The sequence below is a fragment of the Baekduia sp. genome, assembly GCF_035318805.1.
Taxonomy (GTDB): Bacteria; Actinomycetota; Thermoleophilia; order Solirubrobacterales; family Solirubrobacteraceae; genus Baekduia.
In genome coordinates, this window is the sequence record NZ_DATHDY010000018.1 from 57,672 (window position 1) to 113,714 (window position 56,043).

A 56,043-nucleotide genomic window follows, 5' to 3' on the forward strand; every position below is an offset into this window, starting at 1 on the left:
TGGTCGCTGGCCGTCTCGCTTCCGGACAGCGACACCGCATTGCGCGACTGGGCCACCGACCACGGGTACGGGCCCGAGGAGCCTCGCGCAGGAAAGGACGCTCGAGCGCTGCTGCAGCGCCTCGGTGATCTTGACCGCCTTGACGCGCTAGTCGATGAGACACGCATCGAAGTGCTGGCCCACCTGGCTCCGCTCTCCCGAGATCAGCTGGTCAAGCGGCTCGCCAAGCGCTTTGCGACCCGACAGCGAGAGGCCGACCTGGCAACAGACCTGGCCGAGACGTTGCGCGAGGACGAATTGCTCATGGAGCTCCCGAGCAAGACCGCCGCGCAGCTCGCGAGCGCGACCGCCCGCAAAGTGCAGCAGGTCGTTGCGGCGCTGGGTCCACTCGTCGAAGTGGGGTTCGTGCACCGCGGCCGCAACGTGGCCTGTCCACAGTGCCGGTTCCCCACGTTTCTCGCACTGCGCGAGCTCGACGAGCGCGTGCGGTGCCGCGCGTGCGGGCACGATCAGGTCCTGCCTGTGATGGCGCGCGACGGGGGTGAGGCGCCGCTTGCCTACCGGGTCGACGGACTGATGGCCCGCGTCATGGACCAGCACGTGCTCCCCGTCGTCCTGGCCCTGCGTGCACTTCGTGACCCGTCTCGCTTTGGCCGACCGGACTATGCGTGGCCGGGGATGCTGTTCCGTGAGGCAGACCAGAACCCGTTCGACATTGACCTGCTAACCAGCGATGGCACAACGGTGCACGCTGCGGAATGCAAGCTCGACGCCCGCGGACTGGGCAGGCCCCAACTTCGCACGCTGCTGCGCTTCACCGACCGCGTCGGCGCTCGACCAGTCGTCGCCGCTATGGCCGGGGAGTTCGCTGCCGAGACTCGCCGAGCAATCGAACGACGCGACGGCCTTGTCCTGCAGCGTTCCGACATGCTCACCATCGGCGAGCGGCCAGACTTCGCCTAGTCTGGCAACCGGCTGCCGAGCCCTCCTGGCCGAATGCGCGTCTAGTGCCGGCCTTCCCCAGGCTGCCCGTGCGGTGATGGTCCCGTCACATCGTCAAGCAACCGCTCGGCAGGAGCGTCTGGCTAGGCGGCTTCGGCGCCTTCGGAGAACCAGAGTTCGGGGAACTCGAGGAACCGATCACCGCGCAGCACGATCCGGACGCGCTCCTCGCGGGCAACCGCCCCGGCCCACTTCATGAATCGGCGCTCGATCGCCTCGACCAACTCTAGATCGACGATCTCTGCCCGGGGCACGCCGACCATCGCGTGGCGGATCCGGATCGCCTGGCCATCGGTGACCAGGAGCGTGAACTGGATGCCGTCGTAGCTGCCGACACGAGCCTCGGAGTGCAGCACCGCGACGCCGACACCGATCTGACGGCGCTCGAACAAGTCGAGGGCTCGGCGGTCGGCTTCCATCCGCGTGCGCAGTTGCATGCCTGCAGGGTGCCGACTGCACCGGCGGAATCGCGGTCACCCCGATGTGGAGGTCGATCTATCTGTATGGCCAGGCCGTGGCGCTTGGCCTTGGATGGCGGCAGGCGCCGGACACGGCCGTATGTTGCTCTTCGTCATGGACCCCAACGACCGGCTGAAACTGGTTCTAGCTGGGATCGCTGAACTTGGCTGGAAGAACAGCATCGACTTGGCCGCCACGGCTGACGCGAGCACCCGGTTCTCAGTCCCTGGGCTCAGTGCCGACGAGGTTCACGAGGCGCTCAAGGACGCCGCCTACGCCGGCCTATTTGCTGGCGAGCCCTCCGAGGGCGATGGGTCGATGCGGACATGGCATCGCCCATACCTGAGCCTGTCGGGCTTGCAGAGCGTCGGCGCGTGGCCCACGGCCGACCGGCCTGCGGTGACCACCCGCTGGTGGGACCGCGCGCTCGCCGCCCTCGTTCACCTGCGCGACAACCCACCGCATGCCGGACATATTTCAGGACCACGAGGCACCGACGAGCCAACCTCGCCGGTGCCGGATACCGACGAACACACCTACTGGCTGTTGCTGTCCTACCTGCTCGACGCCCGGCTGCTGCGAGCGATCAAACAGCAGGGCAGCCTCGAGGAGGTCGCGCTCACGCCCGCGGGAAGCTCGGTCCTCGGCTCAGGCGCCCGCGGTGATGGACCATTGACGAGCTTCTCAGCTGCGCAGCGTGAGTTGTTCGACCGCATCGCGGGCCTCGCCCACGAACTGCCAGCACACGACCGCGAGTTCCTCTTCGCCCACCGGGCCGACCCCGCCCGCGTCGTCGGCGCCAACAACATTGACTTTCCCGTCGTCGGCGATGACGTCTCCCAGCTCGAAAAGGCCGGACTGCTCAAATGGACCAGCCAGAACTACGTGACTGGCCTCAACTTCGTGGTCACTCCACGAGGGTTCGAGGTCTACGAACTCGCTCGTCGCCGTATGGCCGACCGGCTGGCCGCGGTCGAGCGTGACGTCTTGACCTACCTGCGCGGAGACGAAATGGCCCAGCGCTTCCCCCAGGCCTTCCGACTGTGGCTGCAAGCCGACCAGCAGCACGCGTCCCGATCGGTCAACGCAACCGTCGTCGGTCACACCATCCGCGAAGCAATGCAGATGTTCGCCACAGAGCTACTTGATCGACATCGCGTCGATAGCTCCGAGTCGCCCACGCAAACCGTTGCCCGCGTTCGTGCCGTCATCAACGCTCGCAGGGACGATCTCGGCGAGGCCCGAAGCGAGGTCCTCGATGCGCTGCTCGCCTACTGGGGCACAGTCTCGGACCTGACCCAGCGGCTAGAACATGGTGCCCAGAAGGAAGGCGAGCCGGTCAATTCGGAGGACGCCCGCCAACTCGTCTATCTCACGGCCCAGGTCATGTTCGAGCTCAGCCGCACACTCGGCTGACGCGGATTGCGACGGGACTCGGAGCCGGTGACGGGCTAGGACTGACCCGCGGCGTCCGCGTTAGCGCGCCACGAATCGCCGGCAATCCGCTGCGAACAAGTCACATATCGCCGTTTTCAGGCACTAGTGCCTGAAAACGCCGGCCAAGCGGGTGTCAAACGGCCCGCCCCCAGAACGACGAAACCCCCGCGATAGCAGGGGCTTCATCCGAGTGGAGCTAGGGGGACTCGAACCCCCGACCTCCTGGGTGCGATCCAGGCGCTCTCCCAACTGAGCTATAGCCCCGGGTGGAATCGCCGATTGTAGCCGCCCCTCATCGGTCCACGCCGTGCGGACGTGCCCGTGGGCCGGAGTACGCTGCGCGGCGGGAGATGTCCGACCGCGGCCCCTTCGGCGATCTGCGTGATCGCCTGTCCAGTTTCCGTACCCGTCTGCGGCTGTTCTTCGTGCTGATCGTGATCGTTCCGATGGTCGCGGTCACGCTCGTCGTCTTCCGGCTGATCGCCGAGAGCGAGCACGGCCAGGCCGACGCGCGCGTCGCCGCTCGGCAGGAGGCCGCGATCAGCCTCTATTACGACGCGCGCGCGAACGCCGACCGGCTCGCCGCCCAGCTCGGGCGCGACCAGGCGCTGGCAGCGGCCCTGCGCGGCCGCGATCCGCAGCGGATCCGGACCGTCGCGCGCCGGCTGCTGGCGAAGACGACCGCCGACCGCATCGTGCTGTCGAGCAACGGCAAGGTCTGGGCCGACGTCGGCGATCCCCGCGCGTCCTTCCCCGCCACGCGCAGCCTCGTCGCCGACGGACGCCCGGTCGCCGAACTCCAGGTCTCGGTCCTCGACGCGCAGGAGTATGCGCGGCTGGTCAAGCGCGTCACGCAGCTCGAGACCATCGTGCGCCGCGGTGGGCGCGTCATCGCCTCGACGATCCCCTCGGCCGGCGGCGCGTCGCTGCCGTCGCAGACGGGCAAGGTGACCGTCGGCGGGCGGGAGTACCGCGCCGCCTCGTTCGGCGCGCCGGGCTTCCTCGGCGAGCACGTGCAGGTCTCGGTCCTCGAGCCCGAGGCGGCGACCGCCGGCGACATCCGCAACGGCCGCCTCGTCGCGGGCCTGGTGCTCGCGGGGTTCTTCCTGCTGGCGCTCGTCGCCGCGGTCGTCGTCTCCCGGTCGCTGAACCGCCAGATCGAGGAGTTCCTGGCGGCCGCCCGCCGGCTCGGCGGCGGCGACTTCTCCGCGAAGGCACCGACGCGCGGCCGCGACCAGTTCGCGCAGCTCGGCGAGGAGTTCAACAAGATGTCGCGCGAGCTCGAGGGGCGCCTGGAGGAGCTCGGCGAGGAGCGCCAGCGCCTGGAGTCGTCATTGCGGCGGATCGGCGAGACGTTCGCCTCCAACCTCGACCGCGACGGCCTGCTGGAGATCGTCGTTCGAACCGCGGTCGACGCCCTCGACGCGCGCGGCGGCCACGCGCTGACGCGGCGCGGGCCGGACGGCGAGCTCGGGCCCGTCGCGTCGGTCGGCAGCGGCGACGAACGCCCCGCCGCGGCGGTCGAGGCCGAGCGCCGCGTCCTGGCGGTCGGCGAGCCGGGGTTCGCGAGCGTCGACGGCGGCCACGCGCTCGCACATCCGCTGCGCGCCGGCCCGGCCGCGGGCGCCCGCGCCGACACGGTCACCGGCCTGATCGCCGTGTGGCGTACCGGCCGTCCGTTCTCGCACCGCGAGAGCGAGCTCTTCCACTACCTCGCGGGCCAGGCGGCCGTGTCGATCGAGAACGTCGGGCTGCACGAGACCGTCGAGCGCCAGGCGGTCACCGACGAGCTCACCGGCCTGTCGAACCGCCGGCGGTTCCAGGAGACGATGACCGCCGAGGTCGAGCGCTCCAAGCGCTTCGGGCAGGACCTCGGCCTCGTGATGCTCGACATCGACGACTTCAAGGCCGTCAACGACACCTACGGCCATCAGCAGGGCGACATCGTCCTGCGTGAGGTCGCCCGGATCCTGCGCGCGTCGTCGCGCGAGATCGACGAGCCGGCACGCTACGGCGGCGAGGAGCTGGCCGTCGTGCTGCCGGGCACCAACCTCGAGGGCGCCTACAACCTGGCCGAGCGCGTACGCGAGGGGATCGAGGCGCTGCGGCTGCCGATCGTCGGCGACGAGGGCGGCGAGCCGCTGCGCGTCACCGCGAGCTTCGGGGCCGCGGCACTGCCCGCCTGCGCCGACAGCGTGCGCGGCTTGGTGGCCGCCGCGGACGAGGCGCTCTATCAGGCCAAGCGCGGCGGCAAGAACCGAACCGTCGGCGCGGGGTGACCTCGGCCGGGGCCCTTCGGCCTGCGGCCTCGTTACGCTAACGGGACCATGGGCCTGTTGGATGACGCCATCCGGGAGCACCTCGACCTCAAGCGCCGTCGGGGCGCTGACCCGTCCGAGATCGCACGTGAGGAGAACGAGGCCCTCGGGCCGGTTCGCCGGACCGAGCCGACGGCGCAAGCCGATGCGGCAGCGAATGGCGACGAGTCCTTCGAACGTCCGCCTGCGGACGAGTCGCTGAGCGCCGGAGGCGGCTCGGGCGCCGCGCTGGACGAGCCGGGCGAGGCGTACGCCGACGATGACTTCGGCTACGAGCCGGCCCCGGTCGCCGACGACCACCCGCTGCCGGACGAGCCGCCACGGACCCACGCCGATCCGTATGCCGAGCGTGAGGAGGAGAGCGCGACGCCGCCGCACGGCGACCCGCTGCTGCATCAGCCGACGCGCGAGTTCTCCGCCTTCGAGGTCGACGAGGCCCTGGGCGAGGAGGAGCCGCCTGCGGCTGAGCCGGAGGCCGAGGGCGAGACCGCGCCGGCGGATCGCGCCGACGGCGACGACGAAGACGTGCTCGAGGAGACCCCGGACTTCCTCCAGGAGACGCCGGAGCACGACCGGCTGTGGTTCGAGCAGAAGCCGCCGAAGGACTTCGACTTCTGACGCACTGCCGCTGATGGCCTGACGCCATCGGCTCGCGCGTCGATCACGCGTCCACGACGGCGCGCAACCGCTTGGGGTGCCTGGCGAGCGGGTCGACACCCTTCTCGACACAGGCAGCGCGCCGGCATCGGGGAACAATTCCGGCGCGCCGTCCCTCCGGTGAAACGGGGGGCAAAGGACGCCGCGAGCGCGCCGATCGGCCTCAGCCACGGCGCGCTCGCGTCCCCTTTCGCGCCTCCGTTCGGTCGGTCCGCGCCGGCCCGCCGGTCCGTAGCGCCGCGGCCACGCGGGCAGCAGGCTCTGTGGGAGCCGATGCCAAGCTCCTACAACCACCGCGGCGCGCCACCGCGGGTCGCCCTCGTGCTGCCGGGCGGTGGAGCGCGCGGCGCGTACGAGGTGGGCGCGCTGTCGGTGCTGCTGCCGCTGCTGGAGGAGCGCGGCGAGCGACCCGTGATCCTGTGCGGGACGAGCGTCGGCGCGATCAACGCGACGGCGCTGGGCGCGACGGCCGACCGGCCCGCAGCCGAGGCGGTCGCCTCGCTGATCGAGCACTGGCGCGGCCTGCGCAAGGCCGACGTGATCCGTCCGGTCGTCGGGCTCGGGCTGCCGCTCACGGCGCTGCGGATGCTCGGCGAGGCGCTCGAGGTGCCGGGCGTCCGGCTCGCCGGGCTGCTGGATCCGGCGCCGTTGCGGCGCAGCTTGAACCGCTGGATCGACTGGGACGCGCTGCACCGCAACGTGCGCACGGGCGTGATCGAGGCCGCATGCGTCGTCGCGACGTCGTTGGACCGCGCAGGACCGGTCGCGTTCGTGGACTCGGTCGGGCGGGTGCCGGCATCGCGCGCGGCCGACTCGCTGCAGTACGTCCCGGCGCGGCTGGGCGACGAGCACGTGCGGGCCTCGGCGGCGATCCCCGTGCTGTTCCCGCCCGTCGAGATAGCGCACCCGGCGGCGTTGGCGGGGTACTACGTCGACGGCGGCACCCGCCTGAACAGCCCGGTCGCGCCGGCGCTCGCCCTCGGTGCTGACCGGGTCGTCGTCATCGGCTTCCAGCCGTTCCGGGCGCAGGTGGAGCCGCCGACCAAGGCCAACGGGTCGCCGCGGCTGGCCGACGTCGCCGCCAACATCATCGACGGGCTGCTGGTGGACCAGGTCGCCGACGACCTGCGGCGGTTGGCCACCATCAACTCGTTCGTGGTCGACGCGCACGGGCCCGGCCCGCGCGGCGCCGCCGACGCCTACCGCGCCGCCCGCGGCCGCAAGCCCTACCGGCGCATCTCCTACGCCTTGGTCGCTCCCGAGCGCCGCGGCGAGCTGGCCGCGGTCGCCGACGAGGTCTTCGACGACCGCTACGCCGGCCTGCAGGGCTGGCTACGCCCTGATTACCCGTTCATGTCGCGCTTGCTCGGCGGCGGCCGCTCACCCTCGCGCGGCGAGTTGTTGTCGTTCCTGCTCTTCGACGAGGACCACATCGACCGCCTGATCGAGCTCGGCCGCGCCGACGCGCGCCGCTGGCTCGACCGCCATCCCTCCTTGTGGTGCTCGGACGCCGCCCACGACTTCGACATCGACGCCACCGCCGTCGCATCCCTCCGCGAACGCGAAGCCCTCGACGAGTGGCGCAACCTCCGCCGCCGCCCGTGACGCCTGCCCTTCATCGAGCTAGACTCCGGCCCCTTGGGGCCATAGCTCAGCTGGGAGAGCGCCTGCTTTGCAAGCAGGAGGTCGTCGGTTCGATCCCGTCTGGCTCCATCGTGGTGGAACCCGCGACTTGGCTGCAATCACTAGGAGATTGGTCGTGGCCTCCAACGGGCCGGTCGCGTCGCCGCTCTCGCGGCACCTGTCCCCGTTCGTTCACTATTCGCACGGTTAGGGCGGCGGCAGCTGGCGTGAGGCGCTGCACCGCCCCGACGGCCGGTGAGGGCTCGCGAGCAGCTCGATGGCCGGCGTCCCAACGCGGACACCGCTTGCTGCCGTGGGCGTCTGTGCTGCTCGCCTTGCCAGCGTCGTGGCGCCTAGCGGGGCGTTCTCCGCGGCGAGCCAGCGCTACTGCCCGCCGACGAGCGGGGACGGCTAGACGGCCGCACCCCCGCAGCCGTCATCCATGAACGTCGTGGAGAACAAGGTCGCCAGCGCCATGTCTCCCGCCGAGAGCGCGCGTGCTTCTTGCTCGGCCAGCATGGTGCACAAGTGGGCGGATGGCCTGGAGATGGGCCCGGCGATTGGGGGTGTGGCAACGGCGGGCGCGGTCGTTACGGCGCTCGCGCTCGCCGCCGGGACAGCGACAGCGAGTGCGGCCGTGACGGCCGCGAACGCGGCCAAGGGCGTTCGTCGAGACATGGTTGGTCGAGCCTCCTAGGTGTCGGACGGCCCGGGCGGCGCCCGACGATTGTTGAGTGCGTGCCGTGGCGAGCGCTCCCGGTCGGTGATGCGGTCGATGGTCTCCCCGCCGGCGTCCGAGGCCAACTGTGCCGGTGGATGGCGTCCGCTGTCCCGAAGGATTGTGTCCGCTGTCCCCGCGGCACGGTTCGCTGGAAATCCGGGGCTTTGCGTCGCTACTCGCGGGTTTCGTCCAAGGCGGCAGTGCCGTTCAGCTGCGCGCCTGCTTCCACTCTTGCCTCGATGCGATAGCGCGGCCGCGCGTGGTTCGGCGCCTCGCCCGGGCCGTCCCTGATGGCAGTGCTTTCGAGCGAACCGCTTCCATCCCCACGCTGCCAAGCCTGTTCGCCAGACGCCGTCGACGTTCGGCGGTGTTAGGCGGGCCGGGCGGGGGCGAAGAAGTCGACGAGCAGCTGGTTGACGCGCTCGGCCTCGTCGTGGTGGACCCAGTGCGACGCGTCGGGCAGGCGCTCGACGCGGTCGAGGTTGGGCACGTCCTCGTGGTGGGGCTCGGCGAGATCCCGGCCGAGGTAGCGATCCTTCTCACCCCAGATGACCAGGGTGGGCGCCGAGATCGAGTGAAGCTCCGTCTTGGTGCCCTTCGGCGGTCGCACCGCGGCGCGGTAGTAGTCGATCATCGCGGCCGCCGCGCCTTCCTGCGACCACGCCTCGATGTAGCGATCGGTCTCCTGCTCCGTGTACGGCGGCTGGGCGTCGCGCAGGAAGTGCTGGAAGAACTCCCAATCCTTCGCGCGCACGTGGTGCTCGGGCAGATCCGGCAGCGCGAAGTAGAAGAAGTACCAGGACCGCGCGAGCTGGCTCGGGTGGCGCAATCCCTCGTTGAGCTTGCGCGGATGGGCCGAGTTGAGGATGGCCAGACGGTCGACGACCTCAGGGTGGTCCATCGCCGCAGTCCAGGCGGCGGTTCCGCCCCAGTCGTGGCCGACCAGCAGCGCGGACTTGCCACCGCGTTCGCGGATGAGATCGCGCACATCGGCGGCCAGCTTGCCGGCGCTGTACGCCGCGACGCCGTCGGGCTTCGACGACAGGTTGTAGCCGCGCAGATCGGGCGCGACCACGCGGAAACCGGCCGCCGCGAGCGGCGCGATCTGCCGCCGCCAGCCGAACCAGAACTCCGGGAAGCCGTGCAGCAGCACGACCAGCGGCCCGTCACCCGCCTCGACGTAATGGAGCCTCACCTCGTCTCCGACCTCGGCGTAGCCCTCCCGAAGCTCGATCCCGACGTCAGGCAGCGTGCTGGTGGTAGTCATGAGAACCTCCGTGGGCAGGGGGACTTGGGCACTCAGCGAACCGACGCGAACGCGGCGCGTAGCTCCTCGGAGAAGAGCTCCGGCTCCTCCCAGGCGGCGAAGTGGCCGCCCCTGTCGACCTCGTTGAAGTAGGTGAGGTTGGGATAGGCCTTCTCGGCCCAGCTGCGCGGAGTCCGCCAGATCTCGCCGGGGAAGGTGGTGAACCCGACCGGGATCGACGGCGGCGGCAGAGGCTCGCGGCCCGCGGCCGGTGCGTCCGGCCCGTAGGCCTCCCAGTACGACCGGGCCGCGGAGGTGCCGGTGCCGGTCAGCCAGTACACCGTGATGTTGTCCAGGACATTGTCCCGGGTGAGGTTGCCCGAGGGCTGCCCGTCGACGAAGGCGCCGGAGATCTTGTAGTAACTGTCCGTGTCGTGATCGACCATCCAGGCCGCGAGGGCCACGGGTGAATCCAGCAGGGCGTAGCCGATCGTCTGCGGCCGGGTGGCCATCTCGACGAAGTAGCCGTTTCCGGACTGCTGGAAAGTGGCGATCTGCGCGGCCGCGGCGCGTTCCTCGTCGGTGTCCGTCGGCATGGCGCCGCCAAGCGCCGGCACGAGCAGGTTCGTGTGGATGCCGATCAGCCCCTCGGGTGCCTGGCGGCCCATCGCGTCGGTGACACCAGCGCCCACGTCGCCGCCCTGGGCCACGTAGCGGGTGTAGCCGAGGCGGCGCATGAGCTCCGCCCAGGCTCGTGCGGTCCGGCCCAGGTCCCAGCCGACCTCGACCGGCTCGCCCGAGAAGCCGTACCCGGGCAGGGAGGGCAGCACGAGGTGGAAGGCATCCTCGGAGCTGCCGCCGTGCGCGGTGGGGTCCGTCAGCGGGCCGACGGAGTCGATCATCTCCATGACGGAGCCCGGCCAGCCGTGCGTCATGACCAGCGGCAGCGCGTTCTCGTGCGGCGAGCGCACGTGGATGAAGTGGATGTTCACGCCGTCGATCTCCGTCGTGAACTGCGGGAGTGCGTTCAGCCTCGCTTCGACCCGTCCCAAGTCGTAGTCCGTCGCCCAGTAGCGGGCGAGCAGCTGGATCGTCGCCAGTTGCACGCCCTGCGACCGATCGGCGACGAGCTCACTGGAGGGCCAGCGCGTCGCGGCGAGTCGACGGCGCAGCTCAGCGAGCTGCTCCTCCGGAACCTCGATCCGGAACGGGCGGCTGGTCGCCATGACGGCCATAGCGGCGCTCCTTCGTTCGCTTACGACGGACTCGGGGAGCGTCTTATACGGCTCCGAGGCGAGCATCACCCGATGCGGGTGATATGCGACGGCGGCCAGCCACCGCTGTGCGCCTGCGCCAGCACATGCCCGCTGCGAGCGAGGACGGCCCCCGCCTAGACCGCTTCCATTCCATGCGACTCGGCACTCGGACTTCGTGCAGGAGCATCGTCCGTCGCGCTGCTGCTTTCGCCTGGGACCGGCAGCGCCTCGGGAGCTGCGACGGATTGCTGCTTTCCATGCGCTGCGAGCGTCGGCCGGCGCTGCTCCATGTCGCCCAATGCAGAAGCGCTACGGGACCAGAGGCGGCGATGGGAGAAGCGGTGTGTGGCGACGGCCTCCGGGAGAGCGGCGATGCCTTGGCCGGCGAGGTGGCCGACGCTGCTGTCTCCCGAGCACCTGCCGCTGCTGCGCAGGGCTAGACGCCCGAGTTCGGGCGGAGCGCCCTGCGCGCCATGTGGCGCGCCACGAGACCGCCGATTGCTGTGAGCGCCGCCACCGGAACGGACAAGATGAGGAGGCTCCATGCAGTCCAGCCGAGGTCGTCGCGGAGTCGGCCAAGCTCGTTGCACTGGGCTGTGCCGTCGAGGCGCATTGGCGTGTTCGGGTAAGTGCAGTGCGCACCCAGCGCGTCCAGCGCCATGAAGCTGACGAGCGCGAGCGCGACGAGGAGAAGCGGAGCCGCGCAGACCATCCAGAAGAGCAGTCGTCGACCGTGTACGGCGCTCACGTCGCCGAAGGGTATCCACTCCAATCGAGTTGGCTCAGGCGTTCCGACTCGATTGTCCGGGTGTCGGGAACCTTCTTGCCGTCCAGATACGCAGCCAGAGCGCGCCCGAGAAGGTCACCACCAACGCGACGCCTCGCTCGGCCGTAGTCGGTACCGCGGGCAGTCCACCGCTCACCCCGGTTCAGGATCGGTCGTATCCAGCGAAATCGAGTAATCACATACGTTCACACTCGACTGGCGTGGAGACAAGACGGAAGGAGGTGAAATAAGGCCGTCCTTTGCACCACAGGCATGCAACCTGTGGCGAGGTCGCAAGCAGCGCGATCGGTCGGTCGTGTCCGCGAGCAGCGATCGCTAACCGGTCGGGGGCACGCCAGGCGCGATCGGTAGGGGCGTCGGCGTGGGTGGGAGCGGCACTGGCGTCGGCGGCAGCGGCTCAGGAGTGGGCGGCTCCGGCGCGGGCGGCGTCGGCACCGGCACCGGCACCGGCGCCCCTGCGTAGCTCACCGTGAAGGCGTCGCCGTTCGCCGAAAGGGCGCCCGGCGTCGCGCTGGCGGCGGGGCCTCCGACGGCGAGGTTCGCGGGCGAGGAGTCGCCGGCTTCGGGTGAGAGGGAGACCGCCGTCGCCGACCACGCCGGGTCGGCGATGGGGCCGGTGCGCCCGGCGGTGTTGGTGGCCCTGGCGTTGGCGAAGCCTGCCGTGCCGAAGTCGGCCAGGGGGAGCGTGTGGCAGGCGCCGGTGCCGCAGTTCGACGGTGCCTCGACGATCCACTCCGCCGTCTTGACGTCGAGATGCCGGGCGGGCTCTCGCGCGGTGAAGACGGTGCCGAGGGTGAGGTTGGCGAGGCGGAACCTGACCGTCCCGTGCGAGACCGTCACGTGCGCCGACATCTTGTCGCCCGGGCGCACCTTGAGATGGACGTCCACGGGGCCGGCGGGGACCAACTCGTACCACGCCGAATAGAACGGCTCGCCCGTCGAGCTGCAGTCCGCCTGAGTCCCGATCTGCTCGAGCGCGTGCGTCTTGGCGTGGTAGCCCCCGATGCCGATCCAGTAGGCCGAGTATCGGCGCGCGCCCGGCGTGCAGGTGGCCGCCGGCTGTACCCAGGTGCCGGCGACGCTGTGGAACCGGACGCCCGGCTTGCCGACCACGTAGCCGGCCCAGTTCGAGCTGGTGGCGTAGTGCGTGGCGGCCCCCGCTTCGGCCGGCACCGCGAATGCGAGAAGCGCGGCGAGCGTGATCAGGAGGGTGGTGGTTCGGCGGATCATGGGCGTACAGCGGCCCGCAGTCAGGAGCCCGCTGCCACCATCGTGGGACGCTTGCCACCCGAAGGGGACTGAACGTGGGGCCAGCGTCCCGCGCCCATTCGACCGACGGCATCACGCGCCGATTTGACTGGCCGGTGGGCGCGGACTAGCTTCGATGCAGGCTGATGTCCACGGCCGCCCCGGCGAGCGGAGACGGCGAGGAGTCATGCGCGAGGTGGTGCCGTCAGGTGTTGCAGGACCGGCGTAGCGAGTGCGCGACGCTGGATCGTCTGCTGGACGCCGTTCGGGCGGGTGAGAGCCGGGCGCTGGTGGTCCGCGGCGAGCCCGGGGTCGGCAAGTCGGCGCTGCTGGACTATCTGCTCGAGCGCGCCGCGGGATGTCGTGCGGTGCGTGCCGCGGGCGTCCAATCCGAGATGGAGCTTGCGTTCGCCGGGCTGCACCAGCTGTGCGCGCCGATGCTGCATCGGCTCGGGCGTCTCCCCGCGCCGCAGCGCGATGCGCTCGGCACGGCGTTCGGGTTGCGTGCGGGCGCCACGCCGGACCGCTTCCTGGTCGGCCTGGCGGCGCTGAGCCTGTTCTCCGAGGTTGCCGACGAGCGGCCGCTCGTCTGCGTCGTGGACGATGCGCAGTGGCTGGATCGGGCGTCGATGGACGCGCTGGCGTTCGTGGCGCGCCGGCTGGTGGCGGAGTCGGTCGGCGTCGTCTTCGCGGCGCGCGAGTCCGGCACCGAGCAGGAGCTGACGGGCCTGCCCGAGCTGGTCGTCGATGGTCTGCGCGCCGCCGATGCCCGCGCGCTGCTGGGTTCGGTGATCGCCGGGCCGTTGGATGAGCGGGTGCGCGATCGGATCGTCGCGGAGACCGGCGGCAATCCGCTGGCGTTGCTGGAGTTGCCCCGGGGGTTGACGGCGGCGGAGCTGGCGGGCGGGTTCGGGCTTCCGCACGCGCCTTCCCTGGCGGGCCGGATCGAGGAGAGCTTCCGGCGGCGGGTCGAGGCGCTCCCAGCGCACACGCGGCAGCTGTTGGTGGTCGCGGCGGCCGAGCCGGTCGGCGACCCGGTGCTGGTATGGCGGGCGGCCGAGCGGCTGGGGATCGGGGTCGACGCCGCGGCGCCCGCCGCGGCCGCGGGCGTCGCCGAGTTCGGCGCCCGCATCCTGTTTCGTCATCCCCTGGCGCGCTCGTCGGTCTACCGGGCGGCGTCGTCGCCGGAGCGCCAGAGCGCCCATCGCGCGCTGGCGGAGGCCACCGATCCGCGGATCGATCCCGATCGCTGTGCGTGGCACCGCGCCCACGCGACCCGAGTGCCCGACGAGGACGTCGCGGCCGACTTGGAGCGGTCCGCCGGCCGCGCGGAGGCGCGCGGAGGGCTGGCCGCGGCGGCCGCGTTCCTGGAACGCGCCGCCGAGCTGACGCCTGACGCGGAGCGCCGGGCGCAGCGCGCGCTGGCCGCGGCGCAGGCCAAGCACCAGGCGGGAGCGCCCGACGCCGCGCTGGAGCTGCTGGCCACCGCGCAGGCCGGCCCGCTCGACGAGCTCCAGCGTGCCCGCGTGGAGCTGCTGCGCGGCCAGATCGCGTTCACGTCGAGCCGCGGCGGGGACGCTCCGCGGCTGCTGCTCACGGCCGCCACACGCCTCGAACCGCTCGACGTGAGGCTGGCACGCGAGACCTATCTTGACGCGCTGTGGGCGGCGTGGTTCGTCGGCCGTCTGGCTGGCGGCGTCGGCTTGTCGGAAGTGGCCGAGGCGGCGGGGCGGGCGGGATCCTCACCGCAGCACCCGCGCGCGGCCGACCTCCTGCTGGACGGGTTGGTGCTGTTGATCACTGAGGGCTACCCGGCAGGCGCGCCGACGTTGCGGCGCGCGCTGAGCGCCTTCCGCAGCAACGACATCTCCAGGGACGAGGAGATCCGCTGGCTCGCGTTCGCGGGCCACGTCGCCGCGACGCTGTGGGACGACGAGAGCCGGCTCGTGCTCGCCAGCCGCCACGTCCAGCTGGCGCGCGATGCCGGGGCCCTCTCCGTGCTTCCCGTCGCGCTGAGCGCGCGTGCCGGTGTGCACCTCAACGCGGGCGAGCTCGCCGCGGCTGCGGCGCTGATCGAGGAGGCCGAGGCGGTCACCGAAGCGACGGGGAGCCACGTCGTGTCGTACGGACTCCTGATGCTCGCCGCGTTGCGCGGCCGCGAAGCCGAGGCCTCCGCGCTGTTCGAGGCCACCGCGAAGGAGGTGACGCCCCGGGGAGAGGGCGTGGGGCTGACCGCCATTCAGTGGGCGAGCGCCGTGCTCTACAACGGCCTCGGCCGCTATCAGGATGCGCTGGCCGCGGCCGAGAAGGCCGCCGAGCACCCCGAGGAGCTGCGGTTCTCCACCTGGGCGCTGGTCGAGCTGATCGAGGCGGCCGCACGCAGCGGGCAGCCGCAGCGCGGCGCCGACGCTCTCCGGCGCCTCTCGGAGACGACCCGCCCCAGCGGCACCGAGTGGGCGCTGGGGATCGAGGCGCGCTCGCGCGCGCTGCTGAGCGAGAGCGACGTTGCAGAGCGCCTCTACCGCGAGGCGATCGACCGGCTCGGCCGTACCCGCCAGCGCGTGGACCTCGCGCGCGCCCACCTCGTCTACGGCGAATGGCTGCGCCGCGAGAGCCGGCGCGGAGACGCGCGCGAGCAGTTGCGCACCGCCCACGAGCTGCTGACGGCGACGGGCGTCGAGGCGTTTGCCGCGCGCGCCGCGCGGGAGCTGCTCGCCACCGGCGAGACCGCACGCAAGCGCACGGCCGAGACCAGTGGCCAGCTCACCGCTCGGGAGGCGCAGATCGCACGACTCGCCGGCGACGGCCTCTCCAACCCCGAGATCGGCGCGCGACTGTTCATCAGCCGCCGCACCGTCGAGTACCACCTGCGAAAGATCTTCGCCAAGCTCGACATCACCTCACGCAACCAGCTGCACCGCGTCCTCGCAAGCGACCCCGACACGGTCCAGCCCGCCTGACCGGAGCTCAGCGCTCGCCGGCGAGACGCTTGAGCAGACGGCGGAGCCGGTCGCGCTCGGTCGCGCTCAGGTCGCCGAGGAACTCGTCCTCCATCGCTCGGACGTCGGCCCGTGCGGCCGCGTGGCGCTGCTTGCCGGCCCGGGTCAGCTCGACGGTGCGCGCACGGCGGTCCGTCGGGTCGGGCACGCGGGTGATCAGGCCCTCGCGCTCGAGCTCGTCGAGCAGTCCGATCAGGCGGGTCTTGTCGTAGCGGATGGCCTGGGCGAGAGCGAGCTGCGTGCCTGCCGGCTCACGCGCGAGGTGCGACAGCGCGATGTAGCCCCACATCGACAGACCGTGCGCCGCGAGCAGCGGGCGCTCGGCGTCGACCAGCCGGCGGGTGACGCGCGCCGACAGCGCGCCGAGATCCTCACGATCCATGCCGGCGATCTTACGGCTTGACAGATGATCAGCAGATGCGGATGATATGCACATGCTTACGACCAAGACGAGCCGCGCCGAGACCCGCAGCATCTCCATCGCCGCGCCGCCGGCGGCCGTCCTCGCGCTGGTGGCCGACCCGCGGCGATTGCCGGAATGGGCGCCGGCCTTCGCTCGCGGCGTTCAGCCTGACGGCGACGACTGGCTGATCGACACCGGCGAGGCGCAGGCGCGCATTACCGTCCGCGTGTCGCCCGAGCACGGCACCGTCGACCTGCTGAGCGCGACCGACCCGACGCGTGGCGCCTTCTCGCGCGTCGTCCACAACCACGACGGAAGCGAGTACCTGTTCACCCTCTTCTTCCCGGACGGCACCCCGGAGACCGCGATCTCCCGGCAGATGGCCACCGTCGAGGACGAGCTCCAGGCCGTGCGCGCCCTGACCGAGGAGGCCGCGGCGCGGGGCATCGCATGAGAGGACGGATGACGCCCGGGCCGGTGCCACCGACCGACGGGGCGGTCGTCGTGAGCCTCACCGAGTTCAAGGCGCGCCGCTTCCGGGACCTGCCGGGCATCGTCTGCGAGGGCGTGGGGCTCAGCCGAGGTTGGTGGGCCATGCCGGGCGCCGTCGGCGTGCTCTTGTACCTGGATCCCGCGCGGAAGACGGGAGGGTCGCTGTCGGTCTGGGCCAGCGAGGACGATCTCCGTCGCTTCGTCGCGCTCCCGCGACACGTCGCGGTCATGCGGAGATACCGCAGCCGCGTCCGCGTCCGATCCGCGCTGTGGCAGACCGCCGATTTCCGCACAGCAGACGCATGGGCGCAGCGTCACGAGCGCCTGGCCGCCGCCGAGGACCGGTAGGCCGCGCTCCGGCGGACGCTTCGCGCCCGCCGGAGCCCCCGCCTACGGCAGCGTCACGTACGTCTTGAGGAAGGACCGGGCGGACGCGGTGTCCAGCCGGTAGTCGACGTTCGTCGCGCGGCAGACGTAGTCGCCGGTGATGGTCGTCGCGGCGACGATGTCGGTCGTCCCGAGGAAGTTCGGGCCGCCGGAGTCCCCGTAGCACGTGCCGCCGTTGCCGGTGGCCGGGTTCATCGAGATCCGCAGCCATGAGGGGTTGATGGCGTTCAGCGTGCCGGTGGCCACGCCACGGACGTCGTCGTAGAGGAACTGGTGTCCGCCGGGGCCGTTGGTGACCTCGTAGGCGCCGTATCCCACCGAGGTGAACCGCTGCGACGAGGAGAGGTTCGCAAGCGAGCCGGCCGCCGGCAGGCGCGCCGGGGTGATGCTCTTGATCGGCTTGGGGAACACGACCACGGCGATGTCGTGCGGATCGGTCTGGGACTTGCGGTACAGCGGGTCGGCGTGCCAGGTGCCGTAGGACACGGCATCGCCCGCCTGGTAGGCGGGGTCGAAGCTCACGCCGACGCGATCACCCTCCGCGCAATGGGCGGCGGTCAGGAAGACCGTGGGGGAGATCAGCGTCCCGCTGCAGTACAGCCACGTGCCGTCGCCGTACTGGGTCGGCGAGACGAGTCCGCCGACGTTCGGATGACCGTTGCCGTCGGGCGCTCCGTACGTGATGGCCCCAGCCGAGCTCGGCAGGACCGCCAGTGCCGCCAGTGCCGCCGCCGCAGTGATGAGTCGTCGCATCGATCTCCCCTTCTAGAATGCTGAAACCGCTGGCCGCATCCTACGCGCAGCGCCCGATCGTCTGCCCGAGCACGTCCGGGGGTCGGAGATTCGGCCAGTACAGCCTCGCGGCAGTCCTCGCTCTGGCGCTCGCCGCCGCGCCGGCCACCCACGCCGCTCCCTCGGTCTCCGACGTCCCCGATGTCCTGCGCCGGACGGCGCAGAGGGCCTTCGCGGGTGCGCAACCCGCCTGAACTGTGACCAAGTCGTTGCCATCCCGGTTTCCGGGTTGACAGGTCGCAGCCGCCCGGCGAAGGTGGCCCCAGGGCGCGGCGGCTGGGGCCTTCGAGACCGCGTCATCCGTTCTAGGGGGATGCCGTGCTTCGTCTCAAGCGGTCGCTGATCGCTGTCCTGATCTCCGTGGTCGCCGTGTCGGCGGCCTCCGCCGTCGCCGTCTCGGCGGCGTCGGCCGCGTCGGCCGACGTGGTCGTCAGCGAGTTCCGGGTGCGAGGGCCCAGCGGCGGCTCCGACGAGTTCGTCGAGCTCTACAACGCCTCTGCCGCGCCGGTCGACATCGGCGGGTGGAAGCTCAACGCCTCCAACAACGCCGGGACGACGTCGACCCGCTCGACGATCCCCACCGGTACGACGATCCCCGGCCACGCGCACTACCTGCTCACGAACTCCGCGACGAGCGGCGGCCCCTACAGCGGCGCGGTCCCCGGCGACCGCACCTACGCCAGCGGGATCACCGACGACGGCGGCCTGGCGGTCCTGGGGCCCGACAACTCGATCGTCGACCAGGTGGGGCTCTCCAGCGGCTCGGCCTACCGCGAGGGGACGCCGCTCGCGAGCCTGGGCTCGACGAACGCGGATCGCAGCTATGAGCGCAAGCCGGGCGCCGGCGCGGGCAGCGGCACCGACACGGATGACAACAGCGCCGACTTCCGGCTGATCACGCCGAGCGACCCACAGGATCTCGCGTCGGCGCCGACGCCGCCGCTGGACGGGTCGACGAGCCCGTCGGTCTCCGCGTCGGCCAGCCCGTCGGCCGCCGACGCCGGCGACGCCACGCTGCTCACCGCGGTCGTGACGCCGGGCACCGGTCCCGACAGCACCTTCCTCAGCGTCGCCGGCGACCTCGCCTCCATCGGCGGCTCGACGACCCAGAGCTTCTACGACGACGGCACGCACGGCGACGTGACCCCGAGCGACGACACGTTCTCCTACCAGGCGACCGTGGCCGCGGGCACGACGGTCGGCGCCAAGAGCCTGCCGGTCACGGCCGGTGACCTGCAGGGGCGCACCGGGACGGACGCGATCGCCTTCACCGTGACCGCGCCCGTCGCGATGGTGGCGATCCACGACATCCAGGGCGCGGCGCACCTCTCGCCCTACTCCGGCCAGACCGTGGCGACGACCGGCATCGTCACCGCCGTGCGCTCCAACGGCTTCAACCTCCAGGATCCGGATCCGGACGGCGACCCGGCCACGTCGGAGGCCGTCTTCGTCTTCACGAGCTCGGCGCCGCCGGCCGTGGGTGACGCCGTGCGGGTGCGCGCCCGCGTGAGCGAGTTCCGGCCCGGGGGCGCGTCGACCGGCAACCTGACGACCACCGAGCTCGCGGGCACGCCGGTGGTCACCGTGCTCTCCTCGGGCAACGCGCTGCCGGCGGCGACGGTCGTCGGCACCGGCGGCCGCGTGCCGCCGGGTGCGGTGATCGACGACGACGCGGCGGGCGACGTCGAGACCAGCGGCACCTTCGACCCGGCCGCCGACGGGCTCGACTTCTGGGAGAGCCTCGAGGCCATGCGCGTCGAGATCGGCGACGCCGTCGCCGTCGGCCCGACCGAGACGGCCTTCGGCGAGACGCCCGTGGTCTCCGCCGGCAGCGCGTCGGTGCGCACGCCGCGCGGCGGCGTCGTGGCCCGGCCCGGCGACTTCAACCCCGAGCGCGTCATCGTCGGCGACGCGATCGTGTCGACGCCGACGTTGAACGTCGGCGACACGTACTCCGGCCCGCTCGTCGGCGTGCTCGACTACAACTTCGGCAACTTCTTCCTCGAGGCGACGCAGACGGTGTCGGCGGTCTCCGGCGGCATCACGCGCGAGACCACGTCGGCCGCGGGGGCGGGCGAGCTCGCGGTCGCGACGTTCAACGTCGAGAACCTCGACCCGACGGACGGCGCCGCGAAGTTCGGCCGGCTCGCGGGCATCGTGGTCGACAACCTCCGCTCGCCCGACGTGATCGCGGTCGAGGAGGTGCAGGACGACGACGGGGCGGCCAGCGACGGCACCACCGACCCGTCGCTCACGCTGAGCACGCTGACCGCGGCGATCGAGGCGGCGGGCGGACCGCACTACGAGTACCGCCAGATCGATCCGGTCGACGGCGAGGACGGCGGCGAGCCCGGCGGCAACATCCGCACGGTCTTCCTCTACCGCACCGACCGCGGGCTTTCGTTCGTCGACCGCCCCGGTGCGACGTCGACGACGCCCAACGCGGTCGCCGGCAGCGGCGACACGACGCACCTGGAGTACAGCCCGGGTCGCGTCGATCCCGAGAACCCCGCGTGGACCACGAGCCGCAAGCCGCTGGCCGGCGAGTTCTCCTACCGCGGGCGCAAGCTGTTCGTGATCGCCAACCACTTCAACTCGAAGGGCGGCGACGACCCGCTCATGGGACACCGGCAGCCGCCGGAGTTCGCCTCCGAGGCCCAGCGCCACCGGCAGGCGACGGTCCTCCACGACTTCGTGGAGTCGATCCACTCGGCCGACCCGCACGCCGACACGATCGTTCTGGGCGACCTGAACGACTTCCAGTTCTCGCAGACGCTCAAGCTCCTCGAGGGCGACGGGCTGCTGCACGACCTGGTCGACACGCTGCCGGCGAACGAGCAGTACACGTATGACTACGAGGGCAACTCGGAGGTCCTCGACCACCTCCTCGTCAGCGGCGACCTCTTCGCCCGGCCGTTCGAGTACGACGTCGTCCACGTCAACTCCGAGTTCGCCGACCAGGCCTCCGACCACGACCCGCAGGTGGTGCGCCTCACCGGCAACCGGGCGCCGACCGCCTCGGCCGGCGGGCCCTACACGGTCGACGAGGGTGGATCGGCGTCGCTGACGGCCTCGGGCACCGACCCCGACGACGACAGCCTGACCTACGCGTGGGACCTCGACGGGGACGGCACGTTCGAGCAGGCCGCGCAGACCGTGACGTTCGACGCCGGCGACGGTCCCGCGACCAGGACGGTCGGGGTGCGCGTCACGGATCCCTCGGGCGAGAGCGCCACCGACACGGCGACGATCACCGTGCGCAACGTGGCGCCGACCGCGACGTTCTCCGCGCCGGGCGAGGCGCCCGCCGGCCAGCCGTTCGCGCTGGCGCTGCACGACCCCAAGGATCCGTCGGCCGCCGACACGGCCGCCGGGTTCACGTACGCCTTCGACTGCGGCGACGGCTCCGGGTTCGGCGCCTACTCGTCGGCCTCGAGCCGCACCTGCCCGACGGCCGACGCCGGCACGCGGGCCGTGGGCGGACGCATCCGCGACGCCGACGGCGGGGTCACCGAGTACCACGCGACCGTTCGCCTGACGGCGACCTACGACAGCGTCTGCGCGCTGGCGCGCCAGTACTCCGCACGTCCGCACGGCGCGGACGCGGTCTGCGCGACGCTGGCCGTCGCCAAGCGCCAGGCAGCGGCCGGTCATCACCCGGCCGCGCGCGCCGCGCTGGCCGCGGCACAGATCACGGTCCTCGCGGGCCGGCTCACCGGCAACTTCACCGCGCAGGAGGCCGCCACGCTGGCCCGCTTGATCGGCACGTTGCCTGCCTGAGGCGATCCACGTCCGCCTGCGCCGCGTCCTTGAAGCGCAAGGACGCCGGCGCAGGGCGCGACCTCATGGCTTGAAAAGTTGGGTATTGCCTTCTGCCGCGGGTTCAGGCAGGCTGGCGCCGCCGGGGGCGGAGGCACGCCGGCGCCGCGCGACGTAGGGCACAGGGTGCCGCGGCATGTCCCGAAGTCTGTCCCGAAGGTCATGGAGGAGTTCCAGATGTCGCCATCCACCCCGGCGCGGGCGCGGTTGCGCCTGCTCGCGCCGCTCGCCGCAGCTCTCTGCCTGTCGGCAGTCGCTGCCGCCCCCGCTCTCGCCAGTCCGGCCAAGGTCGGCCCGCCGACCTCGATCGACGCCCTGGGTGACTCGATCACCCGCGGCTTCAACTCCCAGGGCCCCGGCTGCGGCGCGCTCGCCGACTGCCCCGCGAACTCCTGGGCCACCGGCACCAACGCCGCGATCAACAGCTACTACTCGCGCGTCAAGGCGCTCAACCCCTCCGTCCTGCTCGCCCGACCGGTGACCAGCGCGACGGTGGGTGGCAACAGCGCGGTGACCGGCGCCAAGATGGCCGGGCTGCCCGGCCAGGCCGCCAACGCGGTCAACGCCCCCAACAAGCCGGACCAGGTCCTGATCCTGCTGGGCGCCAACGACGTGTGCACCTCGTCGGAGGCCACGATGACCTCGGTCGACAGCTTCCGGACGAACCTCACCAACGGGCTCAACATCCTCAGCGCCGGCCTGCCCGACGCCCGGATCGACGTGTCGTCGATCCCCAACATCTTCAACCTCTGGAACGTGCTTCGCACCAACGTGGCCGCCCAGCTCACGTGGACCTTCGGCGGCATCTGCCAGTCGATGCTCGCCAGCCCGACGTCGATGACGCAGGCCAACGTCGACCGGCGCGCGCGGGTGCAGCAGCGCAACATCGCGTTCAACACCACGTTGCGCGATGTGTGTGCCCAGTACATCCACTGCCACTACGACGGTGGCGCCGCCTACGCGATCCAGTTCGCCGCCAGCGACGTCGGCACGCTGGACTACTTCCACCCCAACAGCAACGGTCAGGCCAAGGCGGCAGCGACCGCATGGGCGGTCGGCCCCAACTTCGCCGACCTCACGGCGCCGACGACGACGATCACCCGTGACCACCCGTCGGCGGGCGTCGACGACTGGTACCGCGACGACGTCACGGTCACGCTGAGCGCGGCCGACGCCGACGATCCCGTGGCGGGCACCGAGTACTTCTACAAGCTGGACGGCGCCGCCGATGCGCCGTGGACGAAGTACACGGCGCCGATCACGGTCTCCGCCGAGGGCCAGACGACGATCACCGCCCGCTCGGTGGACGCCAACGGCAACATCGAGGCGTCCAGGAGCGACGTCATCAAGGTCGACAAGACGCCGCCGTCGTTCACCCTGAGCTGCCCGGCCACCGTGCCGCTCAACAGCGAGGCGCACTACACCGTCTCCGGCGCGGTGGACGACCGCTCCGGCCTGGCGTTCGACCCTGAAGGCGACTACGCCTTCAGCACGGCCGTGCCGGGCGCGCTGCCCAACTCGGTGGAGATCGCCGACCGGGCCGGCAACACGTCCACGCAGGCCTGCAGCGTGCAGGTCGTCTACGCCTACGGCGGGCTGCAGCAGCCGGTCAACCCCGATGGGTCGAGCATCTTCAAGCTCAACTCCGCGGTGCCGCTGAAGTTCGCGCTCGCCGACGCCGGCGGCCAGCCGGTCTCGGGCGTCGTCGCGAAGCTGACCGTCGCGAAGCTGTCCGGGACGGTCGAGGGAACCTACGCCGAGGCCGAGGCCAAGGGCAACTCCAGCACCGGCAACGTCTTCTCCGAGAGCGGAGACGGTCAGTACCACTACAACCTGGACAGCAAGACGCTGTCGGTCGGCACCTGGTCGGTGCGGATCACGCTCGACGACGGGACGAGCCGCAGCACCAGGATCTCCCTGCAATAGCTACGGCGTGCGGCGCCCGGCGACGGTTGCCGGGCGCCGCGCGTTGCCGCCCCCATCGGTGAGCACGCCCGCCGATCGGTAACCAGACGTGCACATGCGCGTCACGCACAAGACACAAGTCGGCGTTCAGGAACTATTCAGAATCGGGGTATCCAAGGAGCCACATCGAGGAGAGACATGTTCCGCAGATCATCCGCAGCGCTCGGCGCCGCGGCAGTGCTTGCGACGATCGCCGCTGCTCCGGCGTCCGCGGCGCTCCCGCCCATCAGCAAGGCCCCGAGCACGACGACGGACCCGTACGTGCTCCCGGTCGCGCCGGGCGTCCACACGCAGTCGCTGTTGACCACCGGCGACAGCGTCGGCGGCGTGAAGATGGCCGGCATCCCCGACGGCCTCGGTGCCTTCGCGCAAGACGGCGGCAGCTTCGGCCTGCTCATGAACCACGAGCTCCCCAACACGGCCGGCAACGTCCGTGCTCACGGCCAGAACGGCGCGTTCGTGTCCAAGTGGTCGATCGACCGGCGGTCGCACGCGGTCACGGCCGGCTCTGACCTGATCCAGCCGGGCGTCAAGTACTGGGACTACCGGAGCCGGGCCTACGTCGCGTCGAGCGACCTTCTGCCCGGCCTGGTCAACCCGGATGGCTCGTTCAACACCTTTTCGCCCGCCTTCGCCCGCTTCTGCTCCGCGACCCTGTCGGCGCCGGGCCAGTTCTACAACCGCCGGTCGGGCCGCGGCACGGAGTCGCCGCTGTACTTCGCCAATGAGGAGAACGGCGACGAGGGCCGCGTCTTCGGCGTCACGCTCGACGGACAGGCGCAGCAGCTGCCGCGCCTGGGGCTGTTCTCGTGGGAGAACAGCGTGCCCGCGGACACGCGGTCCGACAGGACCCTGGTCGTCGGCAACGAGGACGGCGGGGCCGGTCAGCTGTGGATCTACCGCGGCACCAAGCGCGCGACGGGCAACGACTTCGACAAGGCCGGGCTGACCAACGGCAGCAGCTACGTCGTCAACGTCCCGGGCGCCCCGAACGACGCCAAGTTCCGCCAGGACCACCCCAAGGGCCAGGAAGTCCCGTTCGACATCAACCAGATCGACTGGAACTCGTCGGGCAAGCAGCAGAACGCCGAGGCCGTTGCGGATGGCATCGCCCTCAACCGCGTCGAGGACGGGGCCTGGGATCCGCGGCACGCCAACGACTTCTACTTCGTCACGACGGAGGGCGCCCCGCGGCCCGACGGCTCCGACGGTGGCGGTCTCTGGCGGCTGCGGTTCGAGGACCTCAACGAGCCCGAGCTGGGCGGCACGCTCACGCGGCTGCTCGACGGCAACGAGTCCTGGGGGACCGGCCAGCCGGGCGCGTACAAGCCCGACAACCTCGAAATCGACCGCGACGGCAACCTCCTGATCCAGGAGGACCCGGGCGGGGCCGACCACGTGGCGCGCATCCTGGCGTACGACATCAGCACCGGCGCGCGTGGCGTCGTGGCCAAGTTCGACCCCAAGCAGTTCACGCCGGGTCAGCCGAAGTTCATCACGAACGACGAGGAGTCCAGCGGCATCATCGACGCGCGCAGCTTCCTCGGCCGCGGCTGGTACGTCTTCGACGCGCAGGTCCACAAGACCATCAGCCCGGACCCGGACGGTCTCGTGCAGATGGGCCAGCTGATGCTGCTCAAGGTCGACGACTTCGACTACATCTACGGCAACAGCGGTGCCAAGGATCGGCACGTCGACGATGAGTCCGACGACGAGGGCCGTGGCGGAGACTCCTAGCCACAGGGCTCGAACGTGGCGGGCCGGTCGCTGAGCGACCGGCCCGCCGTCGTTCTCCGGCGCGGCGGTAAGGCAACGGCCCGGGCGCCTTGCAACTCGTCGCCGGCGGGCGGACACTGAGCAACCCTCAGCCTTCTCGTCCCAGCGGCGAGCAGGTGGTGCCGCGCTCGTGCGCGAGCGCAGCGCTCCGGACTCCCATCAGCTCGAAGCTCGGAAGGAGGGAGCCGTGCACCGCGATGGTGCAGGGCGCCGTCTACGACGCGGTCGACGCGGTCGACGCGATCGCCGGGGGCTACGGGTCCTATCTCCCGACGCCCGCGGCCGGCCCGACGTACTCGCAGGACGCAGCGGCCGCGACGGCCGCCTTCCGCGCCGCCGTGGCGCTGCAACGAGTCGACGCGGTGTGCATCGGGATGGGCTAGACGAGCGGGATCCTGGCCGCCGAGCTCACGCAGGCGGGCATGACGGTCGTCGGGCCGGAGCGCGGCGGCGGCCAGCGCAACACCGAGGACTTCCAGCAGGACCACGACGAGCTGCGCTACTCCTCGACGGCCCCGCGGCCGACGACGTCGCGGCCTTCGTCGCCCGGGTCGCCGGGCGGTGAGCCGGCTCCCTGGCGCTGCGACGTCACGCGCGCGACGCCGGACCTCTACCGTTGGGGCCTTGGAAGCGCACGCTCCGAACCCGCGGGCCCCCCGCCGGCGCACCAGCGCCGACCTCGCCCGCTCGGTCCGGGCCGGGCGGCACTTCGCCGAGGCGCTGCGCGCGCTCGGGCTCCGCGCCGGGGACCCGGACGTCGACGACCGCGCGCTGGCCGACGAGCTCGCGCGCGTCCTGGTGCGCCGGGCCGACACCCGCCACGACGGCTGGAAGTACCTGCGCCAGGCCCTGCAGCATGCCGGGGCGCAGGCGCCCTGGGCCCGCTGCGAGCGCCAGGCCATCGGGCCGACCTCCGCGCGGGTCCTGCTCGACTGCGCCGCTCCGGGACGCACGTCGCTCGTGCACGTCCAGCACGCGGCCGCGCAGGAGCTCGCCCGCACGCTGGCCGACCACACCGATCGCGAGACCATCCTCCCGCGCCTCCTCGCCGATGCGCCCGGGCCGGTCAGCGACCTCGACTGGGAGCGGGCGCTCGTCGCGGCCGTCACCGCCCGGTCGCAGGGTCGCGCCGCGGCGCTCATCGCCGACTCGCTCGCCGCCGCCACGACCTGAGGGGTTGCCGCTCGCGGCAGGCGGAGCTATCTTGCTCGCGGGCGCCGTCCTGCGCCCCGATGTCGGACGCCACGATCCGGCGCCGGACGGGGCGGGGATGGGAGGAGTGGTTCGACCTCCTCGACGCCTGGGGCGCGGCCGACCGGCCGCAGAAGGAGGCCTCGCGCTGGGTGACCGAGGAGCACGGGATCGAGGGCTGGGGAGCGCAGGCGGTGACCATCACCTACGCGCAGCACCGTGGCGCTCCAGCACGAGCGTCTGGCCGACGCCGAGGAGGCCGAGCGCATGAAGGCCTACTGGCGCGACCGGGTCGCCGCGCTGAAGGAGCTGCTGGAGGCATCGGACGACCGATGAGTTCGCGCCTCCGGAACCGTCCTTTGACCATGCCCGACCGTGAACCCACCGACACGAAGAACCTCGATCGCTACGGCTTCGACGCGCTGCCCTGGAGCCGGCCGCGCGACCAGCTTGCGGTCGGCTCGCGCGGGCCCGGAACGACGTTCTTCCTGGCCACCGTGCGTCCGGACGGCCGGCCGCATGCCGCGGGGCTCGGAGCGGTCTGGCACGACGGCGATCTCTACTTCACCAGCGGACCCGGCACCCGCAAGGCGCGGAACCTCGCGGAGAACCCGGCGTGCACGATCTCGGTGCGGCTCGACGGGATCGACCTCAGCCTCGAAGGCGATGCGCATCGGACGACCGAGCCGGCGATGCTCGAGCAGGTCGCCGCGGTGTATCGCGACGGCGGCTGGCCGGCCCAGGTCGAGGTCGACGCGTTCACGGCGCCCTACAGCGCGCCCAGCGCGGGCCCGCCGCCGTGGCACCTCTACCGCTTCACGCTCCGGACCGCCTTCGGGGTCGCGACCGCAGAGCCCTACGGCGCGACCCGCTGGCGCTTCGAAGCCTGAAGGCGTCGCCGGCTCAGCCGTGCTCCCCCTGAAGGAAGCGCTTGACCGTGCTCTGCCCCAGAACGCAGACGACCTCCTGCGACGAGGATGGGTCGCAGGAGGTCGGTACGGGTCCGGCCCAGCCTTAAGGAAGCCGGACCGCTGGGTAGATTAGACCGGCGGTGCTGTCCTCCGCAAGAGGTCTGCGCCTTCCATTCAGGATATTTCCCCCGATCGGGTGATTTGGGGCGCCTGAGTCGGCGTCTGCCTGCCTGTCAGCGCGGCGGCGGGCGACGAGCCCGTGCCGTCGCGGCAAGCAGGCCCATGTGGCTGCTCGGCGGCGTCTAGGGTCTGGCCATGTCGGTGGCTCATCGCAGGCTTCGCGCGCTGACCGGCTCTCGGCTGGTCAATGCCGAGATGCTGCGCTATGCGGTCGGCGGCTCCTTCACCACGGTCTGGTACGTCGGCCTGACGCTGACGCTGTCGGGCCCGGTGGGACTGCCGATTCAGATCGCGATCCCCTGCGGCTACAGCACGGCGCTGGTGCTCCACTTCCTCCTCCAACGTCGGTTCGTGTTCCGGCGGGAGGAGGGCTTCGCGCTCGCGCCCCACCGGCAACTGCGCCGCTACCTGTCCACGGCGTTCACCCAGTACTCCCTTGCGGCTCTGTCGACCGCTGTCGTGCCGGGGCTCCTGGGCGTGCCGGAGCGGATCGTCTACACCGTCACCGCCCTCAGCTTCGCCGCGATCACGTTCCTCGTCCTGCGCGCGCACGTGTTCCACTGAGTGCGTGCGCCAGGCGCGCCTCCCGCTCGGACGGGGTCCCGCTGCGGTGTCCGAGCTCCAGCAGCCACCGCCCCAACGCGTACAGGTAGTCACCCATCGTCCGGTCGTAGAGCGGGGCCATGTTGATGAACACCAGCGCATCAATCGTGCCGAGGGCCCGAACCTCGACGCCACGGGCTCCGCACCAGCGCCAGAGCGCCCCGCGCGCGCCCCGGCGTTCCGGCGTGTCCGGGTGCGCGAGCGTCCAGCTGCCGTCCTCGTCCGCCAGGTTGTAGGCGTGCCCGCTCATGACCGACTCCGGCAGCTCGAGGGTGTGCAGCAGCTTGGCGAGGTCGTAGAGCTGATCCCCGCGGTCGCTCACGCCCCCGAAGTCGTCGCGCCAGTCGATGAGGCGGTAACCGGCCGACGCCGTGATGATGTTGCCCTCGTGCAGGTCGCCATGGAAGCCGGTCGGTCGGGCTGCTGCGACGAGCCCATCGATCTCCCGCGCCAGCGCCTCGGCGACGGTGGGCGTCGCGATCCCGTTGATGATCAAGCCGCGACCGGGTTCGCAGCCCTCGCGCACGCCCACGAACGCCGCCAGCCGCGCGAGCGTCTTGTCGTGGTAGAACCGCCGGACGGCGTCGTCGAAGGCGGCTCCGCCGGTGTGCGCGCGCCAGACTGCCGTCTGCGCCCAGTCCAGGAACCGCGACACTTCGTCGGCATCGAGCCGGTCGCGCAGCGTCTCGCCGGCGACGCGCTCGTAGGCCAGCCAACCGGCGGGCGCCGGGATCGTGGACGGCACCGCCATGCCAAGGTCGCGTCCGCGCGCCTCACGGCGCTCGGCGCCGAGCGGATCGCGGAACCACTTCACGACGCGGCGGCCGAGCAGGTAGGTGACATCGGTCGGCGCGCGGCCGCCGGAGGGCTCCTCGGCGAAGCGGCGCCGCGCCTGCGTGTAGGTGGCCGTGGTCCCCGTGTCCAGCCACTCGCACGGCTCGACGTGGATCGGCAGACCCGCGTTCAGCAGCCCCGCGAACCCAGGCGTGACCTGGAGCTCGCCCAGGGCGGTCGCCGCGCGTATCGCGGCGAAGAACGGCACGGGATCGGCGATCCAGGCGACCCCCACGAACGCCAGCGCCGACGGTCCCGTTCGCTCCTGGAAGCCGATCACGGCGCCGTCCGCGGCGGTGTCCAGCGTCATGTAGGCCGTGGGGTCGTCGACGGACGCGACGCCCATCCACGACGTGCCCGCCAGGGCGGGTAGCCCGGAGACGACCGCGTCGGCCGCGCTCAGCGCGAACGGCTCGGTCAGGTGCTCGGCGCATGCCAGCAGCGAGCGACCCGGGCCCGAGCCGGGCCCCTCGTAGTTCGGGACGCGCACCGTCGTGATGTCGCGGTCTCCGTGCGCCATCTCCAGGTACGCGCGGATCTGATCGGCGCGGTGGCCGACCGCCACGACGAACCGGGCGTCCGCGGGGAAGCCCTCGATCACGTGGGTCAGCACCGCCCGGTTGCCGAGCGGCACAAGCGCCTTGTGCAGCGCTCCGTCGGCAAAGCTCATGCGCGTCCCACGCCCCGCCGCAAGGATGCAGACCGGCGGCGCTGCGCGCGGCCCGGCGGCGCTCACCAGATCTCGGCGGTCGGGGCCAACGCGCGCAGCTGCTGCGTGATCTCGGCCGTGTAGTGGGCTGCCCGCACGATCACCGCGGCGGGGCCCGGGGTCGCGCCGACGACCGCGGGCGGCACGACCGTGAGGTCCGTGCCGTACAGCCGCAGCCCGTCTTTGGCCGGGTCGTTGTCGAGCACGGCGGTGACCCGGCCCTCGGGGAAGCCACAACCGAGCAGGAACTGCGAGAAGACGTGGCCGCCGAAGAGGTACACGTCGCCGGTGAACGCCTCGGCGCGCGCCGTCAGGGCGACCGCGTCGCGTCGGCTCTGCGCGATGAAGCGGGCGAAGGCGTGGGCGCCGGGGTCCGCGTCGGGCGGATGGCCGGCCCGGCCGGGATCGCCCTCGGCGACGGCGGTGACGAAGACGCTGTGTCGCTCGAAGCGCGTCATCGCCTCTACGGCGAAGCCGGCGTCTTGCAGCATCCAGAGCAGGGTCGGGATCCCGAAGTAGTACGTGTGCTCGAAGTTCAGGGCGTTCGCGCCCGCGCGATCCAGCAGCGCTGCGAGATCGGGGACGGAGAGCACCATCAGCGTGCCGGTGCGCGCGTGCGCCCGCATGGTCGTCAGGAACGCGCGAGGCAGGTAGAGGTGCTCCAGGAGGTGGCTGTGGACGATCATGTCGGCGGGGCGCACGGTCTCGACGGCGTCCTCGACGAAGGCGGTGACCAGCCGGACCGGCTGCTGGGGCACGAACGTCGGGTTGGGCTCCACGACGGTCCACGCCACCGCGCCGTGGGCGTCGACGTACCGTCGGGCCAGCGCGCCGCTCGCGCCGCCCACCTCCACGACCTGGCGCGGCCCGTGGCTGGCCAGCAGCGCGACCAGCGCTTCGTGGTGGCGCGCCCACACGCCTCCGACCGCTCCGTTGTGCTGGGACTGGTAGACGAGGTCCAGCGGCGCCAGCGCGCTGAGCTGCAGACAGCCGCAGTGCCGGCAGCGGGCCCAGCGCTGGTCGGCGAAGGCGTCGTCGTCGGCGGGTCGATGCGTGCAGCCCATGTGCACCGGGACCCGGGGCAGCTCGAGCATCGGGCGCAGCCGCCGGTCGCCGCACACCGCGCACGACTCGCGCCGCTCGCACGCGGCCACCGGTCGTCCGCGCCGGTCGACAACAGCCGCCGTCATCGGAGCGGCGGCTCGTCCGGCAGCAGCCGGTATTGCGCCAAGGAGGGGTGCAGGACGAAGAAGCGGTCGTACCACAGGCGTGCGTACTCCTGGAACTGCAGCCGTGTCGTGAACCCATACTTGCGCCGCATCCATTGGAAGCCCTCATCGAAGACCTTGCGTGCGTTGATGTCATACGGGTCCGTCCGGATCAGGTCGGCCCGGGACTTGAGCAGTTCGTGGTCCTCGCGCAAGGTGCACGCCGTGCTCAGCGCCGTGGCGTAGTCATTGATGTAGCCCTTGACGATCAGCTCGGTGTCGGTGCCGTAGCTCCGGAAGTTGCTGCCGTCGAAGATCGGCCCGTGGTCTGTGCCCTGGTGGTCGACGATCAGGTCGACGAAGCAGCGGCGCAGCATCCACGCGTGGTGGTTGATGTGCCACACGTAGCGCAGCGAGTCCGGCCCCACGAGCTCCTGCTCGGGCCAGCTTTCGCCGCAGGGCGAGATGATTCCGACGTGCGGGTGCATCTCCAGCTGATCCAGGAGCCGCGTGACGATCGGGCCGTCGATGTGGACCGTCGCGCGCAGCAGGAACAGGAAGTCGTACTCGTGCAGGCGGCCGCTGCGAATGAGCTCCAGGACGCCGAGGTTGAAGCCGCGAGCCGGGCGCAATCCCTCGCGCATGGCCTCATCCCAGCTGGCCCAGGTGGTGTGGTGCTCGGACAGCTTGTCGCGATCGGTGCCGGCCTCGACGACGTAGATGTCCGTCTCCTCGAGGTCGTAGCGGCGGAAGGTACCGACCAGCCGGTCGACCGCCTCCGGCAGATTGCGCGAAAGGATCACGATGGCGACGCGGCGTCTCATGCGATCACCCGGAAGGCTCGGAGGTGGCGCAGGATCGCGGCCTTGATCCGCGCGACCAGGAGTCGGTCGAGCTCCTCACGGGTCAGGCCGACGCGTGCCAGGAGTTCGGCGCGGAGCTCGGCGAACTCAGGGGTCGAGAAGACGTAGTGGCCTGCCCAGATCGCGCGCTCTCTGTCCGTGCCGGCACTGCCCTCGAGCTGCCACTTCTCCCACTTGCGGGTGTCGAACGCGAGCGTCAGGAATCGCTCGCTCAGGTCGGCCGCGCCGCGCCCCTCCATCACCGCCAGCAGCCCAAGCGTCTCCTCGATGCCGTACTCGGGCGCGATGTTGGCGGCGTGGATGCCGAGCAGCGGATGCCACCGCAGGATCTCGGTCGGAAGGTAGTCGGTGTTGTGCTGACGTAGGTGGGCGCCGTACGCGCGCACCAACGCCATCACTTGGGGCAGGTGGATCTGCGGCGGCATCTGGCCGTCGATGCGATACGGCGCCGAGAGCGATCCGACGTTGCGGCGCTCCATGACCTTGGTGCCGGTCTGGATCACGACGAACAGCGGCGGCGGCGCGCCGGTGTCGCGACGGAACTCTCGTAGGGTCTCCAGCAACCGGCGCGGCTGGTCGAGCCCGTCGGTCACGCTGGACTGCTCCTCGTCGCCGACTTCGAAGGCGATGACGCGCCCGCCTTCGCGCGCGGCGGTCCAGCACGCGTCATAGAGCTCCAACAGCCGCCGCTGCGGACCGTCGCCGGACTCGTGGCCCGCCGGGCACGCGCTGGTGTCGATGTGCAGGATGTCGAAGCCCGCCTCGAGGTCGGCGAGGAACGACGCCTGGGCCTCCTCCATCGCACGCTCCGGCGTGCCGGTCGTCCCGCCGTTGCCCTGCCACGGGCCACCGTGATCCCGGCAGACGAGGACGCGGTTGCGCCGGTCGCGGGCGCGGACGTGCGTCGCGAGGGCCTGCGGTGTGAGCCCGGCCACGTACCCGCCGCCGAGCTCCGCCATCTCGACCTGCCGCCGGCTGGCGATCAGCATGAGGGACACGTCGTGGTGGCCGGCGATCTCCACGGCGGCGTCCACCACGTTGAGGCTCACGACGCCCACGCCGATCTGCGTGCTGGGCCACGCGTTGGCCTGCGCGGCCAGCGCCGCCAGGCGCGGATTGCGCTCGGCGCCTGCGGGTAGGGCGATCACGCGATCCCCGCCCATCGCCGATGGCCCAGGCAGTCGGCCAGCAGGAAGAAGCAGGCTTCGGCGACCGCGCGGTCGCCGCCGCGGCGCTTGGTCACGTAGCTCGCGCAGCGCCGGACACCTGGGAGGGCGTCGGCGGTCGTGATGCTCACGCCGACGCGCTCCAGCACGGGGATGTCGGTGAAGCTGTCACCCATGTACGCGACCCGTTCCAGCGGGGCGCGCGCGGCGATCCACGCGAGGCGCTCGCCGCCGGGGACCAGCGACACGTCGTAGCCCATGTCGTTCGCGATGCGCCGCTCGGTGATCGCGAAGCCGCGCCGGTCGGCCGACACGAAGGCGACCGGAACCTCGGCTCGGAGGACGCCGAGCGCGTCGGCATCGTCGGGGCCGAAGGTCTTCAGCTGCTTGCCGTCGCGGGAGTAGGTGAAGCGCCCGTCGGTCATCACTCCGTCGACGTCGAAGACGATCAGCTGCACGTCGGTCCGGCGGCTCATCCGAGGACGCTCCCGGCGAGCCAGTCCGCGTTCTTGACCAGCTGGAGCGGGACGAGGTTGACGACCACCGGGATCACGGTCCATAGCACGAGGACGCCCGACCCCACGATCAACGTGATGCGGTTGCGCGAGGCGGCGAACGCCATCGCCGCGAGCGCCAGCAGGCCGTAGTAGGGGACCTCGATGAACCGCGTGAGGATCCACGCCGTGGCCAACGGCGCGCCGGTGAAGTCAACCAGGACGAACGACAGCCCGAGCGCGCCGGCCATCAGCAGCCAGGCGGCGCGGCACCGGCTCGCCGACGCTTCGGCGGTGACCGGACCGAGGGCGAGCCAGCTCGCCAGCGCGACGACGGTGAGGAACCCGTAGGCGGCCAGGAAGTAGCCGCCGCTCAGGCAATGCCCGGAGATGTTGCACTCCTCGCCCGAGAAGCGGAAAAGCGAGAGGCCGCTCATCGGCGTGTCGCCCAGGAGCGAGCGCGAGACGAGCGGCACGTCGTAGCCCGGCAGCACCGCGCCAAGGACGGTGCGTAGATGGCCGCCGGCCAAGCCATCGGTCAGGTTGTTGGACAACGAGAATCCAAGGGCGAGCGTCGCTCCCCATGCGAAGGTCCAGGCCACGACCGGTCCGAGGCGGCCGCGCGTCACGTGCCGGGTGGTCCCGACGCCGATGAGCACGGCGGCAACGGTGGCGACGGCGGCGCCGGCGACGAGCCACCACGCCACGTCGGTCGGCCGTGTGACGCGGTGCAGGAACCAGTAGGCGAGGATCGGCGCCCCGATCGCTGCCGCCGCAAGCAGGTGGACGGTCGCCCGCGCTACGGCATACCCGGTGAGCTCCGTCCGGCGCCCGCGCATCGCCGTCCACGCCAGCGCCGCGGTCAGCGCGGCGAGCACGTAGGCCGCCACGTGGACGCTGCCGAAGCCGAGGCCGAGCGTGGCGAAGCCGATCGCGATCATCGCGCGTGGGCGGTGCCGGCCGAACAGCAGCAGGGCGAGCCACGGGGCGACGATCCCGGCGTACCGGCCGGGATGGCCGAGCCAGATGGTCGGGTTTTGCCCGCCTACGAGCGAGATGTAGTACCACGGGTAGATGGCTGGGGTGGACGCGAGCACGGCCGCGGTCGCTACGCCCGCGGCGAGCTTCTGGCGCCGCCACGCGAACGACTGGACGATGCCGAAGACGAGGCAGGCGAACGATGCCATGCCCAGGCACTGGGCAGCGTAGAGCGGGAACATGAAGTCCTGGCCCGCGTGGGACGTGAACATCAGCGGCGCGCTGAACAGCCACTCGTCGGACTGCTGATCCCACTGCAGGAGGTGGGATCCGGCGCCGCCGGAGAGCTGGGCGCCGGCCGCGTCCAGGAGCACCGAGACCGAGTCGGTCACCATGAAGTTGCGGCCGGCTTGCAGCCGCTGCACGGCGACCAGCACCACGAGGACCAGCACTCCGCCGGCCGTGATCGCCGACCCGCGCCGGGTGCGCGGGTCCACGACCAGGCTGACCGCCCCCGAGGCGATCGTCCGGCGTTGCGCGATCAGCGCCGCGAGGATCACCGCGACGATGGAGATCCAGGCGGCCGCCACCAGCGGCACCGCGGCGAACAGCAGCTGCAGCGGGGCGAGCACCATCATGTAGCCGGGAAGGAACCCCGCCAGCAACCGCACCGTGCGCGGCCATTGCTCGCTCCCGCGGATCGCCTCCACGACGGTGCCGCCGATCGCAGTGACCGACGCGATGTACGCGACCGTCAGCACGAGCGTCAGGGCCCGGAGGCGATGGTCGACGAACGGGCTGAAGGCCGGGCTCGACCAGCCGTCGACGTAGGTCTTGCCGACATCGTGCAACGACGCTGCGTCGGCGTGGATCTGGTGCAGGGCCGAGACCGACACCTCCGACGCCGAGGCCACCACCCATGCCGTCAGGCCGAGCCCGGCCACGAGCAGGGCCGCCGGGACCCAACCGCCGGAGATCCCGCGGCGCCGCGGCGCCGCGGGGTCGCTCGCGGGCGAGGGCGGCGCGTCGGTGTGAGCCAGGGCGCTCACGTCCCGCGCCCGTAGTCGTCGTCGAGTCGGACGATGTCGTCGTCGCCCGGTGTGGCGATCTCCAGGATCGTCGCGTCATCGACCGCGAGGACGCGGTGCACGGTGCCGGGCGGGACCCGGTAGACGCCGCCAGCCTGCAAGGTACGGACTTCGAGCGCCTGCGGATCGGCGCCGATCGTCAGCTCGACCTGCCCGGCCTCGACGATCACCCACTCCCGCTTGCGAACGTGGAGCTGGAGGCTTGACCGGTGGCCCGCCCGCAGGAGGATGCGCTTGACGACGAAGTCGTCGTTTCGCTCCATGATGAGTTCGTGGCCCCACGGCTTCTCGACCCGTACCGGCTCGGAGGTCACGCGCCCGCTCCGCGGGAGGCGGCGACCACCGCCTCCCCGATGGGGCGGCGTCGTACCCGCCGGTGCCATGCGAACGCCAGCAGCATCCGCGTCAGCACCAACGCGTAGCCGGTGAGGCTGAAGCGCACCCCCACGGTCGCGTCGCGCCAGCACAGCGGCACCTCGGCCACGACCAGGTCCGGATCCCCGTAGATGATGAGGTTGAGCTGGGGGTGGAATTGATAGCCGCTGGTGAGCTCGTCGAACGGCATCTGTGCCAGCGCGCTGGAGCGCGCGAGCATGATCCCGGTTCCGGCGTCCGACATCCGCAGACCCGAGAGGAACCGGGTGAAGGCATTGAAGAAGTGGTTGGCCAACCGGCGGGCGAGGCTGTAGCCGTCGGTCTGGGCACCTGTCCGGAAGCGCGACGCCAGAACGACGTCCGGCTCCGGCTCCAGCGCGAAGGCTGCGGCCAGGTCGACCAACGTGGCGGCGGCGTCGCACTGCTGGTCGGAGTGCACCACGGCGACGAACGGGCTGGTCCCCATGAGCTCGGCGAAGCCGCGCTTGATGCTGCCGCCGTAGCCTAGGTTCACCGGGTTCTGCAGCACCCGGACCATGGCGCCGATCGTCGGATCCTCGGCCATGAGCAGCCTGACCACGTCGGGCGTCCCGTCCGTGCTGGCGTTGTCGATGACCACCACCTCGGCCACCACGCCAGCGGTCTCATGCACGAGCGAGCGGACCACGGCCGGCAGCGCTGGAGCCGTGTTGTACGCCGGCACGATGACCGCGACCGCGCCCTGTAGCGGGTAGGGGACGCGGCTTTCGCGGACGGTCCCGGTCAGGACGGTCGCCTGGCGGGCGAAGCGGCGGCCCGGGCGCGGCGGGGCGCCGGGGTGGACGGCGCTCATTTCGACGCCACCACCGAGACGCGCTTGAACGGGAACGCCTCGAGACCGGCCAGGAGCTGGAAGTCCTCCTGCCACTCCGCCAGTGCTTCGGCGGGCGTGCCGACTGCGATGCTCGGCGTGAGGTTGATGCGCCGCAGGAACGCGTCGTACTCCGACACCGCCATGTACTCGTGGACCTCCATCTGCTCCACCGCCCACCGCGCCTCGTTTCCGGCCTTCGGCTTGTTGTAGTGGGTGAGCAGCGTGATGAAGGTCCGGGCTGGGATCTCGAACACTTGCTCGTCGAGCCAGCGGATCTCCAGCGTGCGCGAGCGGTACTCGCGCTCGATCCGGCGGACGACCGCCACGATGTCCGGTCGCCGGCAGGCGACGCGGACTGCCGTCTCCTCCTCGGGAAGGACGTCGTCGGTGATGATCAACACCCCTCCCGGCGCGAGCAGGGAGGCGGCCGCCGAAAGGGCCTCCTCCACCGCCGCGCGCCCGAGCTGATGGTCCACGGCGGCCTCCCCGCCGGCGCGGCCCACGAAGGAGTAGAGCTCGTGCAGGATGTCGAAGAACGTGACTGCGCCGACCCGGTCGCTCCACCCGCCGAGCTCCCGCGCGTCGGCCGCGCGCCACTCGACGCGCGGGTCGCTCTCGGCGCTGGCCCCGTTGCGGACGATCGTCTCGTCGTAGTCGACGCAGATGATGCGTGACGCACCGCCGATCTCGGCAACCATCTTGGCCAGATCGCTGGTCCCGGCGCCGACGTCCACCACGGCGGAGTCGGCGGGAAGGCGGCGGCCTGCGAGCTGCCGGATGACCTGCTCGGTCTTGTACCGGCCGGTGACGCCGCCGACGAGATCGGACCAGTACGCGTCGCGCTTGCGGCGCATGTGCTCTTGGGGTTCGGCCTTGGCGATCACGAGGGAGGACGTCTACACCCCGCGCCGAGATGGCCGCCAGAGCCAGCGCGGCAAGGCCGACTGCTGGGGGGTGCTCATCGTGCACCGACCGAAATCCGGATTTCTAGGAGCGCGTCGTGGATACCTAGGCGCAGAGGACCAGGTGCACAGCTGTTCCCGCGCTGGGCCGTCTGGCTTACGCGGTCAACGCGTGCGTCAGCGCGAACAGCAGCCGCGACCCGCGCGCGCTGATGTCGTCGCCGTCGTCGAACACGGCGACGACCGCGTCGGCCTCGCAGTGGTCCAGCGGCACGCCCGAGAACTTCCGCATCCGGCGCCCGAGCTCGTAGCCGGTCAGGCCCGTGCCACGCACGCCGATGCGCAGGTGCAACGGACCCTGCGCGGACGTGCGGGCGCGGCCGATCGGCGGCGGGTCGAGCAGCTCGACGCCCGGCAGGGTGCGGACCCGGGCCCGCAGGAGCGTCAGCGAGGCGGACCGCTCGCTCGCCGTTGGCGCCCATCCGCGGCGGCCGACCATGAAGCGGGCGGCGGCGTCCGGATGAGCGAGGGAGGTCATGCCCGGTGGGCGTGACATCTCGGAGAACGATGGTCGCTGCCGCGGCACAACCGATGAACGGCCGGTCGAACGACGCCTTACGTGTGCGGGGGAGCGGCAACGCGCCGGGTGTAGAGGCGCACGGTCAGGTCGCCGAACCGCTGGGTCTGCGACGCGGTGAAGGACCGGCGCAGGATCGCCGGCCCGACGGCCAGCACCGGCTCGGGCGTCGGGTGCCATACGACGTTCGGGACCGAGATCAACCAGATGCGCGGCGCGCCGGCCATCCGCCGAGCGACGTCGGCGGCAGGCGCCTCGCGGGCGAACAGGTCGCCCTCCGTCTGGGGCGTCGAGCCGGGCAGCACGTCCAGATCGACCGGCACGACCGCCCCCGGGCGTCCCGGGGCCAGCCGGCGCAGGTACCAGTCGAACTCCACGCGCGTGAACGCGGGCCCGTAGGCGACGCCGTCGCCGGGGCGGGCCCGCTCGAGCACGTACTGCGCGGCCGCCTTCCCGGTGGCGGACTTGGGGAACGGAGGGCCGTGCCGCGCCGCCGACACGGCGGTGAGCGCCAGGACGAGCGCACCGGCGCCCAGCGCGAGGCGCGGCGGGCGCAGCCGCGCGACTGCCAGGCCGAGCAGCAGCGCCACACCCGGCACGACGCCGGTCAGGTACTGCGTGGTGAACAGCGGCTTGACGACCGAGATGATCGCCAGCGCGGCCGGCGGCAGCACCACCCACAGCAGGACCAGCGCCTCCAGCCACGTCTCGCGGGACCGGCCGCTCGTGCGCAGCCGGGACACGAGTCCGGCCGCCACCGCGGCGAACAGCAGGGCGTACAGCGCGATGAGCGCGTCGCCGCCCGTGGCAGACCGCGCGAAGCCGCCGACCGCATAGGCGTCGACCGCCGGGATCCAGCTCGTCTGGCCCGAGTCCTTGGTCAGCGCGTAGAACGCCATGGGGGCCACGCCGACCGCCAGGACGACCACGCCGATGCGGAGCTCGCGGAACGGGATCTCTGCACGGGGCAGGAACAGCAGCGACGCGAGCTGGGCGACGATCACCAGCGACGACAGCATGTGGCAGTGCACCATCAGCGCGGCCACGAGCCCGTAGGCCACCCAGAGCCCGGTGCGCGGGCGCCGGACGCCCTCGACGAGCAGGAGCGTCGAGGCCACCGCGAGCAGCGCGACGAGCGCGTAGGCCCGGGCCTCCTGCCCCGCGTCCAGGAGCATGGTGCTGAGCGCCAGGCCCAGGCCGCAGGCGACGGCCGCCGCGTCGCCGAACGTCCGCCGGGCCAGGACCATCGCCAGCGGCACGGTGGCGACCGCGAACAGCGCGGTGGGCAGGCGCACGAACGTCTCGCCGGTCCCGAGCCGCGTCCACCCGTTGAGCAGCAGGTAGTAGGGCCACATGTTGGCCTCGCGGTGGCGCACGACGTCCCAGGTGCCGCCGAGGGAGCGGTGCGCGTCGGTGATGCTCGCCACCTCGTCGCGCGAGAACGGCATCTCGCCGAGCCCGGGCACGGTCAGCAGCGCGGCAAGTCCCGTCATGACCAACAGCGCGCCGACCCACAGGCCACGCGACAGCTTCGTGGCGGCGGCCCCGTCAGCGATCCTCACGGGTCGTGACCCAACAGCATGCCTGAGCATGAGTCAAGGAACTGGGCGAATGGCGGACGGGCTACGGTCACACCATGCCCGAGACCGTCACCGTTCCGGACCTCCCGGTCCACGACCGGGTCGTGCTCGATCCGCGCGCCTCCGCGCTGGTCGTCGTCGACATGCAGAACGACTTCGTCAGCGAGGGCGGCTCGCTGCTCGTGCCCGACGCCGCCGCGACCGTGCCGGTCGTCGCGGGGCTGGTCGAGCGGGCGCGGGGCGCCGGGATGCACGTCGTCTTCACCCAGGGACACGCACCGCGACGGCGATCCGGAGTTCGCCATCTGGCCCGTCCACGCGCTGGAGGGCAGCCTCGGGTGGGAGATCGTCGAGGCGCTGCAGCCGCTCCCCGACGACACCGTGCTGCGCAAGCCCCGCTACGACGCGTTCTACGGCACGCCCCTGGACCACCTGCTGCGTCAGTGGGGCGTCACGACGCTCGTGATCTGCGGGACGGTCGCCAACATCTGCGTGCACTACACCGCCGCCAGCGCGGCGCTGCGCTGGTACGACGTCGTGATCCCGCGGGACGCCGTCTCGGCCCTGGAGCCGTTCGACATGGCCGCCTCGCTGCGCCAGACCGCGGGCCTGTTCTCGGGCCGCGTCACCACGGCGGGCGCCATCGAGCTGACGTCCCAGCCGCGTCCCGTGCCTACCCGGTGACGAGCGGGCCCTCGCCGGACGGGTCGATCACGCCTTCCTCGACCCAGCTGAACTTCCCCGCCAGGACGTCCTGGGCCAGGGCGTAGCCGGCGTCGTCGTCGTTGTCGAACAGCTCGTCGAACAGGACGTCCGCGCGGCGCCGGGCCTGGCGGCAGAACAGGTCGGCCAGCTGCGTGGCCTCCGCGGCGCGCTCGGGGTGCTCGGTGCGCAGCGTCGTGGCGTAGACCACCGCGGAGGAGATCGCGAACAGCTCGGCGCCGACGTCCACGATCCGGCCGAGGACCGACTGCTTGCGCTCGAGCTTGGCCTGCCAGCGGCCCATCGCGTAGAACGTCGAGCGGGCGAGCTTGCGCGACGCCTTCTCGACATAGCGTAGGTGTCGGGCCAGCTCGCCGAACTCGTCACCGAAGGCGCCCGGCTTCTGCCCCTCGCCGACGGCGAGCTGAGGGAACCACCTGGCGTAGAACCTGCCGGCCTCGATCGCGGCGCGGGCCTTGTCCTTGAGCGGCATCTCGCCCTCGAGGATGTCGCCGGCGACCGCGAGGTGCTGGTCGACGGCCTCGCGCGCGATCAGCAGGTGCATGATCTCGGTCGAGCCCTCGAAGATGCGGTTGATGCGCATGTCGCGCATCACCTGCTCCACCGGGACCGGCTTCTCGCCGCGCGCCCGCAGCGAGTCGGCCGTCTCGTAGCCGCGGCCGCCCCGGACCTGCATCAGCTCGTCGATCACGCGCCATCCGAGCTCCGAGGCGTACAGCTTGCCGATGGCGGCCTCGATGCGGATGTCGCGCTGCTGGTCGTCGGCCATGCGGCTGGCGACGTCGAGCATCGCCTCGATGCCGAACGCCGAGGCGGCGATGAACGCGATCTTCTGGGCGACCGCGTCATGCCTGCCGACGGGCTGGCCCCACTGGACGCGCTGCGCCGACCACTCGCGGGCGATCTTGGTCGCCCACTTCGCCGTCCCGAGGCAGATCGCGGGAAGCGCGAGGCGACCGGTGTTGAGGGTCGTCAGGGCGATCTTCAGGCCGTCGCCCTCACGACCGATCAGGTTCTCCTTGGGCACGACGACGTCCGCGAGCAGCGTCACCGAGTTCTCGATCCCGCGCAGGCCCATGAAGGCGTTGCGGTGCTCGACGGTCACGCCGGGGGTGTCGTAGGGCAGCACGAACGCGCTGATGCCGCCCCGGTGGCCGTCGCCCTTGGGCACCTTGGCCATGACGACGACGACGTCGGCGATCGCGCCGTTGGTGGCCCACAGCTTGCGGCCGCTGAGCGTGTAGCCGGAGCCGTCCCGCGCCGGCGTCGCCGTGGTGCCCAGCCGGGCCGGATCGGACCCCACGTCGGGCTCGGTCAGCAGGAACGCGGAGATGTGGGTGCGCGCGACCTTGGGCAACCACTCCCGCTTCTGCTCCTCGGAGCCGAAGAGCAGCAGCGGCTCGGCCACGCCGATCGACTGGTGGGCGCTGAGCAGCGCTCCGAGCGACGCGTGCCAGGAGCCCACGAGCGTCAGCGCGCGGTTGTAGTACACCTGCGAGAGCCCCAGGCCGCCGTACTGCTCGGGGACCTTCATGCCGAGCGCGCCGAGCTCCTTGAGCCCGTCGATGACGGCCTCGGGGATCTTCGCGTCGCGCTCGATCTGGTGCGGGTCGACGTGGTCGGTCAGGAAGGACCGCAAGTCCTTCAGGAACGCGTCGCCCTTGCGCACCGCCGCGGGATCGAGCTTCGGCTGGGGGTGGATGAGGTCGAGGTTCAGGCGCCCGAGGAAGAGGTCCTTGCCGAAGCTCGGCAGCTTCCACTCGCCCTCGCGGGCCTCCTCGGCGACCTGCCGTGCTTCGCGTTCGCTGACGTCGCTGGCCATACCGCCGCTGTACCCCGCGGGTACGCGCCGCGAACGGTCAGGGGGCGGTGGGTGCGCCCGCGATCACGACCGCGCCCGGCTCGACGATCCGGGCCGGCACGCCGAGCGCGGCCGCCTCGCGCAGGAACGTACCCGCGGGATCGTCGGCCTGCGCGTAGATCGGGGGGTTGTGGATCGCGTCGTAGTGGATCGGGATGGCCTCGCCGGCCTGCAGGACGTGCGCCGCTGCGGCGGCCTCGGCGGCGCTCATGACCGCGGGGCGCGGCGAGCCCGGCTGGCGGTGGGGAAGGCTGACGAGCGGGCCGTTGACGGGCAGGAAGGCGTGGTCGACGTCGCCCAGGCGCATCCGCGCGCGCCACCACCAGCCGTGGAAGAGCGTGTCCCCGGCGTGCAGGATGCGCGTGCCCGCGGCCTCGACCACCCAGGACACCTGCGGGTCGCCGAAGCCGTCGACGGCGGGGATCGCCGTCGCGCGGAACGGTCCCACCTGCGCCGTCTCCCACGGCGCGACGACCTGCTGGGCGACGCCGAGCTCAGCCAGGCCCTGCTCGGCCGCCGCGGTGGCGGCCACCTCCAGGAACTCGCCCTCGGCGGCGGCGGGGCGCAGCAGCACGCCACCGGGCGCCAGCGCCGCCGCGATCGCCGCGGGATCGGCGTGGTCCTGATGCAGGTGGGTCACGAGGGCCAGCACGGCGGCGCCGGGCCGCGACGGGCCGGGCAGCGGCGTGTGCGGCACGCCCATGTACAGCTCCATCGGAGCGGCGTCCTGCAGCAGGTCGATGACGGCCGTGGCGCCGGAGGCCTCGAGCTCCAGGCCGGCCCAGCCGAGGCGGGTGATCTTCATGGCCGGGACTTATAGCGATCGACCGGTCGCTATGTCAATGGCGACCGAGCGATCGCTAAAGTCCGCTCGATGGCCCGCCGCTCCGTCGCCGACACCGCTCGCACCCACGCCGCGATCCTGGAGCGCTCGGTCGACGTCGCGTCGATCGAGGGCCTGGAGGGCCTGACGATCGGCCGCCTGGCGGCCGACCTGCAGATGAGCAAGGCCGGCCTCCTCGGGCACTTCGGCACCAAGGAGGAGCTGCAGCTGGCGGCGCTGGCCGCCGCCGTGCAGGTCTACCGGCGCGAGATCTGGGAGCCCGCGCAGTCCGCCGCCCCCGGGCGCGCGCGGCTGCTGGCCATCGCCGACGCGTGGCTGGACTACCTCGCCCGCGACGTCTTCCCGGGCGGCTGCTTCGTCACGGCGGCCTCGGCGGAGTTCGACGACCGGCCCGGCCGGGTGCGCGACGCGGTGGCCTCGGCCCACCGGCGCTGGATGGCCGTGCTGGCCGACGAGGCCCGCACGGCCATCCGGGCGGGCGAGCTCCCGCGCACGACCGATCCCGAGGACGTGGCGTTCGGGCTCAACGCCATCGCGATGGGCGTCAACCAGGCACGGCGCCTGCTGGGCGACGCCGCGGCGCCGGACCGCGGCTGGCGCGCGATGCGGACGCTACTGGGCTCGCCCCGCGCGAGACGGCGGCGCACTGCTGCGACGACGGGGCGCGCCCCCGCAGGGAGACGCGCCCTGTCCGACGCCTAGGGGTGCCGCAGGCGGCCAGCGAGCCCGATGCCCACGATGACCAGCCGTCGCCGCCGGAGGTGGGTCCCCAGTCGCGATAGCGACACAGTCTCCTAGACCGTGCGGACGTTGACCGCCTTGGGGCCCTTGGCCCCGGCCTCGGTGTCGTACTCGACGCGCGCGCCCTCGGCCAGGGAGCGGAAGCCGTCCGACTGGATGTCCCCGTGGTGGACGAACAGGTCTTTGCCCGACTCGTCCGGGGTGATGAACCCGAAGCCCTTCTCGTCACTGAACCACTTCACAACGCCCTGAGCCATCTGTCTGCTCCCACCCTCTCCGTGCCGGACGCGATCGCCCGGCTCTGATGGGCGGCAACCTAGCAGTATCAAGGGGTCCGCCGGAAGAGCTCCGGCGGACCCCGCCCGAATCGGGGGCTCAGATGAGCTCAGCCGGCGAGCAGCCGCTCGGCCACGCGGTCGGTCGCGTCGCCGTGTCCGCCGATCAGCCGGCGGGTCAGCTGCGCCCGGCGGAAGTACAGCGGGGCGTCGTGCTCCCACGTCGCGCCGATGCCGCCGTGGACGTTGATGACCGAGCGCGCGGCGGTGTCCAGCGCCGCCCCGGCCGCCGACCGCGCCGCGCTGGCGGCCAGCGGGAACTCGTCCGGCCCGTCGGTGCGCGCCCACCCGGCGTAGTACAGCAGCGAACGCGCGTTCTCCATGCGCCGCAGCACCTCGGTGAGCTCGTGCTTGATCGACTGGTACGAGCCGATCGCCCGACCGAACGTGAACCGCTCCTTCGCGTACCGGACGCTCATCTCCAGCGTGGTCTGCACCGTGCCGACGGCCTCGGCGGCCAGGAGCGCCTGCGCGACGTACCACGCATCGGCGGCGACGGCGTTGGCGGTCCCCGCAGCGTCTGTCGCCGATGTGGCCGCATCGGCGGCCACGGCCGCATCCACGGCCAGGGCCGTGCCGGGCGCGTTGTCCAGCGTCACGTTGGCCAGCGAGCGCGTGACGTCATAGCGCACGACCTGCTCGACGGTCACGCCCGCGGCGTGCGCGTCGACCACCGCGACCGTGCCGTCGGCGCCGACGACGACGAGCAGATCGGCGCCCGGCGCGTCGGGGACGAACGCGGCGTGCCCGGTGACCCGGACGCCGTCGCCGTCGCCGTCGCGCTCGATCCGCGGCGCCTCGTCGCGGGCGGAGCCCGGCGTGTCGACGGTCCAGCGGGTCTCGAGGTCGCCCGGCGGCCGCGTGGGGATCCACACCGGCCGGACCTCGCCGGCGGCGATCGCGGCCAGCTGGTCGTGCCCGGCGGCGTCGAGGATGGCCGTGGCGGGCAGCAGCCCGAGGAACGGCACGGGCGCGATCACACGGCCGAGCTCCTCGGCTACGAGCATCGCGTCGAACACGTCGAGCCCGGCGCCGCCCTGCGCGTCGCTGATCAGCAGCCCGGCCCAGCCGGCCTCGCGGGCGGCGGGCCAGAGGTCGGGCAGCTCGCCCAGGCCCTTGTCGAGCGCCTCGCGGGCGGCCTCGACGATCTTGTAGCGCGACAGCGTGCCGCGGGCGGCCTCGCGCAGGAACTCCTGCTCGTCGGTCAGCGAGAGGTTCATGCGGCTGAGCCCTCCTTCTCCTTGGCCCGCAGCTCGCTGAACGGGATGCCCTTGTCGAGCCGGGGCTCGGGCGGGAGGCCCAGGACGCGCTCGCCGATCGTGTTGCGCAGGATCGCCTCGGTGCCGCCGGCCGACTTCAGCCCCGGCAGGAAGGAGATCATGTAGGACCACTCGTTGTCCTCGTCCAGGGCGTCGGGCCCGAGGACGTCGGCGATCAGGTCGCCCGCGGCGATGGCCGCGTTGACGGTCGTCACCTTGGCCAGCCCGGCCTCGGGACCGGGGATCTGGCCCTGCGCGAGCGCCGAGAGCGTGCGGTAGCTGGCGAAGCGCAGCGCGAGCAGCTCGGTGCCGATCTCGCCCAGCGCCTTGCGCACCGACTTGTCCTTGACGGCGGACGGGTCGGAGGCCAGCGCCTTGGCGAAGCGGTCGGGCCGGTAGCCCATGCCCTCGGAGCCCAGGCCGATCGTCACGCGCTCGTACATGAGCACGGTCAGCGCGGTGCCCCAGCCGTTGTCGACGCCGCCGACGACGTACTCGGCCGGGACGCGCACGTCGTCGAAGAAGACCTCGTTGAACTCGGCCTCGCCGGAGATCTGGCGCAGCCCGCGGACCGTGATGCCCGGCGCGTCCATCGGCACCAGGAACATGGTCATGCCCTTGTGCTTGGGGACGTCGGGGTTCGTGCGGGCCAGCAGCAGGCCGTAGGAGGCGAACTGCGCGTTGGTCGTCCACACCTTCTGGCCGTTGAGGACGAACGCGCCGTCGTCCTCGCGGCGCGCGCGGGTCTGGACTGCGGCGAGGTCCGAGCCGGCGGCCGGCTCGGAGAAGAGCTGGCACCACACCTCGTCGCCGTGGAGCATCGGCCCCAGGTAGCGGCCCTTCTGCTCGTCGGTGCCGTGCGCGATGAGGCACGGGCCGAGCATGCCGATCCCGATGACGTCGAGGATGCCCGGCACGCCGGCGCGGGCGAGCTCCTGGTTGACGATGACCTGCTCGATCGGCCCGAGGCCCTGGCCGCCGAACTCCTCGGGCCAGGTGACGCCGGCCAGGCCGCCCTCGGCGAGCCTGCCCTGCCACGCGCGCCGCGCGGCCAGGTACTCGGCGTCCTCGGCCCCGGCGCGGGTGGCCCGCGCCTCGGGCGCGTCGGCCCTGTGCTGCTCGAGCCAGCCGCGCACCTTCTCGCGGTATGCGGCCTGCTCGGGCGTGTCGTTGAGATCCACGCTCGCCTCCTCTTTGGCTGGCTGGCCAGTCGGTTGGCGAGCAACTCTAAGGCACCGCCGAAGCTCAGGCGGACACGCAGACCACGTCGCGGCCCTGGGCCTTGGCGCGGCGCAGCGCCTGGCCGGCGCGCTCCAGCAGCTCGGAGACCGGCTCGTCGCCGTCCCAGCCCGCCACGCCGGCCGAGCAGGTCTGCCCGGAAGGGGTGCAGCGGCGCAGGCGGTCGACGAGCGCGTGCGCATCCGCCAGGGCGCAACCGGGGAGCAGCACCACGAACTCCTCGCCCCCGTAGCGGGCCAGGACGTCGCCGCTGCGCAGCTGGCTCGACCACGACGCGCAGGACGCCTTGAGCAGCGAGTCGCCGGCGGTGTGGCCGTAGGTGTCGTTGTAGGCCTTGAAGTGGTCGAGGTCCAGGATCGCGACCGCGACGGCCGTCAGGTCGCCGCGCGCGTTGAGCAGCGCGAGGTGCAGCTCGTCGTCCAGCGCCCGGCGGTTCAGCACGCCGGTCAGCGCGTCGGCGCGCGAGTGCTCGGCCAGGCGCGCGACGGTCTCCTGCTCGCGTTCACGTTCGCGCTCGACGTGCACGCTGACCAAGGCGGCCAGCGCGCGCAGCAGGTCGCGCGCGTCCTCGTCCATCGCGCGCGGCTGCGAGTCCATGACGCAGAGCGTGCCGATCTTGTGGCCGCCGGGCGTGCGGACGGGTGCGCCGGCGTAGAACCCGACGCGGCCGGCGGTGACGAGCGCGTGGTCGGCGAAGCGCGGGTCCGCGGCGGCGTCGGTGACGACCCACGGGTCGTCGTCGCCACCGACGACGTGCGCGCAGAAGGAGCTGTCGCGCGGCTCCGCGTCGCCGTGGTCGCACCCGACGCCGGCCTTCGTCCACCGGCGGTCGGCGTCGACGAGGTTGATCGCCGCGACCGGGGTGCGCAGCACGCGCGCGGTGAGCTCCACGAGCGCCTGGCAGGCCGGGTCCGCCGGCGAGTCGAGGAGCGTCAGACGCCGCAGGGCGGCGACGCGCTCGTGCTCGTCGGAGGGAATCGGCGGGAGGACGGCCATCGTTCGAGCGGATCGGCAGGCGGGCGCCGGTCTTCAGCGCAACGGACCGATCTCCGATGCGGCGCCGGCGATCAGGAGCTGGCGCGGAAGCCGCGGTCGAACAGCTTGATGGCCTGGCCGCCCGGGTCGGGCGAGTGCAGCAGCACGACGCCGAGGCGGTGGCCGTCGCGCCGGACGGCGGCGACCAGGCAGCGGCCCGCGGCGTCGGTGAACCCGGTCTTGATGCCCAGCGTGCCGGGATAGCGGCGCTGCAGCAGCGGGTTGTGGTTGTACAGGTACAGCTTGCCGCCCTTGATCGGGAACGGCAGGATGGCCTGGCGCCGCTTGACGACGCGCGCGATCCGCGGCTCGTCGAGCACCGCGCGCGCCTCGACCGCGAGGTCGGCCGCGCACGAGTGGTTGCCGCGGTCGGTGAAGCCGCTGGGCGTGGAGTAGCGCGTGCACGACAGGCCCATCGCCGTCGCGCGCTCGTTCATCTGCGCGACGAAGTGGTCGACCGTGCCGCTGGCGCGCTGGGCCAGCGCGATCGCCGCGTCGTTGCCCGAGGGCAGCAGCAGGCCGTGGAGCATCGCCGACAGGCCGACCCATTTGTTCTTGGGCAGCACCCCGACGCCGGAGCCCTGGTAGTGCAGCGCCTCCTTGGTGACCCGGACCTTCGCGCCGTCCGGCACGCGGTCGACCACCACGAGCGCGGTCATCATCTTGGTCACCGAGGCGATCGGCAGCACGCGCGTCGGGTCCTTGCGCCACAGGACGCGGCCGGTGTCGAGGTCGAAGAGCAGGCCGGCGCGCGGTGGGTGGCCGAACGTGATCTGCACCGGGTCGGGCGCGCCGGTCAGCGCCAGGGTGAGCGGCGAGGTCGCGGGCGACGGCGCGACCGGGCCGTTGGCGACCTGCAGCGGCTGCTGCGGCCCCGGGTCGAGCTCGCTGGTCGGGGTGCGGTCCTCGCTGCCGGCACAGCCCGCGCCGAGCAGCGCCGCGGCCAGCGCGGCGACGACCGTCTGGCGGCGCATCAGTGCGGCGGCTCCCGCAGCGCCCCGAAGATGCCGAAGCCGAGCATCGCGAGCACGAGGAGCGACAGGACGGTCAGCACGTCAGGGCCCTGGACGACGGCGACGTAGACCGTCAGGGCGAGCAGGACGGAGACGAGCACGAACGCGGCCACGAGGATGGGATGGGGCTGCACGAGCCGCCGCTCAGGTCGCCACGCGGGGCGGGCCGCCGGCGAGGTAGGCGGGGTTGCGGCGGGTGGCGAACAGCCTGATGAGCAGCAGGCCCGCGACGAACCCGCCGATATGCGCGAAGTACGCCACGCCGCCGCCGGAGCCGGTCGGGTCACTGAGCCCGTAGGCGCCGAACGCCACCTGCTCGACGATCCAGATCCCGAGCACGACGAGCGCGGGCACCTCGATGACCGTGAAGAACAGGATGATGAAGACGACCGTCAGGACGCGGGCGCGCGGGTAGAGCAGGATGTAGCCGCCCAGCACCGCCGCGATGGCGCCCGAGGCGCCGAGGGTCGGTCCCGTCGAGCTCGGGTCGACGGCGATCTGCAGCCCCAGCGCCGCGAGCCCGCCGAGCAGGTAGAAGATGATGAACTTGAGCTTGCCCATCGAGTCCTCGACGTTGTTGCCGAAGATCCACAGGAAGAGCATGTTGCCGGCCAGGTGCAGCAGGCCGCCGTGGGTGAACATCGAGGTGAAGACGGTAAAGGGCGTGCTGAGTTGCGCCTCGGGCCGGCCGGTGGTCCCCGGCTGGCCCTGGCAGGCGACCTGCCCCGACCCCGGGTCGAAGTCGCAGTGCTTGCCCCAGTGCGTGATCTCGTAGGGCACGACGCTGTAGTGCGTGAGGCTCGACTGGTCCAGGCTGTTGCCGCTGAAGTCGACGCCGCTCTTCTTCTGCAGGAACAGGTAGACGACGCAGTTGATGATGATGAGCGCGACCGTGACCAGCGGGAACCGCTCGGTCGGGATGTTGTCCTTGATCGGGAACACGCGCTCGGGGCGACGCGGGCGCTGCGGGCTACCCGGCGGCGAGCGGCCCGACGCCCGGCTCGGGCTGGGGGACGTGCTCGTCGGCGTGGTAGGAGCTGCGCACCAGCGGGCCGGCGGCGACGTGGTCGAAGCCCATCGCCATGCCGGCGGCCGCGAGGGCGTCGAACTCGTCGGGGTGCCAGTAGCGCACGAGCGGCAGGTGGCGCTCGGTCGGCCGCAGGTACTGGCCGATGGTGATGACCTGGACGCCACGGTCGCGGAGCTGGCCGAGCGCGTCGACCATCTCGTCGTGCGTCTCGCCGAGGCCGACCATCAGGCCGGACTTCGTCACGACCTCGTCGCCGCCCATGTCCTTCGCGGTCTCCAGGACGCGCAGCGAACGCTGCCACGTCGAGCCGCGGCGCGCGATCGAGTACAGGCGCGGGACGACCTCGACGTTGTGGTTGAAGACGTCGGGGCGCTCGGCGATGACCTTCGCGAGCGGCATGTCGAGGCCTTGGAAGTCGGGCGTGAGGACCTCGACCTTGCACTTGGGCGCCTGGCGGCGGATCTGGCGGATGACGCCGACGAACGCGTGGGCGCCCTTGTCGGGCATGTCATCGCGGTCGACGGAGGTGATGACCGCGTGGCGCAGGCCCATGCGCGCGACCTGGCGGGCGACGCGCGCGGGCTCCAGCGGGTCGTTCCAGGTCGGCTTGCCGGTCTTGACGTGGCAGAACCCGCAGCGGCGGGTGCACGTGTCGCCGAGGATCATGAACGTCGCGGTGCCGCGCTCCCAGCACTCGCCGATGTTCGGGCAGGCGGCCTCCTGGCACACCGTGTGCAGGTTGTCGTCCTCGATGCGGCTCTTGAGCTCGCGGTACGTCGGCCCGCCGGGCATCGGCACCTTGAACCACTTCGGCTTGCGCGCCTTGATGTCGAGCACGTCGGGGCCCAGGACCTTCAGGACGTCCATGCCGCCCGGGTTGGACCGGGATCGGGTCTTGTGCTCGCGCTGCTGCGTCGTCGGTTCGGCGGCCATCGCCGCTCGTAGGCTACCGAGCGGCCGTCGCGACCCGGTGGCCGCTCGCGCGGATCAGGTCCATGCTGGAGCGCACGAGCGCGACGAGGGCGAAGACGAAGAGCGCGAGCTGCAGCGAGGCGTGGTCCGTCGGCCCGCCCCGCCAGGTGATCGCGGCGGCGCCTGCAGTCAGGAAGCAGAGGTCGCCGGCCAGCGGACCGGTCAGGAGGATCGCGGTGCTGCGGCGGCGCGAGGCGGTGGGGGCGTGCAGGCACTCGCCGCCCCACGGCCAGCGCGTCGTCGCGCCGATGAGCAGGCGCCCGACGCGTACGGAGAACAGCGGCCGGCCCGAGCCGAGCAGGACGCACACCCGCCCGCGCGTCAGGGCGAGCGCCGCGACGGCACGGCCGAGCTCATGGACGAGGGTCGCCGGGACCGAGGCGACGAAGGCGACGAGGAGGATCTGCAGCAGCGTGCGGTCCATGGCTGCCCCAGGACATCGGCCGCGGCGGGGCGCACCTTGACCGGCCGGCGTGCAACTCAGCCGACGGGCAGCCCGGCGAGCTCGCGCTCCAGCCGCGCGGGCGTCACGATCCGCTGGCGCCGGCCCATGCCTTCGGCGAGCCGGTGCGCGAGGCGCTTGCGGAAGCAGTCCATGACGTCGGCGCCGACCGCGACCTCCTCCGCGATCGACGTCATCGCCACGCCGCCGAGGCCGCACGGGACGATCCACTCGAAGGGCGTGAGGTCGCCGTCGACGTTGACCGACAGGCCGTGGGTCGTCACGCCGTGGGAGATGTGCAGGCCGATGCTGCCGATCTTGCGCTCGCCGACCCAGACGCCGGTGAAGTCGCGGCCGTCGGCGGCGCGGCCGCGGCCGGCGACGCCCGCCTGCGCCAGCGCCTCGACCATCGCCTGCTCCAGCAGGCCGACGAAGCCCATGACGTCGCCCACGCGCACGACCGGGTAGGCGACGAGCTGGCCCGGGCCGTGGAAGGTGACCTTGCCGCCGCGGTCGACGTCGACGATCTCGATCCCGCGCTCGGCGTAGAACGCCTCGCCGAGCGGCAGCTCGCCGGGCGCGGCGCGGCGCCCACGCGTGTAGACGGGCGGGTGCTCGAGCAGCAGCACGGTGTCGGGGATGGCGTCGGCCTGGCGCGCGGCGCGCACGCGCTCCTGCAGGGCGAGGGCCTCGCCGTAGGGCACGGTGCCGAGGTGCACGGTCCAGAGATCCACGCACACGATGGTGCCACATGGGGTAACCGGGCCCCATGGCTTCCACGATCACGCTGATTCCCAAGGACGACGACGGCGAGACGATCCTCGACCAGTTCGAGGAACGCACCGGCCTGGAGCCCGAGGACAAGGGCGACGAGGACGAGCGCATCTACCCGCTCGAGGGTGACGACCACCAGATCGAGATCGTCGAGACGCTCGACGACATCGACGTCGACTGGACCAAGCACGTCGCGCTCGGGCAGCCGGGCTGACGGCTCGGCGCGGAGGGATGGACCGGCCCTGCGACACTCGGCACGATGCCCGACCGCGAGGCGACCGCGATGTGGCGCTCCCGGCTGCGCTGGCGGCTCACCGGCGCCTGGCAGTGGCCGGCGTTCGCCGTCCTCACCGCGGTCGACGCCGTGGTGCTCGCCCGGTTGCCGTTCGCCGGCGGGAAGTCCGACCTGCTCGGGTGCGTCCTGGCCGCGGGCTTCCTGAACCTCATCGTGGTCGCGGTGGTGCCGCACGCCGGGGGCGCGCTCCTGCGCCGCCGGCGCACCCACCTGCCGCGCGAGGTGGCCGGCGACCAGGCGGCGACGTTCGGGCTCGTCGGGCTGGCGGCGCTGCTGCTCGTCGGCGGGCTGGTCCACCGCCCGGCGCTGCGCGAGCGCGAGGGAGAGTCCGCGCGCGGCGTGTCGGCGGCCACGGTGTTCGCCGGCCACCACGCGCCTCGCGCGTACCTGCCGCTGCACGGCGGCGACACCGTCCAGAACGGCGACCACCTGTTCCGCACGTGCTTCGAAGGACCCGATCCGCGGCGCGACTACTGCGTGTTCGTGCGCACCGACGAGGGGGCGCCGGTCCTGCGGCGCGACCCGGACCAATCGCCGAACTCGGCGATCTCCGGGGCCGGCGACCCGGGCCGCTCGGGTGCCTGACGGCGTATGTCGGCGATCTGACCTCAAGCACATCGGACCGATGACCGATATCGCTCTGGAATGCGGTCTCTGCGCACAGCGATCGGCGGCCTGAGGGCGTCCGCGGCGCTGGTCGCGGCGGCCGCGGTCTCGCTCGCCGTCCTGAGCGGCGGGCTCGCGTTCCACGCGTGGACCCACGGGCCGGGCGGCGGCGCCTCGCTCGATCAGGAGATCCCTGGCGCCGGTGACCGCCGCGCGGCGGCGCGACCGATCACGCTGACGTCCGCGGCATCCGCTTCAGCTTCCGGGCAGGACACGGCGGGCCGGCGTGCGGGGGCCGGTCCGCGCGCCGGCGTGCGCGACCGCTCCGGCACGCCCCGGCGGCGCGCCGAGGCGGCGCCGGGCGGCCCGCCCGCCGCGGGCGCGCCCACGGTGGGAACGGCGGCGCCGGTCGCCGGCGCTGCGCCGTCGCCGGGTGGCGCGACGGCGCCGAGCGGCTCGTCGGGCTCCTCGGGCTCGGGCGCCTCGGGCGCCGGGTCGGGCGCGGGCGGGGGCGGCGCCGCGCCGGCTCCGTCGGCCCCAGGCGCTCCGCTGCCGGTGCCGTCCACGCCGGCCGCCCCAAGTACGCCGGCTCAGGCCGCGCAGGACACCACCGCCGCGGTCGGCGCCACCGTCACGAACGTCACCGGGGCCGCGGGCGCGGCGCTGCGGCCCGTCGCGCCGCCGGTCGCCGACACGGTCGAGCGGGCCGGCCAGGCCGCCGACGACGCGGTGACGCAGGTCGGGCAGGTCGTCGGGGGCATCCTCGGCGGCGGTCCCCCGCGCAAGTAGGCCTACAGGTACAGCGACGCGGGCTGCTCCAGCAGCTCGCGGATCCGCGCGAGGAGCTGCGCGGCACCCGCGCCGAAGAGGATCCGGCTGTCGCACACCAGCGTCGCGTGCAGCACGTGGCGGACGGCCACCTCGCCGTCGACCACGGTCGGCCGTTGCACCGGCGCGCCGACCGCGAGGACCGCGGCCTGCGGCGTGGTGATGATCGGGGCGAACGCGGTGGTGCCGTAGGCGCCGAGGCTCGACACGGTGAACGTGCCGCCGCTGACCTCGGGGGGCGTGATCGTGCCCGCCCGGACCTTCTCGGCGGCGGCGCGCGTCTCGCGGGCGATCTGGCGCAGCGCCTTGTCGTCGGCGTCGAAGACCGTGGGGAAGACGAGGTTGTCCTCCGTCGCCACCGCGACGGAGACGTTGACGCGCGAGTAGAGCTCGAAGTGCCCGTCCTTGTAGCTGCCGTTGGCGCGCGGGAGCTCGCGCAGGGCCAGGCCGGCGGCCTTGATGACCATGTCGTCGATCGTCGGCGTGACGTCGAGGCCCATCGCGTCGAGCTGCGCCCGCGTCCGCACGCAGCCCTCCACGTCGATCTCGGTGGTCAGCGTGAGCTCGGGGACCGTGGCCTTGGCCTCCGCCATCCGCCGCGCGAGGGACCGCTGCGCGCGCGTGGGCTCCAGGATCGAGACGTCGCCCTTCGACGTGCCGGTCTCGGCGAGGGTGGGGACCTCCGGCGTGGCCGCGGCCTCGACGTCGGCGCGCACGATCCGGCCGCCCGGGCCCGTGCCCTCGACGCCCTGCAGGTCGACGCCCTGCTCGCGGGCGATCGCGCGCGCCAGCGGCGAGGCCATCACGCGCCCGGCGTCCTGCGCGCCGTCGACCGCGATCCGGGCGATCACGGCGCCGACCGGCAGCGTCTCGCCCTCCGCGGCGACCGGCTCCAGCACGCCGTCGGCGTCGGCCTCGAAGGTCGTCGTCGCCTTGTCGGTCTCGATCTCGGCGAGCGGCTCGCCGCGGCGCACGACGTCGCCGGCGTGCCTGAGCCAGCGCAGGATCGTCCCCTCTTGCATCGAGTCGGTCAGGCGGGGCATGGTGACGTCGGGCACGGGACGCCTAAATATCGCGGAACGTCGCCAGCGCCGCCGTCACGACGTCGTGCTCGTGCGGGAAGGCGACCTGCTCGAGGCTCTTGGCGTAGGGCGTCGGCACGTCGGCGCCCGTGACGCGGCCGACCGGCGCGTCGAGCCAGTCGAAGGCCTGCTCGGTGATCTGCACCGCGAGGTCGGCGGCCACGCCGCCGCGCGGCCACCCCTCCTCGACGATCACGCAGCGGTTGGTCTTGCGCACCGAGGCGAGGATCGTCTCGAGGTCCAGCGGGCGCAGCGTGCGCGGGTCGATCACCTCGGCGGAGATGCCGTGCTCTGCGTGCAGCAGGTCGGCCGCGCGCCACGCGGTCATCGCCTGGCGCGAGATGCCGACGAGCGTGACGTCGGTCCCTTCGCGACGGATGGCGGCGCGGCCGAAGGCGACGACGTGATCCACGTCGAGGTCCGGCACCTCGCCGCGCTGCCCGTAGAGATGCTCGTGCTCGATGAAGACGACCGGATCATCGCTGCGGATCGCGGCCTTCAGCAGGCCCTTGGCGTCCGCCGGGGTGGACGGCGCGGCGACGAGCAGGCCGGGGACGTGCACGAAGAACGCCTCCCACGAGTGCGAGTGCGTCGGCCCGAGCTGGTGGCCGGCGCCCTGCGGCATCCGGATCACCAGCGGGACGCGCGCCTGCCCGCCGAACATGTAGTGGATCTGCGCCGCGTGGTTGACGATCTGGTCCATCGCCAGCAGCGAGAAGTTGATGGTCATCATCTCGACCACCGGCCGCAGCCCGGCCATCGCGGCGCCGACGCCCATGCCGACGGTCGTGTTCTCCGAGATCGGCGTGTCGCGCACGCGCCGCTCGCCGAACTCGGAGAGCAGGCCCTCGGTGACGCCGAACGCGCCGTCGAAGAGCCCGATGTCCTGGCCCATCAGCAGCACGGTCTCGTCGCGCCGCAGCTCCTCGCGCAGCGCCTCGTTGAGCGCCTCGCGGTAGCGGATCGTGCGGCTCACGCGACGTGGACGTCGTCGTGGAGCGACTCGGGCCGCGGCTCCGGCGACGCTTCGGCGAACGCCACCGCCGCATCGACGCGCGCGGCCGC

Annotated in this window: 53 protein-coding genes, 2 tRNA genes and 1 pseudogene (2 of these 56 running past the window's edge); 22 read left to right on the plus strand and 34 right to left on the minus strand. The window is 72.2% G+C overall.

Features of this window, described 5'->3' with window-relative positions; all coding sequences use genetic code 11:
• Window positions 1-963, plus strand: partial view of a hypothetical protein gene (locus VK501_RS04535; RefSeq protein ID WP_324335086.1) — the 3' end only. The gene continues 1,197 nt to the left of window position 1, outside the view; only the last 963 of its 2,160 coding nucleotides appear in the window; the start codon falls outside the window, past its left edge; the stop codon is at window positions 961-963.
• 122 nt (window positions 964-1,085) lie between these two features.
• Here the strand turns inward: VK501_RS04535 and VK501_RS04540 are convergent, their stop codons facing one another.
• A complete protein-coding gene (locus tag VK501_RS04540) occupies window positions 1,086-1,439 on the minus strand; it encodes a hypothetical protein (protein ID WP_324335088.1) in 354 nt (117 codons plus the stop codon).
• Between the two features lie 136 nt (window positions 1,440-1,575).
• Here VK501_RS04540 and VK501_RS04545 point away from each other — a divergent pair, with 136 nt between their 5' ends.
• Window positions 1,576-2,877 carry a hypothetical protein gene (locus tag VK501_RS04545; protein WP_324335090.1) on the plus strand — a complete coding sequence of 434 codons (1,302 nt, stop codon included), beginning with the start codon at window positions 1,576-1,578 and terminating at the stop codon, window positions 2,875-2,877.
• Between the two features lie 212 nt (window positions 2,878-3,089).
• On the opposite strand, the gene VK501_RS04550 is transcribed toward VK501_RS04545, so the two are convergent.
• A tRNA-Ala gene (locus VK501_RS04550) sits at window positions 3,090-3,162 on the minus strand.
• 86 nt (window positions 3,163-3,248) lie between these two features.
• On the opposite strand from VK501_RS04550, the gene VK501_RS04555 reads away from it, so the two are divergent.
• The 5 genes from VK501_RS04555 to VK501_RS04575 all read left to right on the plus strand — a co-directional run bounded on the left by VK501_RS04555 (window position 3,249) and on the right by VK501_RS04575 (window position 8,193).
• On the plus strand, window positions 3,249-5,177 hold the full coding sequence (locus tag VK501_RS04555; RefSeq protein ID WP_324335092.1) for a diguanylate cyclase: 1,929 nt from the start codon (window positions 3,249-3,251) through the stop codon (window positions 5,175-5,177).
• Window positions 5,178-5,225: 48 nt separating this feature from the next.
• Complete coding sequence (locus VK501_RS04560; protein WP_324335094.1) at window positions 5,226-5,834, plus strand: hypothetical protein; 609 nt, start codon at window positions 5,226-5,228, stop codon at window positions 5,832-5,834.
• A gap of 312 nt (window positions 5,835-6,146) precedes the next feature.
• The gene (locus VK501_RS04565) at window positions 6,147-7,478 is read left to right on the plus strand and encodes a patatin-like phospholipase family protein (RefSeq protein ID WP_324335096.1); all 1,332 of its coding nucleotides are present in this window, start codon (window positions 6,147-6,149) and stop codon (window positions 7,476-7,478) included.
• A gap of 35 nt (window positions 7,479-7,513) precedes the next feature.
• Window positions 7,514-7,586, plus strand: a tRNA-Ala gene (locus tag VK501_RS04570).
• Between the two features lie 352 nt (window positions 7,587-7,938).
• Window positions 7,939-8,193: a hypothetical protein gene (locus VK501_RS04575; protein ID WP_324335098.1), complete on the plus strand. Its 255-nt coding sequence runs from the start codon at window positions 7,939-7,941 to the stop codon at window positions 8,191-8,193.
• Window positions 8,194-8,587: 394 nt separating this feature from the next.
• Here the strand turns inward: VK501_RS04575 and VK501_RS04580 are convergent, their stop codons facing one another.
• The 4 genes from VK501_RS04580 to VK501_RS04595 form a co-directional block, all read right to left on the minus strand.
• Window positions 8,588-9,484, minus strand: a complete 897-nt coding sequence (locus tag VK501_RS04580) for an alpha/beta hydrolase (RefSeq protein ID WP_324335100.1) — start codon at window positions 9,482-9,484, stop codon at window positions 8,588-8,590.
• Window positions 9,485-9,516: 32 nt separating this feature from the next.
• Window positions 9,517-10,698 carry an epoxide hydrolase family protein gene (locus VK501_RS04585; protein ID WP_349260971.1) on the minus strand — a complete coding sequence of 394 codons (1,182 nt, stop codon included), beginning with the start codon at window positions 10,696-10,698 and terminating at the stop codon, window positions 9,517-9,519.
• A 457-nt stretch (window positions 10,699-11,155) separates the two neighbouring features.
• A complete protein-coding gene (locus VK501_RS04590) occupies window positions 11,156-11,467 on the minus strand; it encodes a hypothetical protein (protein ID WP_324335104.1) in 312 nt (103 codons plus the stop codon).
• A gap of 354 nt (window positions 11,468-11,821) precedes the next feature.
• Window positions 11,822-12,736, minus strand: coding sequence for a G1 family glutamic endopeptidase (locus tag VK501_RS04595; protein WP_324335106.1), 915 nt, complete (start codon window positions 12,734-12,736; stop codon window positions 11,822-11,824).
• 164 nt (window positions 12,737-12,900) lie between these two features.
• Between VK501_RS04595 and VK501_RS04600 the strand changes: the two genes are divergently transcribed.
• Window positions 12,901-15,714 carry an ATP-binding protein gene (locus VK501_RS04600; RefSeq protein WP_324335108.1) on the plus strand — a complete coding sequence of 938 codons (2,814 nt, stop codon included), beginning with the start codon at window positions 12,901-12,903 and terminating at the stop codon, window positions 15,712-15,714.
• A gap of 7 nt (window positions 15,715-15,721) precedes the next feature.
• Here the strand turns inward: VK501_RS04600 and VK501_RS04605 are convergent, their stop codons facing one another.
• Window positions 15,722-16,135, minus strand: a complete 414-nt coding sequence (locus VK501_RS04605) for a MarR family winged helix-turn-helix transcriptional regulator (RefSeq protein WP_324335109.1) — start codon at window positions 16,133-16,135, stop codon at window positions 15,722-15,724.
• 52 nt (window positions 16,136-16,187) lie between these two features.
• Between VK501_RS04605 and VK501_RS04610 the strand changes: the two genes are divergently transcribed.
• Together VK501_RS04610 and VK501_RS04615 are read left to right on the plus strand one after the other, a co-directional pair.
• Window positions 16,188-16,610, plus strand: a complete 423-nt coding sequence (locus tag VK501_RS04610; RefSeq protein WP_324335111.1) for an SRPBCC family protein — start codon at window positions 16,188-16,190, stop codon at window positions 16,608-16,610.
• Between the two features lie 8 nt (window positions 16,611-16,618).
• Complete coding sequence (locus VK501_RS04615) at window positions 16,619-16,996, plus strand: hypothetical protein (RefSeq protein WP_324335113.1); 378 nt, start codon at window positions 16,619-16,621, stop codon at window positions 16,994-16,996.
• Between the two features lie 42 nt (window positions 16,997-17,038).
• Here the strand turns inward: VK501_RS04615 and VK501_RS04620 are convergent, their stop codons facing one another.
• Window positions 17,039-17,788: a trypsin-like serine protease gene (locus tag VK501_RS04620; protein WP_324335115.1), complete on the minus strand. Its 750-nt coding sequence runs from the start codon at window positions 17,786-17,788 to the stop codon at window positions 17,039-17,041.
• A gap of 357 nt (window positions 17,789-18,145) precedes the next feature.
• Between VK501_RS04620 and VK501_RS04625 the strand changes: the two genes are divergently transcribed.
• The 7 genes from VK501_RS04625 (at window position 18,146) to VK501_RS04655 (ending at window position 28,233) form a co-directional block, all read left to right on the plus strand.
• Complete coding sequence (locus VK501_RS04625) at window positions 18,146-21,607, plus strand: lamin tail domain-containing protein (RefSeq protein WP_324335117.1); 3,462 nt, start codon at window positions 18,146-18,148, stop codon at window positions 21,605-21,607.
• Between the two features lie 216 nt (window positions 21,608-21,823).
• Window positions 21,824-23,572 carry a PxKF domain-containing protein gene (locus VK501_RS04630; protein WP_324335119.1) on the plus strand — a complete coding sequence of 583 codons (1,749 nt, stop codon included), beginning with the start codon at window positions 21,824-21,826 and terminating at the stop codon, window positions 23,570-23,572.
• A gap of 177 nt (window positions 23,573-23,749) precedes the next feature.
• Window positions 23,750-25,348 carry a hypothetical protein gene (locus VK501_RS04635; RefSeq protein ID WP_324335121.1) on the plus strand — a complete coding sequence of 533 codons (1,599 nt, stop codon included), beginning with the start codon at window positions 23,750-23,752 and terminating at the stop codon, window positions 25,346-25,348.
• 236 nt (window positions 25,349-25,584) lie between these two features.
• Window positions 25,585-25,770 carry a hypothetical protein gene (locus VK501_RS04640; protein ID WP_324335123.1) on the plus strand — a complete coding sequence of 62 codons (186 nt, stop codon included), beginning with the start codon at window positions 25,585-25,587 and terminating at the stop codon, window positions 25,768-25,770.
• 241 nt (window positions 25,771-26,011) lie between these two features.
• A complete protein-coding gene (locus VK501_RS04645; RefSeq protein WP_324335125.1) occupies window positions 26,012-26,560 on the plus strand; it encodes a hypothetical protein in 549 nt (182 codons plus the stop codon).
• 383 nt (window positions 26,561-26,943) lie between these two features.
• The gene (locus tag VK501_RS04650) at window positions 26,944-27,468 is read left to right on the plus strand and encodes a pyridoxamine 5'-phosphate oxidase family protein (RefSeq protein WP_324335126.1); all 525 of its coding nucleotides are present in this window, start codon (window positions 26,944-26,946) and stop codon (window positions 27,466-27,468) included.
• A 336-nt stretch (window positions 27,469-27,804) separates the two neighbouring features.
• Window positions 27,805-28,233, plus strand: a complete 429-nt coding sequence (locus tag VK501_RS04655; RefSeq protein ID WP_324335128.1) for a GtrA family protein — start codon at window positions 27,805-27,807, stop codon at window positions 28,231-28,233.
• On the opposite strand, the gene VK501_RS04660 is transcribed toward VK501_RS04655, so the two are convergent.
• The 11 genes from VK501_RS04660 to VK501_RS04710 form a co-directional block, all read right to left on the minus strand.
• A complete protein-coding gene (locus VK501_RS04660) occupies window positions 28,196-29,776 on the minus strand; it encodes a phosphotransferase (protein WP_324335130.1) in 1,581 nt (526 codons plus the stop codon). The two genes, VK501_RS04655 and VK501_RS04660, sit on opposite strands and share 38 nt — an antisense overlap.
• 62 nt (window positions 29,777-29,838) lie before the next feature.
• Complete coding sequence (locus tag VK501_RS04665) at window positions 29,839-31,005, minus strand: class I SAM-dependent methyltransferase (protein WP_324335132.1); 1,167 nt, start codon at window positions 31,003-31,005, stop codon at window positions 29,839-29,841.
• On the minus strand, window positions 31,002-31,847 hold the full coding sequence (locus VK501_RS04670; RefSeq protein ID WP_324335134.1) for a hypothetical protein: 846 nt from the start codon (window positions 31,845-31,847) through the stop codon (window positions 31,002-31,004). The genes VK501_RS04665 and VK501_RS04670 overlap by 4 nt, the downstream gene beginning before the upstream one ends.
• Window positions 31,844-33,049 carry a class II D-tagatose-bisphosphate aldolase non-catalytic subunit gene (locus VK501_RS04675; RefSeq protein ID WP_324335136.1) on the minus strand — a complete coding sequence of 402 codons (1,206 nt, stop codon included), beginning with the start codon at window positions 33,047-33,049 and terminating at the stop codon, window positions 31,844-31,846. The genes VK501_RS04670 and VK501_RS04675 overlap by 4 nt, the downstream gene beginning before the upstream one ends.
• Entirely contained in the window at window positions 33,031-33,528 is a 498-nt protein-coding gene (locus VK501_RS04680; RefSeq protein WP_324335138.1) for an HAD hydrolase family protein, read from the minus strand. Before VK501_RS04680 ends, VK501_RS04675 begins: the two co-directional genes overlap by 19 nt.
• Window positions 33,525-35,573, minus strand: coding sequence for a hypothetical protein (locus VK501_RS04685; protein WP_324335140.1), 2,049 nt, complete (start codon window positions 35,571-35,573; stop codon window positions 33,525-33,527). Before VK501_RS04685 ends, VK501_RS04680 begins: the two co-directional genes overlap by 4 nt.
• Entirely contained in the window at window positions 35,570-35,995 is a 426-nt protein-coding gene (locus VK501_RS04690) for a cupin domain-containing protein (RefSeq protein WP_324335142.1), read from the minus strand. The genes VK501_RS04685 and VK501_RS04690 overlap by 4 nt, the downstream gene beginning before the upstream one ends.
• Window positions 35,923-36,819: a glycosyltransferase family 2 protein gene (locus VK501_RS04695; protein WP_324335144.1), complete on the minus strand. Its 897-nt coding sequence runs from the start codon at window positions 36,817-36,819 to the stop codon at window positions 35,923-35,925. The genes VK501_RS04690 and VK501_RS04695 overlap by 73 nt, the downstream gene beginning before the upstream one ends.
• A complete protein-coding gene (locus VK501_RS04700) occupies window positions 36,816-37,724 on the minus strand; it encodes a methyltransferase domain-containing protein (protein WP_324335146.1) in 909 nt (302 codons plus the stop codon). The genes VK501_RS04695 and VK501_RS04700 overlap by 4 nt, the downstream gene beginning before the upstream one ends.
• Window positions 37,725-37,899: 175 nt before the next feature.
• Window positions 37,900-38,280 carry a hypothetical protein gene (locus VK501_RS04705; protein WP_324335148.1) on the minus strand — a complete coding sequence of 127 codons (381 nt, stop codon included), beginning with the start codon at window positions 38,278-38,280 and terminating at the stop codon, window positions 37,900-37,902.
• 77 nt (window positions 38,281-38,357) lie between these two features.
• Window positions 38,358-39,881 carry a glycosyltransferase family 39 protein gene (locus tag VK501_RS04710; RefSeq protein WP_324335150.1) on the minus strand — a complete coding sequence of 508 codons (1,524 nt, stop codon included), beginning with the start codon at window positions 39,879-39,881 and terminating at the stop codon, window positions 38,358-38,360.
• A gap of 74 nt (window positions 39,882-39,955) precedes the next feature.
• Here VK501_RS04710 and VK501_RS04720 point away from each other — a divergent pair.
• A pseudogene (locus VK501_RS04720) lies at window positions 39,956-40,583 on the plus strand (cysteine hydrolase family protein).
• Here VK501_RS04720 and VK501_RS04725 read toward each other — a convergent pair.
• Window positions 40,573-42,444: an acyl-CoA dehydrogenase family protein gene (locus VK501_RS04725; protein WP_324335152.1), complete on the minus strand. Its 1,872-nt coding sequence runs from the start codon at window positions 42,442-42,444 to the stop codon at window positions 40,573-40,575. The pseudogene VK501_RS04720 and the gene VK501_RS04725 overlap by 11 nt on opposite strands.
• Window positions 42,445-42,481: 37 nt before the next feature.
• Window positions 42,482-43,288: an MBL fold metallo-hydrolase gene (locus VK501_RS04730; protein WP_324335154.1), complete on the minus strand. Its 807-nt coding sequence runs from the start codon at window positions 43,286-43,288 to the stop codon at window positions 42,482-42,484.
• A gap of 69 nt (window positions 43,289-43,357) precedes the next feature.
• On the opposite strand from VK501_RS04730, the gene VK501_RS04735 reads away from it, so the two are divergent.
• Window positions 43,358-44,029: a TetR/AcrR family transcriptional regulator gene (locus VK501_RS04735; protein WP_324335156.1), complete on the plus strand. Its 672-nt coding sequence runs from the start codon at window positions 43,358-43,360 to the stop codon at window positions 44,027-44,029.
• Window positions 44,030-44,121: 92 nt separating this feature from the next.
• Here the strand turns inward: VK501_RS04735 and VK501_RS04740 are convergent, their stop codons facing one another.
• From VK501_RS04740 to lipB, 10 genes are all read right to left on the minus strand, one after another.
• Window positions 44,122-44,325: a cold-shock protein gene (locus VK501_RS04740; protein WP_324335158.1), complete on the minus strand. Its 204-nt coding sequence runs from the start codon at window positions 44,323-44,325 to the stop codon at window positions 44,122-44,124.
• Window positions 44,326-44,453: 128 nt separating this feature from the next.
• Window positions 44,454-45,623: an acyl-CoA dehydrogenase family protein gene (locus tag VK501_RS04745; RefSeq protein ID WP_324335160.1), complete on the minus strand. Its 1,170-nt coding sequence runs from the start codon at window positions 45,621-45,623 to the stop codon at window positions 44,454-44,456.
• A complete protein-coding gene (locus VK501_RS04750) occupies window positions 45,620-46,843 on the minus strand; it encodes an acyl-CoA dehydrogenase family protein (protein WP_324335162.1) in 1,224 nt (407 codons plus the stop codon). The genes VK501_RS04745 and VK501_RS04750 overlap by 4 nt, the downstream gene beginning before the upstream one ends.
• A gap of 64 nt (window positions 46,844-46,907) precedes the next feature.
• Complete coding sequence (locus VK501_RS04755) at window positions 46,908-47,897, minus strand: sensor domain-containing diguanylate cyclase (RefSeq protein WP_324335164.1); 990 nt, start codon at window positions 47,895-47,897, stop codon at window positions 46,908-46,910.
• 71 nt (window positions 47,898-47,968) lie between these two features.
• Window positions 47,969-48,910: a D-alanyl-D-alanine carboxypeptidase family protein gene (locus VK501_RS04760; protein ID WP_324335166.1), complete on the minus strand. Its 942-nt coding sequence runs from the start codon at window positions 48,908-48,910 to the stop codon at window positions 47,969-47,971.
• A complete protein-coding gene (locus VK501_RS04765; RefSeq protein ID WP_324335168.1) occupies window positions 48,910-49,083 on the minus strand; it encodes a hypothetical protein in 174 nt (57 codons plus the stop codon). Before VK501_RS04765 ends, VK501_RS04760 begins: the two co-directional genes overlap by 1 nt.
• Window positions 49,084-49,093: 10 nt before the next feature.
• Window positions 49,094-49,891, minus strand: a complete 798-nt coding sequence (locus tag VK501_RS04770; RefSeq protein WP_324335170.1) for a rhomboid family intramembrane serine protease — start codon at window positions 49,889-49,891, stop codon at window positions 49,094-49,096.
• Window positions 49,892-49,919: 28 nt separating this feature from the next.
• Complete coding sequence (gene lipA / locus VK501_RS04775) at window positions 49,920-50,912, minus strand: lipoyl synthase (protein ID WP_349260972.1); 993 nt, start codon at window positions 50,910-50,912, stop codon at window positions 49,920-49,922.
• Window positions 50,913-50,925: 13 nt separating this feature from the next.
• The gene (locus VK501_RS04780; RefSeq protein ID WP_324335172.1) at window positions 50,926-51,375 is read right to left on the minus strand and encodes a hypothetical protein; all 450 of its coding nucleotides are present in this window, start codon (window positions 51,373-51,375) and stop codon (window positions 50,926-50,928) included.
• A gap of 56 nt (window positions 51,376-51,431) precedes the next feature.
• A complete protein-coding gene (gene lipB, locus VK501_RS04785) occupies window positions 51,432-52,127 on the minus strand; it encodes a lipoyl(octanoyl) transferase LipB (protein WP_324335174.1) in 696 nt (231 codons plus the stop codon).
• A 35-nt stretch (window positions 52,128-52,162) separates the two neighbouring features.
• Between lipB and VK501_RS04790 the strand changes: the two genes are divergently transcribed.
• The 3 genes from VK501_RS04790 to VK501_RS04800 are packed head-to-tail and all read left to right on the plus strand — an operon-like array spanning window position 52,163 to window position 53,857.
• Window positions 52,163-52,381, plus strand: coding sequence for a hypothetical protein (locus VK501_RS04790; protein WP_324335176.1), 219 nt, complete (start codon window positions 52,163-52,165; stop codon window positions 52,379-52,381).
• Window positions 52,382-52,426: 45 nt separating this feature from the next.
• On the plus strand, window positions 52,427-53,047 hold the full coding sequence (locus tag VK501_RS04795) for a hypothetical protein (protein ID WP_324335178.1): 621 nt from the start codon (window positions 52,427-52,429) through the stop codon (window positions 53,045-53,047).
• A 60-nt stretch (window positions 53,048-53,107) separates the two neighbouring features.
• Entirely contained in the window at window positions 53,108-53,857 is a 750-nt protein-coding gene (locus VK501_RS04800; protein WP_324335179.1) for a hypothetical protein, read from the plus strand.
• A gap of 2 nt (window positions 53,858-53,859) precedes the next feature.
• On the opposite strand, the gene VK501_RS04805 is transcribed toward VK501_RS04800, so the two are convergent.
• The 3 genes in view from VK501_RS04805 to VK501_RS04815 are tightly spaced (at most 7 nt apart) and all read right to left on the minus strand, a layout consistent with a single transcriptional unit that may run on beyond the window.
• A complete protein-coding gene (locus VK501_RS04805; RefSeq protein WP_324335181.1) occupies window positions 53,860-54,954 on the minus strand; it encodes a dihydrolipoamide acetyltransferase family protein in 1,095 nt (364 codons plus the stop codon).
• A gap of 7 nt (window positions 54,955-54,961) precedes the next feature.
• Window positions 54,962-55,954, minus strand: coding sequence for an alpha-ketoacid dehydrogenase subunit beta (locus VK501_RS04810; RefSeq protein WP_324335183.1), 993 nt, complete (start codon window positions 55,952-55,954; stop codon window positions 54,962-54,964).
• Window positions 55,951-56,043 carry the 3' end of a thiamine pyrophosphate-dependent enzyme gene (locus VK501_RS04815; RefSeq protein ID WP_324335185.1) on the minus strand. 882 nt of this gene lie beyond the right edge of the window, so only the last 93 of its 975 coding nucleotides appear in the window; its start codon lies off the right edge, out of view; it ends in the stop codon at window positions 55,951-55,953. The genes VK501_RS04810 and VK501_RS04815 overlap by 4 nt, the downstream gene beginning before the upstream one ends.

Excerpts from the sequence above, each read along its gene's own strand:
- VK501_RS04580 (WP_324335100.1), bottom strand. The coding sequence starts at position 9,484 with ATGACTACCACCAGCACGCTGCCTGACGTCGGGATCGAGCTTCGGGAG.
- VK501_RS04665 (WP_324335132.1), bottom strand. The coding sequence starts at position 31,005 with ATGACGGCGGCTGTTGTCGACCGGCGCGGACGACCGGTGGCCGCGTGC.
- VK501_RS04610 (WP_324335111.1), top strand. The coding sequence starts at position 16,188 with ATGCTTACGACCAAGACGAGCCGCGCCGAGACCCGCAGCATCTCCATC.
- VK501_RS04735 (WP_324335156.1), top strand. The coding sequence starts at position 43,358 with ATGGCCCGCCGCTCCGTCGCCGACACCGCTCGCACCCACGCCGCGATC.
- VK501_RS04575 (WP_324335098.1), top strand. The coding sequence starts at position 7,939 with ATGAACGTCGTGGAGAACAAGGTCGCCAGCGCCATGTCTCCCGCCGAG.
- VK501_RS04690 (WP_324335142.1), bottom strand. The coding sequence starts at position 35,995 with ATGGCACCGGCGGGTACGACGCCGCCCCATCGGGGAGGCGGTGGTCGC.
- VK501_RS04650 (WP_324335126.1), top strand. The coding sequence starts at position 26,944 with ATGCCCGACCGTGAACCCACCGACACGAAGAACCTCGATCGCTACGGC.
- VK501_RS04605 (WP_324335109.1), bottom strand. The coding sequence starts at position 16,135 with ATGGATCGTGAGGATCTCGGCGCGCTGTCGGCGCGCGTCACCCGCCGG.
- VK501_RS04755 (WP_324335164.1), bottom strand. The coding sequence starts at position 47,897 with ATGGCCGTCCTCCCGCCGATTCCCTCCGACGAGCACGAGCGCGTCGCC.
- VK501_RS04635 (WP_324335121.1), top strand. The coding sequence starts at position 23,750 with ATGTTCCGCAGATCATCCGCAGCGCTCGGCGCCGCGGCAGTGCTTGCG.
- VK501_RS04795 (WP_324335178.1), top strand. The coding sequence starts at position 52,427 with ATGCCCGACCGCGAGGCGACCGCGATGTGGCGCTCCCGGCTGCGCTGG.
- VK501_RS04680 (WP_324335138.1), bottom strand. The coding sequence starts at position 33,528 with ATGAGCCGCCGGACCGACGTGCAGCTGATCGTCTTCGACGTCGACGGA.
- VK501_RS04630 (WP_324335119.1), top strand. The coding sequence starts at position 21,824 with ATGTCGCCATCCACCCCGGCGCGGGCGCGGTTGCGCCTGCTCGCGCCG.
- VK501_RS04660 (WP_324335130.1), bottom strand. The coding sequence starts at position 29,776 with ATGAGCTTTGCCGACGGAGCGCTGCACAAGGCGCTTGTGCCGCTCGGC.
- VK501_RS04555 (WP_324335092.1), top strand. The coding sequence starts at position 3,249 with ATGTCCGACCGCGGCCCCTTCGGCGATCTGCGTGATCGCCTGTCCAGT.
- VK501_RS04655 (WP_324335128.1), top strand. The coding sequence starts at position 27,805 with ATGTCGGTGGCTCATCGCAGGCTTCGCGCGCTGACCGGCTCTCGGCTG.
- VK501_RS04800 (WP_324335179.1), top strand. The coding sequence starts at position 53,108 with ATGCGGTCTCTGCGCACAGCGATCGGCGGCCTGAGGGCGTCCGCGGCG.
- VK501_RS04595 (WP_324335106.1), bottom strand. The coding sequence starts at position 12,736 with ATGATCCGCCGAACCACCACCCTCCTGATCACGCTCGCCGCGCTTCTC.
- VK501_RS04695 (WP_324335144.1), bottom strand. The coding sequence starts at position 36,819 with ATGAGCGCCGTCCACCCCGGCGCCCCGCCGCGCCCGGGCCGCCGCTTC.
- VK501_RS04760 (WP_324335166.1), bottom strand. The coding sequence starts at position 48,910 with ATGCGCCGCCAGACGGTCGTCGCCGCGCTGGCCGCGGCGCTGCTCGGC.
- VK501_RS04540 (WP_324335088.1), bottom strand. The coding sequence starts at position 1,439 with ATGCAACTGCGCACGCGGATGGAAGCCGACCGCCGAGCCCTCGACTTG.
- VK501_RS04725 (WP_324335152.1), bottom strand. The coding sequence starts at position 42,444 with ATGGCCAGCGACGTCAGCGAACGCGAAGCACGGCAGGTCGCCGAGGAG.
- VK501_RS04585 (WP_349260971.1), bottom strand. The coding sequence starts at position 10,698 with ATGGCCGTCATGGCGACCAGCCGCCCGTTCCGGATCGAGGTTCCGGAG.
- VK501_RS04780 (WP_324335172.1), bottom strand. The coding sequence starts at position 51,375 with ATGGACCGCACGCTGCTGCAGATCCTCCTCGTCGCCTTCGTCGCCTCG.
- VK501_RS04640 (WP_324335123.1), top strand. The coding sequence starts at position 25,585 with ATGGTGCAGGGCGCCGTCTACGACGCGGTCGACGCGGTCGACGCGATC.
- VK501_RS04705 (WP_324335148.1), bottom strand. The coding sequence starts at position 38,280 with ATGACCTCCCTCGCTCATCCGGACGCCGCCGCCCGCTTCATGGTCGGC.
- VK501_RS04740 (WP_324335158.1), bottom strand. The coding sequence starts at position 44,325 with ATGGCTCAGGGCGTTGTGAAGTGGTTCAGTGACGAGAAGGGCTTCGGG.
- VK501_RS04730 (WP_324335154.1), bottom strand. The coding sequence starts at position 43,288 with ATGAAGATCACCCGCCTCGGCTGGGCCGGCCTGGAGCTCGAGGCCTCC.
- VK501_RS04620 (WP_324335115.1), bottom strand. The coding sequence starts at position 17,788 with ATGCGACGACTCATCACTGCGGCGGCGGCACTGGCGGCACTGGCGGTC.
- VK501_RS04545 (WP_324335090.1), top strand. The coding sequence starts at position 1,576 with ATGGACCCCAACGACCGGCTGAAACTGGTTCTAGCTGGGATCGCTGAA.
- VK501_RS04670 (WP_324335134.1), bottom strand. The coding sequence starts at position 31,847 with ATGAGACGCCGCGTCGCCATCGTGATCCTTTCGCGCAATCTGCCGGAG.
- VK501_RS04615 (WP_324335113.1), top strand. The coding sequence starts at position 16,619 with ATGACGCCCGGGCCGGTGCCACCGACCGACGGGGCGGTCGTCGTGAGC.
- VK501_RS04565 (WP_324335096.1), top strand. The coding sequence starts at position 6,147 with ATGCCAAGCTCCTACAACCACCGCGGCGCGCCACCGCGGGTCGCCCTC.
- VK501_RS04790 (WP_324335176.1), top strand. The coding sequence starts at position 52,163 with ATGGCTTCCACGATCACGCTGATTCCCAAGGACGACGACGGCGAGACG.
- VK501_RS04745 (WP_324335160.1), bottom strand. The coding sequence starts at position 45,623 with ATGAACCTCTCGCTGACCGACGAGCAGGAGTTCCTGCGCGAGGCCGCC.
- VK501_RS04600 (WP_324335108.1), top strand. The coding sequence starts at position 12,901 with ATGTCCACGGCCGCCCCGGCGAGCGGAGACGGCGAGGAGTCATGCGCG.
- VK501_RS04675 (WP_324335136.1), bottom strand. The coding sequence starts at position 33,049 with ATGGGCGGGGATCGCGTGATCGCCCTACCCGCAGGCGCCGAGCGCAAT.
- lipA (WP_349260972.1), bottom strand. The coding sequence starts at position 50,912 with ATGGCCGCCGAACCGACGACGCAGCAGCGCGAGCACAAGACCCGATCC.
- VK501_RS04560 (WP_324335094.1), top strand. The coding sequence starts at position 5,226 with ATGGGCCTGTTGGATGACGCCATCCGGGAGCACCTCGACCTCAAGCGC.